Origin of the sequence: Janthinobacterium sp. YR213 (genome assembly GCF_900099875.1) — a bacterium.
GTDB classification, from domain to species: Bacteria; Pseudomonadota; Gammaproteobacteria; order Burkholderiales; family Burkholderiaceae_D; genus Janthinobacterium; species Janthinobacterium lividum.
On sequence record NZ_FNDA01000001.1, the window covers coordinates 1 to 56,857 of the forward strand.

The window sequence follows — 56,857 nt, forward strand, 5'->3', positions numbered from 1 at the left end:
GACTACTATATCCGCGGCTACGACGTGCGCAACGGCAAGACCGTGTGGAAAGCCCGCCTGCCGGCCGGCGGCCAGGCCACGCCGATGAGCTATGTCTCCGACAAGACGGGCAAGCAATATGTCGTGGTGATGGCCGGCGGCCACGGTTCGCTCGGCACGAAGATGGGCGATAGCCTGGTGGCGTTTGCCTTGCCGGACGAGGCGGTGAAGGAGGCGGGGAAAACGAAATAATTACGCTCGCTGCGGCGCCGCCACTGCTGGCGGCGCCGCAGCGTCATTCATTGTCGGACCGGCGAGTTTTCAAATTTGCATGTTGCTTGTGGGAATGCCGTTTGTTAGACTCAGGAGCGGACCCATATCGCATATCTGTGACTGACTTAATGAAAACGACGACCCTCTCAGTAATAACTGCCGCATTACTTTCCCTTGGTGCTTGTTCTCCTAAAACACCCAATGCCGAACTGGATGCGGCGAATAAAAAGATCGCCGCGCTGGAAGCCGAGCTGGCGCTTGAAAAGGCAAAAAATGCTTCAGGTTCCGTAGCCGGCGCCGCAGCCTCTGCGCCAGTGGCAAGCGCCGCTGCCGTGGCCGAAACAGTTGTGACGGGAAAACAGTGGAATTATGATGTGAGTGAAGACAAGATGGATGGCGGCACGACATATTTCGCTAACGTGTATAGCACCAATAGCGTTAATTTTGACTTCCCCTACAGCGGATTACAAAACGCCAAATTGACTTTGCGGGCAGGATACCGTCAAGGTAAAGATGTGATTTTTTCCATTAGAAAGGGGCAGATATTGTGCCCCTCCTATCAAGATTGCACGGTGCTGGTGAGATTTGATGACGAAAAGCCAGTGAATTATTCCGCAGTGGCTCCTGCGGACAATAGTTCAGATACGATTTTCTTGCGCAATTATGAGAAATTCCTGGGAAAACTGCAAAAAGCGAAAAGAGTGCGGATTGCCGTGGATATTTTTCAGGAAGGCGCACCCGTATTTGAATTTGATGTCAGCGGATTTGACCGCCAACAATATCAGCCCAAGAAATAAATTCGCTTCCTGATAAAAGGGCGTTGTCCGCAAGCTTATTGCAGACAACGCCCTTTTTTATTTCGCTGCCAATCCCAGCTTCAAGCCCACCAGCTTGCCCGGCGCGGCCTCCGTTTTTTCCGGCGCGCCCGCGCTGACCCTGGCCGCCGGCGTGCCATCCTGCTGCAGGGCCGCCAGAATCGCCGCGCTGCGCTGGGCGCCCAGCTTGCTCAAGGCGTCGGCAGGCAGGGGCTGTTTGGCTTCCAGCTGCTCGCGCAAGCCGTTGTAGAAAGCGCCCGTGTCCGCCACTTGCGGCTCTCCTTCGATCAGTTTGCCCAGGCGTTGCAAGACGGGGATCTTGGCCGCCGCCGGAGCGGAGGCGCTGGCGGATGCCGCCGCTACGGCCGCTGTGGCTGGTACGGCCGATTCCGCCGCCTTTTTCTGCTTGTCCAGCTCGGCCTTGCCGAAGCGTTCCGCGTACAGGTCGCGCAGGGCGCTGCGGATCTTGCGCTCGCCCAAGTTCAGCGGCCCCGGCTCTTCGCCCGCTTCCAGCTTGATGCCGGCCTTGGCTGCGACGGCGCGGCGCACGGCCTGGGCGCGCAGGGCGGCCGCGTCCGTATCGCTGTACTGGCCCGGCACGGCCAGCTTCAGCTGTTCGCGCTTGGCCAGGATTTGCGCCACCTGCTTGAGCTTTTCCCGTTCCGGCGGCAGCAGCACGGCGCTGCCCGCATCGAAGTCGATGGATTCGAGCTTGTCGGCGCTGATGCCCAGCAAATTGCCCAGCGCGCGGAATGGCGCCGTGACGATTTTCGTCAGCACATTGCCCACGGCTTTCCAGATCAGGGCGCCATAGCTGAATTGCGGGTCGTTCATGTCGCCCGACACGGGCAAACCGAGGTCGATGCGTCCGTCCGAGTCCTTGAGGATGGCCAGCGCCAGTTCCAACGGCAGTTTCAAGGCGTCCGGGCTGTCGATGCGCTCGCCCAGGGTCAGCTTGTCGAGCACGATCTGGTTGGTGCCGTCGAGCTGGCGGTTGCGCACCTTGTATTGCAAGTCCAGCGAAATCTTGCCTTCAGCCACCTTGTAACCGGCGAATTTCATCGTGTACGGCGAGGCGGACACCATATCGACATTCTTGAAGACCACGTTCAAGTCCGTATTGTCGGTGGGCGCAAACGGATTGAGTTGGCCACGCACGCGGGCCAGGCCGAATTCGTCGATGCGGCCATCGAGTTCGATCTGGCTGCGCGCATCGCGTTTCGTCGACAGGCCCGTGACGACGCCATTGAGTTCATAGATCTTCGCGGCGAACTGGGGCCGCAAGCTGAGGTCGGCAAAGTCCAGCTTGGCGCTTTGCAGGCGCACGCGGCGCACGCGCACGGGGAAGGCGGCGTCCGCTGCCGGCGTGGCGGTGGCAGGAGCCGGGGCGGGTGCAGTGGCTGGTTCCGGCGCCTTGACCAGCAGGCGCTGCGCGTTCAGGCTGCGGTCGTTTTCGATGATCAGCTGGGCGTTCGGTTCCACCACGCGCAGTTCGGGGATATCGACAAAATCAGGGCCCACGCTGGCCGTCAGCTTGTCGGCGCGCACGCTCTTCCACGAGGCAAAGCGCTTGCCATCCGTTTCATTGAGCACCAGGCCTGCGATATCCACGCCGCCTACATAGCGTACTTTCGGCACTTTCGGTGCGCCGCCGCCCGTCGTCAGGCGGCCGCTGCCGGAGAGTGAGCCGCCCGCCAGCTTCAGTTTTAGATGTTGCGCCAGCAAGGGTTGCACAGGGGCCAGGGTCAGCTGTTTCAAATTCAATTGCGCATCGACGGCGCCCGTGCCCGGCACGAACTTGCCATTGGCCGTGAGCAAGCCGCCTTCGCGCAGGCCCACGCCCAGCTCGAAAGGCAGCGCCTGCTTCATATCGTTGCTGACGTTTTGCAGGGACAATCTAGCATCCTGCAGGTTGCCCTTGATGCCAGTGCCCGCATCGTCGAAACGGGCGCCGAACTTGCTCAGTTCCACCTTGTCCACCTTGGTGGACCAGGGCGCGGACGGGGTTTCCTTGTCTGCGTCGGCTTTGCCGGAGGCAAACACGGGCAGCTTTTGCGCAATCGCAAATTCGCCCTGGCGGTTGCGCGCCAGGTCGATCTGCGCGCCGCTGGCCGTCACGGCGCCCAGGTGCACGGTATGCGCCGCCAGGTCGATCTTGCCCTCTGTAAAGCCCAATTGGACCAGCTTGAACGGTGTTTGCGCGCCCCTCTGCATGGCGAGGTCGGCCAGGCTGAAGCTCGCGCCGTCGATCACGGTGGCCATGCCCGCTGGATCTTGTTGCAAGCCCAGTTGCAGCTGCAGTTGCAATTGTTTCGCGCTCAGCTGCAAGGCTGGCGAGACGGTTTCATCGATGGCGGACACGTCCACATTGGCCAGCGCCAGCTGTTTTAAATCCACCTTCCATTTGCCAGGCTTGGCTGGTGCGGTGGCGGCGGGCGCGGGATTGCCCGGCAGCATCAGGTTCGCCACGTCGATCTCGCCCTTGCTGTCGCGCCGCACGGCCACCTTGCCGCCGTACAGATTAATTTTATCCACCGTGACGTTCTGGCGCGCCAGATCCACGTTCACGCCGGCGATGCCCAAGGTATCCAGCGATGTGAATGGCGCGCCCTTGCCATCTTGCACCAGCGCCAGGTCGCGCAAGGCCAGGCCCGCGCCTTTGACGGTGGCTTCCAGCTTGCCGTCCGCATAGGAAAAAGCGTAGGGCAGGCGCGCCGACAATTGGCCGCTCGTGACTGTGGCGCGCGTATAGGCTTTCAGATAGGCGGCCAGGCCGGGCAGGGAAGCGTCGTTCAGTATCAACTCGCCTTCGCCACGGATGGGGCTCAGCGACGCCGTGCCGCGCCAGTGCAGCTTGCCGCCGCGCGCCGCATCGGCGCTGAGGCTGTAGCTGCCGTTGGCGTCGGGCAGGGTCGAGATATTATCGAGCGTAAAGTTGATCGGCGTAAAGTTGTCCGCATAGCCTGCCTTCTGGTCTTGCCAGTCTACTTTGCCTTGTTCCAGGGCAAAGTGGGCGATGACGAGGCGCGGCATGCCGCCGTCGCTCTTTTCCGGATGGTTGCGTTGCCAGGTGGCCAGCACTTCGGCCAGGTTGAACTTGCCATCGGGCGTAATCGTCAGCTGCGCCTGCGGCGCCGTGATGCGGATTTCCGCCAGGCTCCAGGCGCGGCGCACGATGGATTTCCATTCCAGCTGCACGGCCAGGGCACCGATGGACAGCAGCGGCGCGCCGCTCTTGCCATCCGCGCCGGGCGCTTCCTTGAAAGCGATCTGGTCCGCTTCCAGGCGCAAGGTAAACGGGTTGAAGTGCACGTCGGCGATGCTGGCCTGGCGCGCGAGTTCTTTCTCGGCAAATTTGGGTAACTGGTTTTTGATGACGTAGGGCACCAGCCAGAAGCCGGCCGCGCTGTAGGCGGCCAGGGCGCAGCCTGTGCCGACGGCCCAGCGCTGCCAGCGTTTCCAGCGAAATGTTTTCGTCTGCACGCTTTTGTTGTCGATTGTGTTCACGAACTTACCTTTAATATTCTTGTTAGGCGGCGCAATCTGCGCGCCGTGACTGTCAGTATGCCTCTTTGCGGCCTCGTCTGCAAAATCCAAACGTGTTCAAGTGATAACAGGTGCCCCGGCGATCTTGTTTCTTCTGTAAAACTCACACAAACTCACCTTTTATTGATAATGATTCCCATTACCGGTATCATGGCCACTAACCGTAAGTTTCCATTTGTACATATTTTCTCATTGAAAGCCCGATGTCATGCCTGTCGCTTTTCCACGCACCCGTTTACTTCCAGTCGCCGCAGCCCTGTCGCTGGCCTTCGCTTCCCACGCCGTGTTGGCGGCCAATGGGGCCAGCGGCCAGGACGACCTGACGGCTGGCGATGAGAAAGTCATGCAAGCGGTGCAGGTGACGGGCACCCGCGCGCAGGGCCTAGTGCCGCTCACCACGGAGGCGGGCAGCTTTCGTGGCGCCAGCATCATGGACGTGCCGTCGACCGTCAACGTGATCACGCGCGAATTGCTGGAGCAGCAGGCCGTGTCCGGCCTGTACGACGCCGTGCGCAATACGGCGGGCGTGACGCGCCAGCAAAACGGCGGCGAGACCTGGGATCAATTGGTGATACGCGGCATCGCCGTGGAAAACCGCACGAATTACCGCCTGAACGGTTCCATGCCCATCATGAACTTCTCGCAAGTGCCCATGGAGAACAAGGAGAGGGTGGAAGTGCTGAAGGGCGCCTCGGCCCTGTATTACGGGTTTACCTCGCCGGCCGGCGTCGTCAACTTCGTCACCAAGCGGGCCGGCAGCCAGCCCGTCACGAGCATGGGCCTGAGCCTCGACGACCGCGGCAGTGCCGTGGCGCATGTCGACGTGGGCCGCCGCTTCGGCGCGCAGCAGGAGATCGGCGTGCGCATCAACGCGGCCGGCGGCACCCTGGGTTCCTGGCTGGACCATGTCGGCAACGGCAACCGCCGTTTCATTTCCACGGCGCTCGACTGGAGAGTAACGAACAAATTGCTGCTGAAGGCGGACCTGGAATACGAGCGCCGCAGGGTGACGGAGCAGGCGGGCGTGGCCTTGCCCACGGCCGTGAAAGGCGTGATCAGCTTGCCACGCGCCGTCGATCCGCGCAAGCTGATCGGCCCCGACTGGTCACATTTCGAGGCGCAGACGAAAAACGCGCAATTGCGCGCCGACTATGCCATCACGGATGGCTGGGCCTTGACGGTGGAAGCGGGCCACTCGGAAACGGCGCGCGACCGCCGCCTGGCCATCTTCCGCCTGAACAACGCGGCCGCGCTGGCCACGGGCGCGGGCCGCATCACGGGCAATATCCAGCACAGCGTGACGGCGTCGGACCTGCTGCGCGCGGAACTGGCTGGCAATTTCAATACAGGTTTTATCGCCCATGAACTGACTCTGGGCGCCTCGCGCACGGACAAGTCGCAAGATCCTATCTACCAGAGCAACTATACGATTGCCTCGCAAAACCTGTACAACCCCGTGCCCGTGACGAATGTCGTGTTCGGCCCCAAGCCGACGGCGCCCACGACGGCCGCGCTCGACACGCGCGACACGGGCTTGTACGCGCTTGACCGCATGGTCTTCAGCCCGCAATGGCAAAGCGTCATCGGCGTGCGCCGCAGCAGCTATCAAAGCGACCAGGGCGCCAGCCACTACGACGTCAGCAAGACGACGCCGATGGCGTCAGTGATCTACAAGGCCACGCCAGAGCTGTCGTTTTACGTGTCCACGGCGCGCGGGCTGGAGGAGGGGGAGACGGGGCCGACGGGCACCGCCAACCAGGGCGTCAAGATGGCGCCCGGAGTCAGCAAACAGAAAGAGCTGGGCGCGCGCTGGCTGACCCCAAGCGGCACCTTGCTCTCCGCCGCGTTGTTCGACATCACGCGCCCCGGCTACTACACCAACGCCAGCAATGTGTTCACGTCCGATGGCGAACAGCGCTACCGTGGCCTGGAGCTGTCGACTCAGGGCAAGCTGACGCGCCAACTGTCGTGGCAGACGTCAGCCCAGTTCCTCGACCCAAGCTTTGCGCGCATCAACGCCGACTACAACGGCAAGGCGCCGGAAAACGCATCGAAACGCACGGCCAGCGCCTTTTTTGCTTACGCGTTTGACGCCGTGCCGGGCCTGTCCGTCAACGGCGGCGCGTATTACTACAGCGCCCGTCCCGTCAACGACCTGAACCAGGCTTTCCTCGGCGGCGTGAGCCTGTTCAGCGCGGGCGCCCGCTATGCGAGCCGCGTGATGGACAAGGCCGTCGTGTGGCAGCTCAACGTGGAAAATGCGGCCGACAAGCGCTACTGGGCCGGCGCCGGCACGCGCCTGGCGTCCGGCGCGCCGCGCGCCGTCAAGCTGAGCATGAAGGTGGATTTGTAGGAAGGTTTGACCTGCGCCCTGTGCGCAGGGTGCTTGCGCTGATACAATGTTGCCATGTTCATCAGCAAAGGCAAGGCAAGCATCGTCCTGTGGATCGCGTGTATCGCCATCTTCCTGGCCGCGCTCGCCCCTACGGTGTCGCGCGCGCTGACGGTCGCCAGCGGCCTGGCCGTGCCCAGCCTGGAAATCTGCTCGGTGGCGGGCGGCATGAACATGCTGCCCGCGGCATTCTCCACGGACGCGCCCGATACCTCCAAGGGCGGCATGCGCATGGGCGATTGCCCGTGCTGCAGCATGCATGCGGCCACCCTCGATATTCCCCCCACGACCCTCGTGCTCGCTTCCGGAGAAATCCTCACGGGCTTGCTGCCCCTGCTGTTCTACCAATCCGCCACGCCCCTGTTCGCCTGGACGCCCGTCCAGCCCCGCGGGCCGCCCGCCGCTTTCTGATCTGTCCCTTTCCCTGAACTGCCTTGCGCCGCGCGTGTCGTGCGCTTGCGTCTGTTCGTTTTACCCATACAGAATCTGAAAGCAGCACCATGAAACATTTACCGTTATTGATTTCCCTCGCCATCGCCATGCCCGCCGTGGCGCAAACCCGCACTGAAGAGGTCTTGCCCGAGATGAAAGTCATCGTCGCGGGCGTCAAGGAAGGCTACCGTCCTGCCGCCGACACGGCGCTGATGCTCAGCAGTACACCCGGTTACAGCGTCGCGGCCGGCGGCGGCGTGTCCGGCTTGCCAGTCGTCAATGGCTTTGCCGATGACCGCATCAAGATTCGCATCGACGGCATGGAACTGACGTCGGCCTGCGCCAACCACATGAATGCGCCGCTGTCCTATATCGACCCGCAGCAGGTGCAGCGCATCAAGCTGATTGCCGGCGTGACGCCCGTCAGCGCGGGTGGCGACAGCATCGGCGGCACCATCGAGGTGCAGTCGAACGCCCCCGTGTTCGCCCAGCCCGGCGCAGGGCTGCTCACGCAAGGCAGCTTTGCCGTGTCCGGCCGCAGCGTCAACAACAGCGTGGCGACCAGCGTGAATGCCTCGGCAGCCAATGATATGCTCAGCATCGGCTACAGCGGCGCCTACACGCGCGGCCACAGCTATGAAGATGGGCATGGCAACACCGTGCTGGCCAGCATGGTTGAAAGCATCAACCAGTCCATCGTGCTGGCGGCGAAACGCGATGGCCAGCAGCTGACCCTGCGCGCCGGCGTGCAGCACATCCCGTACCAGGGTTTTCCCAACCAGTACATGGACATGACGGATAACCACGGCCAGTTCGCCAACCTGGCTTACCAGGGCACATTTGCCTGGGGCGTGCTGGACGCGCGCGCCTACTGGCAGCAGACGGACCACGAAATGGGCTTTTTTACGCCCGAGCGCGCGGGCACGATGCCGATGATCACGCACGGGCGCAACACGGGCTATGCGCTGATGGCCAGCTTGCCGACCGCTGCGGGCGAGTTGCGCCTGGGCCAGGAGTGGCACGGTTTTCGCCTCGACGACTATTGGCCAGCCGTGCCCGGTTCCATGATGATGGGGCCGCGCACCTATCTGAACATCAACGACGGCAAGCGCGACCGTACCGTGCTGTTTGGCGAGCTGGAGACGCGCCATGGCCAGGATGCGCGCTGGACGAGCGTGCTGGGCTTGCGCGGCGAATCCGTGCGCATGGACACGGGCGACGTGCAATCGTACGGCACCAACATGATGAACATGCCGGACGTGATGGCAGCCAGGGCTTTCAATGCGCGCAGCCGCAGCCAGCGCGACACGAATATCGATGCCTCCGCGCAAGCCACCTTCACGCCCGATGCGGCCAGCAGCTATGAATTCGCGCTGGCGCGCAAGGTGCGCTCGCCCAACCTGTACGAGCGCTACTCGTGGGGCCGCGGCTCGATGGCGATGACCATGACCAACTGGTTTGGCGATGGCAATGGCTATGTGGGCAGTATCGACCTCAAGCCCGAGACGGCTTACACGGCGGCTTTCACGGCCGACTGGCATGGAGGCGGCGAGGAGGGCTGGTTCGTGCGCGTCAACCCGTACTACAGCAAGGTCGACAATTACATCGACGTCGACGTGCTGGCATCTTTTCACCCGTATATGAAAATGGGCGCGAACGGTAATTTGCTGCGCTTTGCCAACCACGACGCCAAACTGTACGGCGCCAATGTGGCATGGCAGCTGCCGCTGGCCAGCAGCACGCGCTGGGGCAGTTTCATGGCCAGCGGCAACGCCGCATACACGCGGGGCAAGCGCAGCGACGGCGGCGACCTGTACCGGATGATGCCGTTCAACGCCTTGCTGGCCGTCGAGCACAAGCTGGGTGCCTGGAGCAACCGCATCGAGACGAAGATCGTGGCGCGCAAGGAGAAGGTCGACGCGCGCCGCTTCGAACCCGAGACGGGCGGTTATGCGCTCGTCAACCTGCGCAGCAGCGTGGCGCTGGGCAAGATGGCCAGCCTGAGCGCGGGCGTGAGCAACCTGTTCAACCGCGCGTATGCGGACCCGCTGGGCGGCGTGTACCTGTCGGGCTTGAAAACGAACGGCGGGGTGCTGCAAGCCTTGCCTGCAGAGGGCAGGTCGATTGATCTGGGGCTGCAGCTGAAGTTCTAAGGCTGGCAATCCGCGGGCGCCTCCCAGTTGCCGCTGCGGCAGGTGGAAGGCGCCTGCCGAATGCACCGCATCGGCGCTGGCCGGGTGTTTGTGAGAATGTGTGCATGTTTCTTTTCATTAATTTGTTATCCTTTACGGCGCCTGCATCAGGCGTTGCGCACATGGATGCGATGCTGGCCTTATCTGCTGCAATGATGCGGGCTCACAACAAGGGTGTACATGATCGCATTTAAAGATTTTCGTTCCTCCACTTCGGGCAGCCCACTTTCTGATTGCATGGACAGGTCGCTGGTATTGGCCAACGCATGGCTGGAGAAAACCGGCGTTCGCCCCGTCAATATGGAAACCATCATGGAAACCAGGGGCTGGATGGCGATAGCCAAGGTTGAATGCGGTATAAGGGTGTGGTATGAAGCCGGTTCTGCTGTGTTGAAAGCGTAGCAGATTTCCCTTGATTCAAGTTATCGGGTAGCGCAGCGGGATGCCCGATTTTATGTTTTGCGATCCCGCCACATTTGCCACTATTTCAGGAGATTTTTTTTGCTGTCAGAATATGAAAAACGCGCTCTTGTGCAAATTCATGCGTGGAAAAATCCACGTCAAACCTGGTTTGACACGGCTATGGGTTACGTCAACAAACCCTTTGCAATTGCGGGGGCTGCAGCCGATAAAATTCCTGGTTTCACAGAAACCTGTGCCAAGGCGATGAATGGTGTCGTGGGCTTGGTGAATGATGCTTCGCAATGGTCCGTCAGGCCACCTGCCATTCTCAAGGAGCTATCCGAAATCTCCAAGCAGGAAATTACACAGCTGGATCAAGTGCAGTTGCTTGATCTGCAAACAATTGATAGGGCAATTGGCTGGCTTGATACGAAATATGAGGGTATCGCCCTGGTGGAGGGCGCCGCTGCGGGAGGGACGGCAGTCATTAATCCACTGGTTGCCTTGGCCGCCATTCCGGCAGACATGGTAGCGCTGCTGGCAATGAATCTGCGTGCAATTGGAGAATACGGCACCTACTGCGGCTTTGACATGTCATCCCAGGAAGAGCGACTTTTCTCGTTGAATATCCTGGCGCTTGCATCGAGCACTACAGATGGCGGGAAGCAAGCCGCCTTGTCGCATTTGGTGAAAATTGCACAGGAAGTGGCGAAGAAGAAGACGTGGGAGCAGCTGGAAAAAAGCGTGTTTGTTCAGGCAGTCTTGTCCATCGCGAAAGCCCTCAGCATCAATCTGACAAAAGCCAAATTAGCGAATGTCATTCCCGTTGCCGGCGCCGCAATCAGTGGCGGATTCAATGCCTATTACACGGATAAAGTATGTAAGGCGGCATTCTATTTGTATCGGGAGCGCTTGCTGGCGATGAAGTCTGGCGCGCAAGCTATCGAAGTGACAGTGACGCCCGCCAAAAGCGATATCTGGAGTGCAGAGGAGGGTGGTGGCTAAGCTGATGCCGCCTCCGTTCGCCACGACGTCAGTTTGTGTCTGTACCACAGACCTTTTATAGTGTCTTGACGACGTTTAATGTGCAGCCTGAAATAATGAGCATTTCAGTCTTCAGGTCCATTTTATAGAAATAAAAGAAGATCTGAAAAGGGAAATATGCATACGCACGCTCACAAAACACAAGATCAGGCAGGCAAATCGCTTGCGCGCGAGCCGACTCACACGCAAGAGGCAGGCAGTAGCTACCATCAACCGATGCAATCGATGGATTTTCATAAGCTGGCGTACAGCAGCCATCAAGTCGCACAGCCAACTCAAAATGGTGGCAATGGAATGGATCCCAAAAATGTTTTCGCTCAGGATGGGGGGACGAATAACAGCAAGTACAAGGCATTCGAGAACCGTATGCGCAATGCACTGAATTTGTATGATGCCAAGGATAAGGTGACATTTGTCTGCTATCTGGCTGGTAGCAATATAAAACAAGGCGTGATCGCCGATGCCGGGATGGATACTGCCAGCGATATCTCGTCTGATGATGACAGCTGATTCAGCGGGCCGGAACCCGGGTTTTGCGCCGCGAGGCCGCAAGTGTGTACGGTGAACCGGCCGGATGGGTGTCCCTGGATATGCTATCGCCCCCACCAATCCCCTCACAGGTGATTCTTCGTCATCCATTGCCTGATCAACCATCCTTTGCCAGCGGCGCCCGGATGCGGTCTAATCATGGCTTGTTCTTACACGAGGTTGCCATGCTGCCCACTTCCGCCATCGCCGCGCTGCGCGAAAAATTTCCCCTGATTACAGAACTGATGGCCTTGCAGCCCTTGAGCTGGTTTAATCCCGCCATCGCGCCAGCGGCCGAGGCCTTGAACGACGTGGGCTTGACGGCGGACGATGTGGCGGCCGCCAGCGCGCGCCTGGCCCGTTTTGCGCCCTACCTGGCCAAGGCTTTCCCGGAAACGCAGGCCAGCGGCGGCATCATCGAGTCGCCCGTCGTGCCGCTGCCAGCCATGCAGGCAGCGCTTGGCATGCCTGGCGGCCGGCTGTGGCTCAAGCAGGATAGCCATTTACCCATTTCCGGCTCCATCAAGGCCCGTGGCGGCATCTATGAAGTGCTGAAACATGCGGAAATGCTGGCGCTGGACGCCGGCTTGCTGAAGGAGGGCGACGATTACAGCTTGCTGGCCAGCGACGCCGTGCGGGCCTTCTTTGGCCAGTATGCGATCGCCGTCGGTTCCACGGGCAATCTGGGCTTGTCGATTGGCATCATGAGCGCGCGCCTGGGCTTTCGCGCCACCGTGCACATGTCCGCCGATGCGCGCCAGTGGAAGAAGGACAAATTGCGCAGCCACGGCGTCACCGTCGTCGAGTACGCGACCGACTACAGCGTGGCCGTGGAAGCGGGCCGCAGGCAGGCGGAGAATGATCCGGCTTGCCACTTTGTCGACGATGAAAACTCGCACGATCTGTTTCTCGGCTACGCGGTGGCGGGCCAGCGCCTGAAAGAGCAATTCGCCGCAAGCGGCGTCACGATCGATGCCGCGCACCCGCTGTTCGTGTATTTGCCGTGCGGCGTGGGCGGCGGCCCCGGCGGCGTGGCATTCGGCTTGAAGCTGGCCTTTGGCGACCATGTCCACTGCGTGTTTGTCGAGCCGACCCATTCGCCGTGCATGCTGCTGGGCGTGCACACGGGCTTGCACGATCGGATCAGCGTGCAGGAAATCGGCATCGACAATGTCACGGCCGCCGATGGCCTGGCCGTGGGACGTCCGTCGGGCTTCGTCGGACGGGCCATGCAGCGGCTGATCGACGGCTACGCCACCGTCAGCGATGAAGAGCTGTACCGCTTGCTGGCGACGCTGGAGCAGACGGAGCAGCTGCGCCTGGAACCGTCGGCCGTGGCCGGTTTCGCGGGTATCCCTTTCGTGCTGGCCGCGCCGCAATATCAGCAGAATCTGGCGCAGGCCACGCATCTGGTGTGGGGCACGGGCGGCAGCATGGTTCCCGAGGCGGAAATGGCCGCCTACGTGGCGCGGGGCCGCGCGCTACTGGCGGCCGGAGCCGCTTGATGCCGGCCGGCGCGGCGCTCACGGCCAGCCAGTTCGCCAACCTGCACACCTTTCTCGTGGCGGCGCGCCATGCCAGCTTCGCGCTGGCGGCGCAGGAACTGGCGCTCACGCCCAGCGCCGTCAGCCACCGCATCGCGCGGCTGGAGGCGGGCCTGGGTATGCGCTTGTTCCAGCGCCTGACGCGGCAAGTCAAGCTGACGCAGGACGGCGAGCGCATCTTTGCCGCCCTGCAGGCGGGCTGGGATGGCCTGCAGGCGGCCATTGCCGGCAGCGACACGCTGGCGGGCAGCGTCACCGTGCATGCGCGCCCCTCGGTGGCGCAATGCTGGCTGGTGCCGCGCCTGGCAGGGTTCGCTGCGCAGTATCCGGACGTGTCGATCGATTTGCGCGTGGGTAATGATAGCGTGGACTTTCGCGTCGGCCAGGTCGACCTGGCCTTGCATTATGGCGACGGCAGCTTTCCCGGCCTGGCCTCGCGCAAGCTGATGGATGAATGGCTGGCGCCCGTCTGCAGTCCCGCTTATGCGCGCGAACACGGCCTGCTGGAGACGCCACATCACTTGTCCAGCGCGACGGTGCTGCACGACACCCTGGCCTGGCCCGCCTGCGCGCCTGATGCGGAGTGGCGCCTGTGGCTGGACAGGCAAGCGCCAGACGTGAGTCTGCCCGCGCGCAGCCTGCGCTTCGACCGCGCCGACCTGTGCGCGCAGGCGGCCATCCACCACGCGGGCGTGGCCATGGGCCGGCGCCAGCTGGTGCAGCCGTGGCTGGCCAGCGGCCAGCTGGTCTTGCCGTTTGGCGGGTTTGCCTTGGCCAGCCCGCAGGCGTATTACCTCGTGCACAGCGGGCGCGCCGCGCTGCCGGCACGGGTGCAGGCCTTGCTCGACTGGTTGCTGGGGCAGGCAATTTGATACACTGCGCGCCTTATCAAGCAACGCGTCAGAAAGCAGCCCCATGCAACCATCTCCCTTGACCTCCACCGCGCCAGCGGAATTGCGCGCATCTGCGCTGGCCTGCCTGCTCGAACCGGACCCGGCGACCAAGGTGGCGATGGTGGCGGCCATGGCCGAAGCGCAGCTGGCGCTCGATGCGCAGGCGCCGCTGGTGCCGACCGGCCCCGTTCCGGGCCGCCCCGAGCGTCCGGAGCTGGTACCGCCGCGCCTGGTGGGGCGGCGTTCGATGATCACGCCGGAAGGGCGCGCCATGCTCGTGCACGCGCTCGCGCACATCGAGTTCAACGCCATGAACCTGGCCCTCGACGCCCTGTGGCGTTTCCCGGACTTGCCGGCCGAGTACTACACGGACTGGCTGCGCGTGGCGAAAGAGGAAGCCACGCACTTTGCCATGCTGCAGGCGCACCTGCAGGTGCTGGGCCACACGTATGGCGATTTCCCCGGCCATGACAGCCTGTGGGAAATGGTCGACAAGACGCGCGGCGACGTGCTGGCGCGCATGGCGCTGGTGCCGCGCACCCTGGAAGCGCGGGGGCTGGACGCGATTCCGCCGCTGCGCGCCAAGCTGGCGCAGGCGGGAGACATGGCCGCCGCCGCCATCCTCGACATCATCCTGCGCGATGAGGTGGGCCACGTGGAAATCGGCAACCGCTGGTATGGCTACCTGTGCCAGCAGCGGGGCCTGGAGCTGCGCGCCACCTATGCCGAGCTGGCGCTGCGCTACGAAGCCCCGACCCTGCGCGGCCCGTTCAACCTGGAAGCGCGGCGCCGGGCGGGGTTTTCGGAGCTGGAACTGTCCGATTTGCCCGCCTGACGCCATCGCGGCGTGACTGACGGTCACGGGTGGGCCGTCAGGCTGATGTGCCAGTGGCTCAGGTGTCCCTTCTCGATATGGACTTTCATCGGCTTGAGCCACGCGCCCGCGCCGGGGATCTTGTCGGCCGGATCGGCGGAAAAGCGCCCGTTGACGAGCGCCAGCTTGACGAAGCTGGGGCCGATGTAGACGACGCGCGTCCTGGCCGGTAACGCCTCCTGGGCCAGCATGGCGCGGTTGGCCGCGATCCATGCCAGCAAGGCCGCCAGCTTCGGCTTTTGCGCCGGGTTGTTGACCACTTCCGCCTTTGCCGCGATGATCAGTTTCTCGATGTCGGCGCCATTGTTCTGGCCGCCCAGTGTATCCGTGTAGCCGCCCGCGCCGTCCGCATAGCGCAAGTCGATCTGCTGGCCGTCGCTGTGGCCGCTGTGGCCGAGGATGGAGCGGCCCGTGGCCGTCTGCGTCACGTGCTGGCCGCTGATGTCGTCGAAGCGGTAGGCATTGCCCGCCAGCCAGGCGATGGCCAGGCGCGTGGCCCACGAGTCGCCGCCCGCATCGCGCGCGCCATAGCGGCGCGCCGCCAGCGCCGCTTCATTATTGGCCAGATACAGGGGAATGTAGGCCGTGTCGCCCTTGAATTGCACTTGCCCCCCTTCGGCCGGGTCGGAGCTGGCGTCGGTATTGTCGATGCGGCCCTTCAGGCGCACCGTGACGACGGCTTTCTTGTCGAGCTTGGCGCCGGCAAAGACGGGCAGCACCAGGCTGGGAAATTTCACCTTGCCGGCGCTCTTGGTATTGACCTGAGACAATAAATTCACCGTGCTGAAGGCGGGATTGCCGCCACCGGCCGAAATGCCGATATTGACCTCCGTAATCGTCGCCGCCGCCGGCGTGTAGTGCAGTTCCAGCGGCAAGTTGTGGGTGGCCGTCGCCGCTCCTTGCGAGACGGATACATACGGTCCCGGCAGATTGCCCGTCAGCTTGATCGGCTGCAGCACGGGGTGGGCGGCCTTGTTGGGCGAGTTGAATTTCGCCTGCGTCACCTTCAAACCCTTGCACACGAGGCTCAGTTCCACCGTCGTCACGGTGGCCAGGGAGCTGTCGCCGATATTCGTGGCACTGACATTGCCGCCCAGGCTCAACGCTCCGGCCTGGGTTTGCTTGCCGACATCGACGCATTCCGTCCTGACGATGCTGCCCTGCGTGTAGTGCGTCTGGTTGACGGCGCCCGTGGCGGCCAGGTTGACGCCGGGCAGTCCCGTCACGGCGTACGACCAGGTATCGTTGTACTGGCTTTGCGCCGTCGTATAGACGGGGTACTCGGCCGTGCTGACGGTGATTTTCACTCCCACGTTTTTCGTGCCTTTGGGTACCGTGTAGCTGACGGGCACGCTGATGGTCTGGTTTTGCGCGGCGGCCGTGGCCGTGAACGTTTTGCTGCCCTCGTCATCCTGCGGCGTCACGTCCGGCACGGCACGGGACGCGGCTGCCTCGGCGCGCGCGGGCGGACCGGCGCCATCCTGCGTGACAGTGGCGGCCGCGTAGCTTTGCGGCGCGGCGCGCTGGGCCAGGCCGGGGCCGTACGGATAGACGATGTCCACGCTGATGGTGGTGCTGTTGTCGAAGACGGCGGTGCTGACGCTGACCACGCCCGGGTGGACGAGATCGTTCAAGGTCAGCTGGTAGGTATCGGGCAGCACGCCATCGAAATGGAAGGCGCCCGTGGCGTCGACCACGGCCACCTGGCGCTGGTGGCTGTTGTAGCCGGCCAATAACATCTTCTTGCCGGCCAGCCCCGTGGCATTGCCGCCCGCGGGAGTGCGCAGCTGGCCTTGCAGCACGGTACCGGACTTGATGGCAATCAGGGCATAGCTGGCCGTGAATTCACCATCCTGCGAAACGAAATTGAGGTTTATCTCGTAGGTGCCGTTGGGCAGGAGTATCAGCATCTGTTGCATGGCCGCGGCGCTGATGCGGAAACTGTTGCTGGCCGCATCGAAGACCCAATACTGCTTGAGGCTGACGGAAGCGCCGCCCGGCGTCGACAGCAGGCCATCGCTGTCCTCCTGCAGGCTCGTGGGGGCGGCGCCCATCAGGCGAAATTCCAGCGCGGTCGGCTGCAGCCGGTTGTTCGGCCCCAGTCCGGTGATGGCCAGCACGGGCGCCGTGGCGGGCACGTTGCCGTCGTCGTCCGGCTCCACATAGGTTTCCACGGCCGTGGGCAATTCCGTCTGGATCAGCAGGTCGAGGGTGGTGACGCTGTTGCCCTTGCTGAGGAAAAACTGCGCGTGCTGGTCCACGCCCGTGTCGCCAGGCGTGGAAAAGCGCAGGCTGCCGTCCTGCAGCAGCACGTCCGTGACGGCGCCGCTGGCCTTGACGCTGTCGGCGCCGTCCGTAAAACCCAGCTCGGCCAGCGACAGCACGACCACTTGCGCGGGCCGCACGGGATCGAGTGCGATGCCGGCGTTGGCGCTGAAAGTCCACGCCAGGCCGCTGCTCTGGAAGGCGATGTTGCGCTCGATGCGCACGATGATGGTGTCGTCGGGCGTGACGGTGGCGCCCGCATCGATGCTGCCGGCCAGCACGTCGCCATCGATGATGGTGCTGCCTTCGGGCACGCTGTCCAGCACGGCTTGCACATTGCTGGCCGCGGCGCCGCTGTTGTTGCGGATATGCACGCGGTAGGTATAGTCCCAGGCCGTGCGGCTGACGCGCTGTTCGGCCACCTTTTCCAGCTGTGTCACTTCGAAGTCCCCGGCGGCCTGGACGGCGGTTGCGGTGCCGGCCAGCATGACCTTCGGCGCGGGCGGCTGCGTGGGATCGCTCGGCCCGCCGCAGGCGCACAGGCCCAGCGCCAGGCTAGTGGCCAGCGCGGCGGCGGCCAGTTGCCGGCGCCGCAGGCCGGCCATGGCCAGCACGCCGGCCAGCAGCAGCCATGGCGTGGCCGGCAGGGCGACGGCGGCCGGCTGCGTGGTGCCCGCTTCAAGCTCGATGAAGGAGACGGGGTCGAGGATGGAAAACGGCTGGGCGCCGGGGCTGCCCGCGCCCAGGTAATCGAAGGTGACGGAAAATCCCGTGGCCGTGGCGCCGGGCGCGATGCCGCCCGCCAGCGCCAGCGCGTCGAGGTAGCCGCGGGCGGGGATGGCGGGGTCGGGCTGCACCAGCAGCACGTCCCACCCTGGCAGCGTGGAGACGCTGTGCAGGTTGGCATACTGGCCCACGCTGAAGAACAAGGTGAATTCCTCGATGGGTACGGACAGGGTGGTATTGCTGACCGTATAGTCGTAGCGCCACTGCGTGCCGCCCAGCGAAGTCGCCGTGTAGCCGATGCTCGTGGCGTGCGCGGCAGACATTGCGCAGAGTAGCAGCGCCAGCAGCGCCTGTTTGATAAAGCTCATGATCGTTCCCCCGTTGACTGGCGCCAAGCGTGCCCAGGCAAGAGGTCAAGCAGGAAGCATTCCCGAACAATTTTTTCTGTAAAAACAAGGGCTTGGTCGAGGCGGACCGGAGCGGGTGTCAAATCTGCCGACACGGGACGTTATGGCTGAGCCTGTCAGCGCTGTCCTACCCGTCTTGTCGAAACTGTCTGATTGTATGCCTTGCGGAAACACGCGATGATCGTGTTCATGCTGCAACAGCCAACCATTCCGACGGAGTATGCGATGCAAAAGCCAGACCAGTCCATTCACGTGAACAAGCCGTTCCTGCTGATCTGCCTGTTTACTTTCGCGACCCTGGCGGCAACCTTGACCAATACGGGCGAGACGCCGGCCAGTGATGCCGCGCCGGCGCCCGTGGCGCGCGAGGCTGGCCATGGCGCCTTGCCCGTCTGCAGCACAGATGCCCTCAAGCTGTCGGCCCATTGCCAGCCCCAGCCCGGGCGCCAGGCTTGACGGGAACGGACCCTTGCAGCCGCTGCTGCAGCAAGGCCAGCACGGCTGCTTCTTCCGGTGCCAGCGCCTGTAAGTCGTCCTGCATTTGCTGCCGCGCCCGCGCGCGCATGCCTTCCAATAAGCTGCCATCCAGATACGACTCCAGCACGGCCGGGTGCACATAGCACTTGCGGCAGATCGTCGGCGTGTTGCCCAGCTTTTTAGCCACGGACTCGATCGCCTGCACGATGTTTTTCTTGGCTTGCGCATCGGAGTCGACCTGTTCGAACGCTTGCAGGGCCAGCGCGGCCAGCAAGGTGCCGGACCAGGTGCGGAAGTCCTTGGCCGTGTAATCTTCGCCCGTCACCTCGCGCAGGTAATCGTTGACGTCGCCCGAGCCGATGCCGTGGCGCTCGCCCTCCGCATCGACATATTGAAACAGTTCCTGCCCCGGCAGTTCGCGCATGCGCTGCAGCACCCTGGCCAGGCGCCGGTCGCTCAGGCGGATATCGTGGCGCACGCCGCTCTTGCCCTTGAAATGGAAAGCCACGGCGCTGCCGTCGACCTGCACGTGGCGCGTGCGCAGCGTGGTCAGGCCGAACGATTTGTTTGTGCGCGCATATTCTTCGTTGCCGATGCGCATCATCGTCAATTCCAGCAGGTGCACGATGGTGGCCAGCACTTTTTCACGGGGCAAGCCCGGCAACTGCATGCCGCGCGCGACGGCGGCGCGGATGGCGGGCAGGGCGCGGCCAAAGCTGAGCATGCGCTCATATTTCACTTCATCGCGCACCTGGCGCCAGCGCGCATGGTAGCGGTACTGTTTTCGTCCGCGCGCGTCGCGCCCCGTCGCCTGCAGGTGGCCGTTGGCGTGCGGGCAGATCCACACGCCCGTCCAGGCCGGTGGAATGGCCAGTGCCTTGATGCGCGTCAAGATGGTGGCATCGCGCAGGATCGACCCGTCCGCGTCCCGGTAGCGGAACTTGCCGGGCTTGCCCAGGCGGGCGATGCCGCCCTGGTGGTTGCCCGTGTAGCGTAGGCCGGCGGCGCGGGCCGTGGTGGTGGCAGATATTTCCATGACGATAGCTTACCTTGCAGGCCGCGCACCCGCCGCGCCGTTATGCTAAGGTGCGCATTCGTAACGCCGTGCGCGGCAGACAGGAGCAGCAGATGTTTGGCAGAAAAAAGAATCTGGAAGAAGACCACGCCCCCCAGGCCGACAAGCAGTATGAAAAGAAATACACGGATGACAGCTTCTGGGACAAGGTCGTCAAATTCGCCAAGACGGCGGGACGCGAAGTCATCGAGAAAGCCCTGTGGCTGTATTACGCGGCGCAGCAGCCGAATACCCCGCTGTGGGCCAAGACGGCGATCTATGGCGCGCTCGGCTATTTCATTTCGCCCATCGATGCGATTCCCGACATCACGCCCGTGGTCGGCTATGCGGATGACCTGGCCGTGCTGGCGGCGGCTGTCGCCACGGTCGCCACCTACATCACGGCCGAGGTCAAGGAACGGGCCGCCGAGAAACTGCGCGGCTGGTTCGGCGTCTAGGCACCGGGAGCGGGCTGGCCCGGTTGGCCCTTGACGGCATTGCGGTAGCGAGCCCTGGCCTCGGCCCTCTTGACCGCTTCACTGGCGATGTTCTGCGCCCTGATGCGGGCTTTTTCACTCTTGCTGCGCTGCTGCGCCACGTCCTTGTTGCCGATACGGTTAGTCATGCTGGTCTCCTCGTTGAGTGTCAAGTCTGACCAGCACAGCATACTTTCTTGCCCGCGCGCCACCGTGCGTCCGCTCACACAAGCGGCATGCCTACCTCGCTGGCGCCATGCGCCAGCAGGCGCAGCACGACTTCTTTCTGGAATGAGCGAAACTCCTTGTCGGCGCTGACGTTGGCGAAGGCCAGCACGGCAGTCTTGCTGGCCCGGTCGACGCAGACGACGGACGCGGCGCCCGGGTCGCCGCCGCTGTGCGTGGCCAGCGGCTTGCCGTCGACGTCGCGCAGCAGCCACACCAAAGCCTGGCGCACGGACGCATCGGCAGGCACGACGGGGGCCGCTTGCGGGGCGAAAAACAATTGTAGAGTGGAATCTTGCAGGTAACGGTGGCCATCGACCCGGCCGCCATTGCTGAAGATGGCCAGGAAACGGGCAAAGTCATGCGCGGAGCTGCGCAGCAAGCCGGCCGGCCAGTCCGGATAGCCGACGGGCGGCAACACTTGCAGGCCCGGCTCCTTGTGCGCATATGGCTGGGCGACGACGGCGCGCCGCGGCAAGCCGGCCAGGTTCCAGGCCGTGCTGTCCATGCCCAGCGGTTCGAACAGGTGCTCGTGCGCAAAGGCATCCAGGCCATCGGGGTTCAAGCGGCCCACCAGATAGCCGAGCAGGGCGATGCCGACATTGCTGTAGCGCCATTCCGTGCCGGGCCGGGCGGCAAACGACACATCCGCGTCATACCAGGCGCCGCCGCGCGACAGATAGCCCTTGACGAAGTCGCGCAGGGGCAGTCGCGGGTCGCCCTGCACGGCAAACGCCGTCGTCTTTTCGTACACGGCGTCGGAAATGCCCGAAGTGTGGCTGAGCAAATGCCGGAAGGTGATGGGCACATCGGGAAACTTCGGATGCATGAGCGGGAAGTCCAGGTAGGCCGCTACCTTGTCGTCCAGCTGGAAGGCGCCTTGTTCCAGCAGCATCATGATGGCCGTGGCCGTGACGAGCTTGCTGACGGAGGCGACATGGAACACCGTGTTGGCATCGGCTTTCTTGCCGGCCTGGATGTCGGCCCAGCCATAGCCGCGCGCGAATATGGTGCGCTCGCCGCGCACCACGGCCACGCTCATGCCCGGCGTTTCCGTGCGGGCCAGGCCATCGCGCATGAAGCCGTCAAATGCAGTTTCCCACGCCAGCCTGGCCGGATCGGTGGCGCAGCCCGTTTGCAGCAGGGCCAGTGAGACGCCCAGTCCCAGCACGCTTCTTCGTTTCATTGCTTCTCTCTTTTGCCATTTTGAATGATCTTAACAATATTTCTGCCAGTCATAGGGGCAATTGACAAAACATTGCTACACAGCAATGGTGATGAGGGGCTGGCGCCTATTTGCGCCAGTAGCGCTCTAGCAGGGGTTTGACCGTCAGGCCGTGCGCGACGATGGACAGGATGACGACGACCAGGGTGATGTCGGCCAGTTCGCGCGCCAGGCCACGCGGCAAGCCATGCGCGATGGCATAGCTGAGGTAGTACATCGAACCGATGCCGCGCACGCCGAACCACGCGGCCAGCCCGCGCAGGCGCATGCCGGTGCCCGAAGCCAGCAAGCCAAGCATCACGCTGGCCGGGCGCGCCACCAGCAGCAGGAACAGCGCGACGCTCCACGCTTGCCAGTTCCAGGCGGCGGCCGTGACGGCGCCGCCCAGCAACAGCACCAGGGTCAGTTCGGACAGGCGTTCCAGATGTTCCTTGAAGACAAGGGATTCGCCGCTGACGGTCAGCGGCACGTCGCTGCCGTGCGGCTTGGTGGCGGACACGGCATGGGTTTCTTCCGCCTGCAGCAAGCCTTGCCGGTCTTTCGGCGCGCCGGCCAGCCGCAGTTCCGTCTGGCGCAAGGCCACGCCGGCAAAGAAGACGGCCAAGAAGCCCCACGCGTGCAGCCAGGTCGTCAGACCGTAGACGAGGGCGATCAAGCCCAGGGCCGCCAGATCGTCCAGCATCGCGTGTTTCGGTTCCTTGGCGCGCACCTGCCAGCCCAGCCAGGCCAGCAGCGCGCCGCCGGCCGCGCCCAGGGCCATGGCGCCCGCGCTGGCCCAGACCAAATCGCGCCACAGCCAGGTAGCGCCGTGCGGCCCCAGTTCATGCAGGCCCAGCAAGCCCAGGCCCAGCATGACGAAAGGAAAGCCGCTGCCATCGTTCATGCCCGCCTCGCTGGTCAGGATGAAGCGCAATTGCTCGCTGTCGCCCGCATGGCGCAGCTGCACGTCGGTGGCCAGCACGGGGTCGGTGGGCGCGAGGATGGCGCCCAGCAGCACGCCCGCGCCCCATGGCAGGCCCAGCACCCAGTAGGCGAACGCGGCCACCAGGGCGACGGAAATAGCCATCGACAGCCACGCCAGGCGCAGCGACGGCAGCCAGCGCGCCAGGCTGAATGGCACGGGCATCTTGACGCCGGCGGAAAACAGGGAGATGAGGACGGCGATTTCCGTCAGGGTTTCCAGCAGGGGCGCCTGCTGCACCAGGTCGAACGCAAACAGGCCGAGGAACATGGGGCCCAGCAGCAGGCCCACGCCCAGGTAAGCCATGGCCGAGGTCAAGGGCAGGCGCGCGATGCCGTCGGCGCCCAGGCCACGCGCCAGCATCAGGCAGCCGATCAGGATGAACCAGGCGGTGGTGCTCATGCGAACCATTGTAGCGGCGCGCGGACAAGGGCAGCGCGCCGCAGGTTTTTCAAGCCTTGTGCAACTGCACGCTGTCGTTCTGCGCCTGCATGGCGTGCAGCTCGATGGGGTCGTGCGTGGAGCGCAAACGGGGCAGGCCGTGCGGGTAGTGGGCCGTAATAAATGCCAGCATCTGCTCGCGCACGATGCAGCGCAGCTCGAAGGCCAGGCCTGAATCCGCCGCGCTGATCAGAAAGCGCACGCGCACGGCCCGCTCGTTCGAATCCGTCGCCTGCACGGTGCAGACCCGGCCATCCCATTGCGTGGCGGATGCGCAGATGCGCGTCAGTTCCGCGCGCAGCGGTTCGAGCGGGATACTGAAATCGAGCCACAGGAACACCGTGCCCAGAAGGGTGGACGAGCTGTGCGTCCAGTTCTCGAACGGGTTTTCAATGAACCATTGCAGCGGCACGATCAGGCGGCGCTCGTCCCACACGCGCACGACGACATACGTGCCCTTGATTTCCTCGACCTTGCCCCATTCGCCATTGACGATCAGCACGTCATCGATGCGGATGGGTTGTGAAAATGCAATTTGCAACCCAGCAATGAAATTGCCGAGCACGGGACGGGCGGCGATACCGGCCACCAGGCCCGCCACGCCGGCCGATGCCAGCAGGCTGGCGCCGATCTGCCGCGCGCCGGGCAAGGTCAGCAGCACGAAGGCCAGGCCCAGGATCACGACGATGGCGTGCGCGCTGCGCGTGAGCACGCGGGCCTGGGTGATCAGGCGGCGCGCGCGCAGGTTGTCAGCCACGTCGACGGGATTGACTTCGGAAATCGTGATGGAAAGTGCCTGGATGCACTGCATGGCCAGCCAGGTCAGCGCGATGATCAGCGCCACGCTGGTGATATGCGACATGGCGACCAGCCCCGGCGTGTCGTCGGGCGCGCCGGCCAGCACCATGCGCAGGCCGAAGACGATCACGCACAGCTGGCTGGCGCGGAAGGCCACGCGCGTGGCATTGGTGGTGAACGGGCGGCCATTGGCCAGTCTTTTCAGCAAGCTGATGCCGGCCCGGTGCACGCCGATGGCGACCAAGGTGACGAGCAGGGCGGAAACGAACACGGTCAGTGCCGAGCGCAGCGGGCCTCCCATCAGCGAGTGGAACGTGCTGAGATCCATAGGCGAAAACTCCTTGAAATTGGTGGGGGGATGTCGGAAGCGGGTATTTTACGGGCAGATGGCGTAACGGGGGCGTGCGTTGCCGTACGGATAAGACCTGCGTCAACGTGGATACTGGAAGAAATTGCTGCGCTGCGCCATGCTATGTTGACGTTTCAATACGGAAAGCAAACGGGCGTCGCCGCAGTGGAAACATAGTCATACTTGCCATGCTTTTTGTTTTTGCAAAGGAAAACGATGATAGTACGATCACTCCGAATGTCCTTGCGCTTCATCCTGCCACTGGCTCTGGTGCTGGGATTGTTTGCTTATATTGTGGTACCGCTGCTCGACAATATCACCCTGCGCTGGTATGTGCGCGACCTCGACAGCCGGGCAGAATTGCTCGCCGGAACCCTCCGGCCCTCGCTCACCGAATACTTGCCCGCGCAAGATGCCACCCGCATCGGCGAACTGTTCCAGGGCGCCACGCGCGACGAACGCCTGATCGCCATCGGCTTTTGCGACAACGCGGGCCACCTGGTTTACCAGTCCGCGCAATACCCCGCTTCCATCGGCTGCTGGAGCACGCCTTCCACGGGCGGGCTGTACAAATCCCTGGCGCAATTGCCGCAAGGGCAAGTCCACATCAGCGAAACGCCCGTGATGCAGGATGCATCCCAGCTGGGCCGTTTGGTGCTGGTGCAGGACATGAGCTTTGTCGAGCGCCGCAATACGGATACCAAGCGCTTCATCTTTGCCTTCCTGGCCGTGCTGGCCGTATTGATTTCCCTGATGACCGTGTTCGTGGCCCATTTGAGCTGGCGCGGCTGGCTGTCGGCCGTGAAGGATATTTTACGGGGCGAATTGCTGCCGAAAAGTAATGGGGCAGTGGCCGCCGCCACGGCGCCCGCCGCCGCGCCCGCGCCGCCGCCGGAAATGCAGCCGCTGATCGGCGACTTGCGCGAATTGCTGCAGGAATACCACCTGGAACGCCAGGGCGACAACGGCTGGTCGTCCGACTGGACACCGGACAAGCTGCGCGCCTTGCTGGAAGCTGACTTGCAGGGCGACCAGGTGCTCGTCGTGTCGAACCGCGAACCGTATATCCACACGAAAACAGATGCCGGCATCACCGTGCAGCGTCCCGCCAGCGGCCTGGTGACGGCCGTGGAAGCCGTGATGCGGGCCTGTTCCGGCACGTGGATCGCGCATGGCGCCGGTTCCGCCGACCGCGAGACGGTCGATAAGCTCGACCATGTGCCCGTGCCGCCGGACAATCCCAGCTATACCTTGCGCCGCGTGTGGCTGACGGACGAGGAAGAGCAGGGCTATTATTATGGTTTCGCCAATGAAGGCATGTGGCCGCTGTGCCATATCGCCCACGTGCGTCCTGTGTTCCGCTCGTCCGACTGGGAGCAGTACGTGAAGGTCAACCGCCGCTTCGCCGACGCCGTGATCGCCGAGGCGAAGACGGACAACCCCGTCGTGCTGGTGCAGGATTACCACTTTGCCTTGTTGCCGCGCATGGTGCGCGAAGCCTTGCCGAAAGCGACGATCATCACTTTCTGGCATATCCCCTGGCCGAACTCGGAATCGTTCGGCATTTGCCCTTGGCGCGAAGAAATCCTCGACGGCTTGCTGGGCAGCACCATCCTCGGTTTCCATACGCCATTCCACCGCAAGAATTTCCTGGAAACGGTGGACCGCTACCTGGAAACGCGCATCGAGCCGGAAGCGTCGACGATTTCCTATGGCGGCGAGATGACGCAGGTCGAGGATTACCCGATTTCCATCGCCTGGCCGGAAGACAATCCGGGGCAACCGGACGTAGCCACCTGTCGCGCGCAAATCCGCAGCGAACTGGGCGTGGCGTCCGACCACTTGCTGGGCATCGGCGTGGACCGCCTCGATTACACGAAGGGCATCGTCGAGCGCTTCCAGGCCGTCGAGCGCATGCTGGAACAGCAGCCTGGCATGGTGGGCAATTTTACCTTCGTGCAAATCGCCGCCCCCAGCCGCGCTTCGCTCGATGAATATCAAAGCTTCGACGCGCGCGTGCGCAAGATGGTCGAGCGCATCAACCGCCGCTTCGGCAGCGGAGACTATGTGCCCATCCTGCTGAAAGCGGAGCACCACGGCCAGGACGATTTGCAACGCTATTTCCGCGCCTCGGAAGTGTGCATGGTGACGAGCTTGCATGACGGCATGAATTTGGTGGCCAAGGAATTCATCGCCGCGCGCGACGACGAGCTGGGCGTGCTGGTGCTGTCGCAATTTACGGGCGCCGCGCGCGAGCTGCATGAAGCGCTGATCATCAACCCGTATCACATCGAGCAGGGTGCCGACGCCCTGTACCGCGCCCTCGTGATGCCGCCCGTGGAGCAGCGCGAGCGCATGAAGAGCATGCGGGCCCGTGTGAAACATTTCAATGTCTACCGCTGGGCCGGGCGCATGCTGCTGGACGCGGCCCGCTTGCGCCAGCGCGACAAGGTCATGACCAAGATCGACGCCCACAGCCGCATCAAGCGGCGCAAGGGGATCTGATGGACGATACCCCTGACGATAGCGCGGCCTTGCTGCAACTGCTGGGTACGCCTGGCACAGCCGTTTTCCTCGACTTCGACGGCACCCTGGTCGACCTGGCGTCCACGCCCGATGGCGTGCGCCTGGAAGCGGGCGTGGTCGAAGCGCTGGCGCTGCTGGCCGAGCGCCACGGCGGCGCGCTGGCCCTCATTTCCGGGCGCCCCATAGTCCAGCTCGATGCCATGCTGGCGCCCTTGACCCTGCCGGTTGCCGGCGTGCATGGCGTGGAGCGGCGCGGCGCCGATGGCGTGCTGCATGTGGCGGCCACGCCCGATGTCTCGCCCGTGCTGGCGCGTGCGCAGGAGTTGGCGGCGAGGTACCCCGGTTTGCTGGTGGAGCAGAAGCGCGGTGCCGTGGCCCTGCATTACCGGCTGGCGCCAGATCTCGAGCAATTATGCCTGCAGGAAATGACCGCAGCCGTGCAAGCGTGCCCGGGGGTATTGCTATTGCATGGCAAAATGGTCCTGGAAGCCAAGCCGGCTGCCACCGACAAGGGCGGCGCGATTGCCGCCTTCATGCAGGAAATGCCATTCGCCGGCCGCCGGCCCGTGTTCGCGGGCGACGACACCACCGACGAGGCAGGCTTTGCCTATGTTCAACTAGCAGGCGGGCAGGGCGTGAAAGTGGGCAAGGGCCCCAGCGCCGCCACCCTGCGCCTGGCCAGCCCGGGCGCCTTGCGCGCCGCGCTGCTGGCCGCGTCTGTATCCCCTTTCAAGGAGTAGCCGATGACCATATCCACTGAACAAGCTGATGACACCCCCGGCGGCGCGTCCGCGCCAGCATCCCTCAACTGCGGTGTGGTGGGCAATTGCGCCTTCAGCGCGCTGATCGACCAGGCGGGGCAGGTCGTCTGGTCCTGCCTGCCCCGTTTCGACGGCGATCCCGTCTTCAACGGCTTGCTGGACGCCACGGAAAACGGCAGCGTGTGGGCCATCGACATTGAAAACTTTGCCCGCAGCGAACAGTTTTATGAGCCGAACACGGCCGTGCTGCGCACGCGGCTGTACGACACGGACGGACGGGGCGTGGAAATCACGGATTTCGCGCCCCGATTCCTCAGCCGCGACCGCATGTTCCGCCCGCTGATGCTGATCCGCCGGGTGCGGCCGCTCGATCATGCCGTGCGTATCCGGGTGCGCCTGCGCCCCCGCTACGACTGGGGCAAGCTGGCGCCGCAAATCACGCAGGGCAGCCACCATATCCGCTACGTGGGGCCGGAACAGACCTTGCGCCTGAACACGGATGTGTCGCTCAACTATGTGCTGAGCGAAACGTATTTCGTGCTGGGCGGCACGGCCAACTTCCTGCTGGGCCCGGATGAAACCCTGGCCGGCGGCATCGACGAAACGGCGCGCATCTTCGAAAAGGAAACCATCAACTATTGGCGCACCTACACGCGGCGCCTGGCCGTGCCGCTGGAATGGCAGGACGTGGTCATCCGCGCCGCCATCACATTAAAACTGTCTTTATATGAAGACACGGGCGCCATCATCGCCGCCATGACCACCAGCATCCCGGAAGCGCCCGGCAGCAGCCGCAACTGGGATTACCGCTACTGCTGGCTGCGCGATGCCTTCTTTGTCGTGCGTGCATTGAACAGCCTGTCGGAAGTGGGTACGATGGAAGAGTATTTGCGCTGGCTGACGAATATCGTCGCCCGCTCGAAAGGCGGCCACATCCAGCCCCTGTACGGTATCGGGCTGGAAGAGCAGTTGCCCGAATCCATGCTCGACCACTTGCCCGGCTACCGGGGCAACGGCCCCGTGCGCGTCGGCAACCAGGCGCAGGAACACTTCCAGCACGACGTGTACGGCAACATCGTGCTCGGTGCTGCCCAGGCTTTCCTCGACCACCGATTATTCCACCGGGCGGGAAAAGCCGAGTTCGCCGCGCTGGAAGCCGTGGGCGACCAGGCGTTCCGCCTGCATGCGGAACCGGACGCGGGGATGTGGGAACTGCGCACGCGGGCGCGCGTCCATACCTCGTCCATGCTGATGAGCTGGGCGGCCTGCGACCGCCTGGCCAAAGTCGCGCACAAGCTGGGCTTGCCGGACCGCGCCGACCACTGGAACAGCCGCGCCGTGCTGATCCGTGAACGCCTGCTGCGCGAGGCGTGGAGCGAGGAGCGCCAGGCGTTCGCGGAAAGCCTGGGCGGGCGCGACCTGGACGCGTCCGTCCTGTTGATGGCGGAAGTCAACTTCATCGACCCCATGGACCCGCGTTTCATCGCCACCGTCGACGCCCTCGAAGCATCGCTGTGCGACGGCCCCTACATGCGCCGTTACGAAGCGCCCGACGACTTCGGCAAACCGGAAACGGCCTTCAACATCTGCACCTTCTGGCGCATCGACGCCCTGGCCCGCATCGGCAGGAAAGACGAAGCCCGCAAAATCTTCGAAACAATGTTGCTGGCGCGCAATCACCTGGGCTTGCTGTCGGAAGATACGCATCCCGTGACGGGGGAGATGTGGGGGAACTTCCCGCAGACGTATTCGATGGTGGGCTTGATTAACTGCGCGGTGAGGTTGTCGGCGCCTTGGGATAGTGCTATTTAACTGTGCTATTCCAGCTTAATTATTCTAATTGAGTTTGATTTAATTTTTTCCTTGAAGCCCGCTGAAAGCGGGCTTTTCTCATGCAGCGTTTGATCGATATGTTTAATGCCTTTATCGCGCGGATTTTGTACTAAAAGGTGTCATCTAAAATAAAATTCCACTTTGAATTTCTCAGTTATATGAGAAGATGTCTGTGGCGGTAAGTCACCTTCGAGTAGGCTTAGAGTAAGACTCGACGACTATCCGGAGCAGCCATTGCGGTGCTGGGAGATACAGTGGATAGGGTAAGCCCAAAAGTTAAATTATCAATATCTTCCTGCATGATGCACAGATCTTTCGCCAGCATGCTGCGTGTGATCTTTTCTGCCCGAAGTGCATCGAAAATTTTTCGTAAAACTTGAGAGGATTCATGGCGCATCGGTCTCGGCTCTGAGGTGCGATAGCCATTTTTTGCCATTTGAATGCAAAGATTGCGATATGACCACTCAGTAAATAGGCCTAAATGATTCATTCGATATGCAAGAGCCGCTAACGAGACCCCCCATATATGTTTTATCTGCATCAGTTTGTCTAGCGTCAAAACTCCAGAACCTCTTGCGAGTACATTCGCTCTCGGCATTAGGAATGCCGAGGCAAATGCATTAGCCTCACGTTCCATCTCCGGGTTATGATCTTCTCCGTGCAACATGCTATGTCGGTCGCGGACTAAGTGACCTAGCTCATGAGCAGCGTCAAATCGGCTATGTTCGGCAGACTTGAACGTGTTGAGAAAGACAAAAGGATGTTCCCTGTGCCACACGCTAAATGCATCTACCTCTTTAGCTTCAATCGCTAATGAATAGACCCGAATTCCTTTTGCTTCTAGTAGATGAATAAGGTTGCCGATCGGAGTCTCTCCCAAGCCCCAAACACGACGTAAGGTTGCTGCTGCGTCTTCAGGGGATAGGTCACTTAGGTCAGGTAAGTTGGTCTGCGGAAGGCGAAACCGTTCTTCTATCCAATCGTTGAGTAAGAATGCCATTACACCAGCACCTAGAGCGGTGTTTCTTAGTGCTGCGGACATTTTTGACATTGACCGGAAACTGACTGTGTCCGGTTCAATAACGGGCAGGTCGTCTCCTGAAAAAAACTCTACTGGGAAATGGAGGAGCGCACTAATCGCTGCAAGTTTCTCCGGTTCTGGCGTGTATTCGCTCAATTCATACCCTTGTATCGAGCGCACTTGCAGACCTAATTCCTTGGCAAGGCGAGCCTTCGTAAATCCGCGTCGTGTACGAGCGAACGTTAGCCTTGATGGGTTAAAAAACATTATACCTCTAAATTATTTATGTTCCAGTGCGTCGTTCAATGGGTACATCAATAGGTCCAGTGGGACTGTCATTCTGAATAAAAGCTTCACCATCAGGTAGAATGGAAGAGAGAATAATTCGCTCTTTCCAATTTATAATTTTTTTTCTTTCAAATTCCGAAGGCAATGAGAGCTCAGCTCTAATTTCAGATTTCCCATTTGAGCCAGTACTGACGTGATAAAGTAAAACCCACAGTTGTGTAGCTTCTTTCGAATTGGCAAGCCTTGTAGATGCCAAATCTGCGTTAAAAAGAGTCAATTGTTTGTAGTTGTTGGCTACAGCTTGTTTAAGAACAGCCCCTTTTTCTGCTTGATTTGTGGGATATCCGCCGATGGAGCCAGTATCTGAATCACCTGTCATTACTACAATTGCAATTTTTCGATTGGGGTCGACAATAAACGGACAATTACGCGTGTTCTCAGGTTTCCATCCGCGCTCAACTAATAAAGAGCGAATAGCGTACACAGCAGCGTGCCAATGATATGAACCAGCGGCTGTGGTCGAGTGTAACTCTGTCGCTTCAATTCGCGCTCGGTAGCCATGTTCGCTGACCTCTCGTAACAACGCTTCATTCAGGCTTGCGCTCAGTTCAGAGAGGCGACTAGAGACCAATGCGGGCTCCCAGACTACCTTGCACACAAATTGATTGGGCATCGGGGGAATACCAGGCAGTTCTTGTAACAAGGAAGCCTCCACAGGTAAATTTACTTCCGATAATCTTACCACGGAATGAGGTTGATAAACCGGAAGTTGGCGCTCAATTTGACTATAAGCATTTTTCGTCTGCACGGTGGCGTGGTGGCGAGAACTTTCCTTCGTAGGCTCGAACACGGATCGTAAGAGCTACTGGCAACTTTTATGGCTACTGATATTCTGAAAGCGTTCATAAAGCAGAAATCTATTAAGCACCCGAGAGCCTGCTGAACAGAATCATTCGCTGCGTTCACCACGTCCATACAACCTGCACTCCGCCGCCAGCGCCAGCAAGTTCGGGTCGCGCTCGCGGCTGCTCAGCATCAGCAGGGTGATTTGCTGGTGCGAGCCGTAGCGGGCGTCCAGCGGAATCAGTTCGATGCGGGAGCTGAAGGCGCGCACTCTGCCGGGCAGCAGGCTGTAGCCGATGCCGCCGCTGACCAGGTTGATCAGCGAAAAGATGTCGCCCACGCGCATGGCCGTGTCGGGCACGAAGCCGGCCAGCTCGAATGCATGGTTGAAGCTTTGCGAGGTGACGAAGCCTTCGTTGAGCGTGACGAATTTGTCGTCGCGCAGCGCCTGCAAGTCCACGGAAGCGGCCCCCGCATAGGGCGAAGCCAGCGGCGCGGCCAGGAAGATGTCGTCCTGGAACAGGGGCACGGCCACCAGCCCGGCATGCTGTTCGTCTTCCTGCACGCCGACGATGATGGCGTCCAGCCTGCCGTCGGCCAGGCTTTGCAGCAGTTCGCGGTTCGAACCCAGCGTCAGGTCGATGTCCAGGCCCGGCCGGCGCAGCTTCAGGGCGATCACCAGTTGCGGGATGCAGTGCAGGGTCAATGAATACAGCGAGCCGATCTTCAGGCGCACGGGGTTGATGCCCGACATTTCGCGCACCTTGCGCACGCCTTCCTCGCATTCGGCCAGCGCGCGCCGCGCCGATTCGGCAAAGGTGTAGGCCGCATGCAGGGGGATCAGGCTGCGCCCCTCGCGCTTGAACAGGGGACAGCGCAAGCCGTCTTCCAGCGAGTGCAGGGCGCGGTGCACGCTGACCGTGCTCTGGCCCAGCGCATCGGCCACGCGGGCCAGGTTGTTCAATTCCATGAAACTGAGAAAAACTTCCAGCTTTTTCAGGGTAATTTCTTCGTTGATGGCCATGATCACCGTGATTATCGTGAGTTCATTAACTTCAGGGTAATGAACATGGTAGCAGGTTGATTGTCGCGGTTCCGTTTTCGCTCTATCGTCGGGGTTCGATAGCTCATTCCGGAGGCAAGATGTCAACCGCCACAGCAGCGCCAGGGCAGCGGCAAAAACAATGGGACACGCGGCGCACCGAGAAGCGCCGCCGCCTGGAAGCCGTACGCCAGTACGCGAGCGGCCCCGTGCTGCAACAGGGCGACATGGTCGCCGTGCTCGAAGCGCTGCTCGCGCCGGGCGACCGCGTCGTCCTTGAAGGCAATAACCAGAAGCAGGCCGATTTCCTCGCCCGCATGCTGACCCAGGTCAATCCCGACAAGATCCACCATCTGCACCTGATCATGCCCAGCGTCAGCCTGCCCGAGCACCTGGACCTGTTCGAACGGGGCATCGCCCGCAAGCTCGATTTCTCGTTTGCCGGCACGCAAAGCCTGCGCATCGCCCAGTTCCTGCAGGATGGCTTGCTGGAAGTGGGCGCCATCCACACCTACATCGAGCTGTATGCGCGCCTGTTCGTCGACCTCACGCCCAACGTCGTCATGGTGGCCGGCTACATGGCCGACCGCCAGGGCAATCTGTACACGGGCCCCAGCACCGAGGACACGCCCACCCTGGTGGAATCGGCCGCCTTCCGCGACGGCATCGTCATCGCCCAGGTGAACCAGATCGTCGACGATGTCAGCGACTTGCCGCGGGTCGACGTGCCCGGCTCGTGGATCGATTTCGTCGTGCAGTCCGACAAGCCGTTCTTCATCGAGCCCCTGTTTACCCGCGATCCGCGCGTGATCAAACCCGTGCACGTGCTGATGGCCATGATGGCGATCCGCGGCGTATATGAAAAACACCAGGTGCAGTCGCTCAATCACGGCATCGGCTTCAATACGGCCGCCATCGAACTGATCTTGCCCACGTATGGCGAGCAGCTGGGCTTGAAGGGCAAGATTTGCCGCAACTGGGTACTCAACCCCCATCCGACCCTGATCCCCGCCATCGAGACGGGCTGGGTCGAGAGCGTGCACTGCTTCGGCGCGGAGCTGGGCATGGAAGGCTATGCGGCCGCGCGGCCCGACGTGTTTTTCACGGGCCGCGACGGTTCCATGCGCTCGAACCGGGCCCTGTGCCAGCTGGCCGGCCAGTACGCGGTCGACCTGTTCATCGGCGCCACCCTGCAGATGGATGGCCTGGGCAATTCGTCCACCGTCACGAATGGCCGCCTGGCCGGTTTCGGCGGCGCGCCCAATATGGGCCACGATCCGCATGGCCGGCGCCACCCGACGCCGGCCTGGCTGGACTTGATCGAGACGGACGACCCTCTGGCGCGCGGCAAGAAGCTGGTGGTGCAGATGGTCGAAACGTTCCAGGATGGCGGCCAGCCGACCATCGTCGAATCGCTCGACGCCGTGGCCGTGGGCCAGGCCAGCGGCATGCCGCTGGCGCCCGTGATGATCTATGGCGACGACGTCACCCACGTACTGACGGAAGAGGGCATCGCCTACCTGTACAAGGCCCGTTCGCTGGACGAACGCAAGGCCATGCTGGCGGCCGTGGCCGGCGTCACGCCCATCGGCCTGCGCCACGACCCGAAGACGACGGCGAAACTGCGCGCCGACGGCCTGATCGCGCTGCCCGAGGATATCGGCGTGCAGCGCGGCGCAGCCAGCCGCTCGCTGCTGGCCGCAAAAAGCATCGCCGACCTGGTCGAATGGTCGGACGGCCTGTATCAACCACCCGCCAAATTCAGGAGCTGGTAATGATGACAATGATGACCACAATGACGACGACAGTGCCGGTGCAGGTACGCCCTGCGGCGCTGGCGCGGCAGGTGCTGCAGGCGCTGCTCGATGAAGTGACCCTGACGCCGAAACCGGGCCTCGTCGATCTGCGCAGCCGTGGCGCCCATGCGGATTTGAACTGGGTCCTGATGTGCCATTCGGCCTGCGTGCTGGAGCCCGTGTTTCAAGCCATGGCCGACGCTGGCGCGCAGATTGAAGACGACGACCTGCTGCGCCAGCGCATCGGCGCCATCGGCCGCGATGGCGAGGCGCTGATGCTGGCAGCCACGGGCGGCGTGAACACGCACCGGGGCGCCATCTGGGCGCTGGGCCTGCTGGTGACGGCGGCGGCGCAGCAGGGGGCTAGGGGCGCATCGCTGGCGCCGCACGTCGTGGCGGCGCGGGCCGGCGCGCTGGCCCGCTTGCATGACCGCGGCGCGCCTGGTGCCACCGGCAACAAGGGCGAGCTGGCGTGCCGCCAGTATCGGGTCGATGGCGCTCGGGGCCAGGCCCGCGCCGGCTTCCCACTGGTGACGGGTGCGGGACTACCCGCGTTGCACGCCTCGCGGGCACGCGGCGACAATGAAACGACGGCGCGGCTGAACGCCTTGCTGGCCATTCTCAGCCAGCTGGACGACACCTGCGTGCTGTCGCGCGGCGGCGAGCCGGCCTTGCTGGAATTGCAGACGGGGGCGGCGCGGGTACTGGCCGCCGGCGGCGCGGCTACGGCCGCCGGCACCGAGGCGCTGCTGGCGCTGGAAGCGGTGGCGCTGGCGCGCGGCGTGTCGCCGGGCGGCACGGCGGACTTGCTGGCGGCCACCCTGTTCCTCGACCGATTGACAGAAGGAGAAGCGCATGGAAACGCGTGACTATACATTCCCGGCAGGACGGCCGGCGGCAGGGCGGGCCCTGGCCGGCGTCGTCGGTTCGGGCGACCTGGAAGTGCTGCTGCAGCCTGGCGACGATGGCGTGATCCGCATCGTCGTGAACACCTCCGTCGATGGCAAGGGCGCCGTGTGGGATGCGCTCCTGCAGCGCGTATTCGGCGGCGAGCCGCTGCCGGCGGCGAGCATCGTCATCAACGATTGCGGCGCCACGCCGGGCGTGGTGCGCATGCGCATCGAGCAAGCGTATGAAGAATTGCAAGCGGGGAGGGCGGCATGAGTACATTGAAGCAATTGCTGGAGCGCGACAGCTTCATCGAACGGGGCGCGCGCAGCCGGGCCAAAGCCTTGCTGGACTCTGGCAGCATGCGCGAACTGCTCGACCCGTTCTGCGGCATGGCTTCGCCCTGGCTGCCGAAACAGGGCGTGACGGCGCAGGCGGATGACGGCGTGGTGGTGGCCAAGGGCCTGTTCGACGGCCAGCCGGCCGTGGTGCTGGCCATCGAGGGCGCCTACCAGGGCGGCAGCATGGGCGAAGTGGGCGGCGCGAAAATCGCCGGCGCGCTGGAACTGGCGGCGCACGACAACCGCAATGGCGTGCCGACACGCGCCGTGATCCTGTTCGAGACGGGCGGCGTGCGCCTGCAGGAAGCGAACCTGGGCTTGGCGGCGATTGCCGACATCCATGCCGCCATCGTCGACCTGCGCCGCTACCAGCCGGTCATTGGGATTACCGCCGGCACCGTGGGCTGCTACGGCGGCATGTCGATCGCGGCGGGCCTCTGCAGCTATCTGGTCGTCACGCGCGAGGCGCGCCTGGGTCTCAACGGGCCGGCCGTGATCGAGCAGGAGGCGGGCGTGGACGAATTCGACTCGCGCAACAAGCCGTTCATCTGGAGCCTGACGGGCGGCGAGCAGCGCTTCCACAGCGGCTTGGCCGACGCCTATGTGGAAGACGACACGGCGCAGATGCGCGCCACCGTGGCCGCATTGTTCGCACGCGGCGTGCCGGCGCAGCACCGCAGCGACCAGGCCGACGTCTTCCTGGCCCGCCTGGCGCAAGTGGACGCGGGCCCGCAAGCCACGCCGGAAGCCGTGCGTAGCATCTACAGCAAAGGAGCAACAGCATGAACGCCATCACCGACACGAGCCGCGGCGCCGTCTGGCTGGCGGCACTCACGAATCACGCTGCGCCGCTGGACGGCTACCCGCCTTCCGTGCGCGTGGTCGACGCGCCGCTGGCGGGCGCGCCGGCGCGCTACCTCGCCGTGCTGCCCGACCCGGACAACCGTTTTGCGCGTGCCCGCACGGGAGAAATCGGCCTGGCCGAGGCGTGGCAGCTGGCGCGCGCCGTGCAGCAGGTGGTTGCCGAGGACCGCGCGCTGGCCGTGAAACGGCCCATCGTCGCCGTCATCGACGTGGCCAGCCAGGCCTATGGCAGGCGCGAGGAAGCGTACGGCATCCACCAGGCGCTGGCCGGCGCGGCGGGGGCTTACGCCGAGGCGCGCCTGGCCGGCCATCCCGTGATCGGGCTGATCGTCGGCAAGGCCATGTCGGGCGCCTTCCTCGCCCACGGCTACCAGGCCAACCGCCTGATCGCGCTCGACGATCCGCAAGTGATGGTGCACGCGATGGGCAAGGCGTCGGCGGCGCGCATCACCCTGCGCACCGTGGCAGCGCTCGAAGCACTGGCCGCGACCATCGCGCCGATGGCCTACGACGTCAGGAACTACGCCAGCCTGGGACTGCTGTGGCAAACCTTGCAGGTAGCGCAGCCCGATGATCCGTCGGCGCAGGATACGGCCGCCGTCGACGCCTGCCTGCAGGCGGCTCTCGGCGATATCCGCGCCGACCCGCAGCGGGATCTTTCCAGCCGCCTGGGCGCGCCGCACCGCCAGGCATCGGCAAGAGTCAGGGAGGTATTGCAGCAGCAGTGGTAGGTGAAACAACAGAGAAGACACCAAGTCATTCCTATTCCTATAACGGAGACAATCATGATCATTTACGGAACCGCATTGCTGGCACTGTGCCATTTGCTCGGCATCTTCCTGGGCGACCTGCTCGGGCAGCTGATGGGCGTCAAGACCAACGTGGGCGGCGTGGGCATCGCCATGCTGCTGCTGATCTGCGCCCGGCTCTACATGCAGCGCCGCGCATGGCTGCCGCAGATGACGGAGCGGGGCGTCGAATACTGGGGCGCCATGTATATTCCCGTGGTGGTGGCCATGGCGGCCCAGCAGGATGTGGTGGCGGCCCTGCGCGGCGGGCCGGTGGCCGTGCTGGCCGCCATCGGTTCCGTGATCGTTTGCGGCGCCGTGATTTCGTTGATTAACCGTTCGGAAAGCCCTGCTGCCATCGCTGCCGCTGAAGCCGACCGCGTGCAAGCCGACTCGATGTTGATGAAGGAGCACCGTCATGCTTGAAATCTTTGAAAAAGCCGCCATCCACAATGGCCTGGTGACGGCCTTCGCCTTTGTCGGCCTGATCATGCTGCTGTCGATCGCCCTGTCGAAGTACCTGACCTTCGGCCGCGTGCACGGCTCGGCCATCGCCATCGTCATCGGTCTGGGCCTCGCTTACTGGGGCGGCGTGCATAGCGGCGGCCACAAGGGACTGGCCGATTTGTCGCTGTTCGGCGGCATCGGCCTGATGGGCGGCGCCATGCTGCGCGATTTTGCCATCGTCGCCACGGCCTTCGAAGTGCAGGCGACGGAAGCGCGCAAGGCTGGCCTGATCGGCTTGGTGGCGCTGGTGCTGGGCGTGGTGCTGCCCTTCCTCGTTGGCGCCGGTGTCGCCTATGCGTTTGGCTATTCGGACGCCGTCAGCATGACCACCATCGGCGCCGGCGCCGTCACGTACATCGTCGGCCCCGTCACGGGCGCGGCCATCGGCGCCAGTTCGGATGTCATGGCCCTGAGCATTGCGGCGGGCCTGATCAAGGCCATCCTGGTGATGGTGGGCACGCCCGCCGCGGCGCGCTTTTTGCGCCTGAAAACGCCCCGTTCTGCGATGGTCTTCGGCGGCCTGGCCGGCACCGTCAGCGGCGTGTCGGCCGGCTTGGCCGCCACGGACCGCAAGCTGGTGCCGTATGGCGCGCTGGTGGCCACGTTTCATACGGGCCTGGGCTGCTTGCTGGGACCATCGTTGCTGTTCTTTGCCGTCAAGGCGGTGGTGGCCTGATGGAAGCCTGGCGCGCGCATGACTTGCTATGGGTATCCGGCTTGCCGGACGGCGCATCCTTGCCCGCCTGGTGCGATGCAGTGTGGCTGCAGGCGGCTCCGCTGGTGGTGCGGCGCGCCAGTAGCGCGCCCGGGCGCATCCCCGTGGGCTTGCGCGGCCAGCTGCGCAGCGAGCGGCACGGGTTTGAAATAGACGCTGCCGCCGTCGTGCGCCGTGTGGCGCCGGAAATGCTGGCGCACGTGCCGCTGCCTGGTGTTTCCTGCGCCGCGCTCGATGCGCTGCGGCAGGTGGCGCCACTGCTCGACGCTACGGGCTGGGCCTGGGGGCCAACGGGCGGCGTGGGATTCGCCCTGGCCAGCGGCTCGCCCGTGCTGCGCGCCGACAGCGACCTCGATCTCGTGCTGCGCATCGCCGCGCCGCCGGACGCCGCGCAGGCCGGTGCCCTGCGTACCATCGCGGCGACTGTCACGGCGTGCCGGCTGGATCTGCAGATCGACACGGGCAGTGGCGGCTTTGCGTATGCCGAGTGGGCGGCGGGCCGGGGCAAGGTCTTGCTGAAAACGGATCACGGTCCCGTGCTGACGGCCACGCCATGGGAGATGGCATGAGCGTGTTGTTTACCTTTCCCGGCCAGGGCGCCCAGTATCCGGGCATGCTGCATGCGCTGCCCGACGACCTGGCCGTGGCGGAGGCTTTGGCCGAAGCGGCGGGCGTGCTGGGCCACGATTCCCTGGCGCTGGACACGGCTGCCGCGCTGGCGTCGACGCGGGCCGTGCAACTGTGCTTGCTGATTGCGGGCGTGGCCATGGCGCGCTCCCTGGCGGCGCGCGGCGCGCTGCCCGACATGGTGGCCGGCTTTTCCATCGGCGAATATGCGGCGGCCGTCGTCGCCGGCGCGCTCGATTATGCGGATGCACTGCGCCTGGTGGCGCGGCGCGGAGAGCTGATGGAGCAGGCATATCCCAACGGCTACGGCATGGCGGCCATCATCGGGCTTGATCTGGCGCAACTCGAACCCGTGCTGGCCGAGGTGCACGGCGCAGCTACGCCCGTGTATGTCGCCAACCTGAATGCGCCGCGCCAGATCGCCATTGCCGGCAGCGAAGCCGCCTTGCAAGCCGTGATGGCGCTGGCCCTGGCGCACGGCGCCAGCAAGGCCAAGCGCCTGGCCGTCGGCGTACCGTCGCATTGCCCGCTGCTGGAAGGCGCGGCGCTCGACATGGCCACCGCCTTCGAGGGCGTGGCCCTGCGCCGGCCATCGCTCGTCTATCTGAGCAGCAGCGCGGCGCGCGCGCTGTTCGACCCGGCCCGCATCCGCGACAGCCTGGCGGCCAACATGGCCCAGCGCGTACAGTGGAGCAGTACCGTGCGCCTGGCGTGGGAGCGGGGCGCCCGCCTGGCGCTGGAAATGCCGCCCGGCAGCGTCCTCACGCGGCTGACGGCGCCCGACTTCACGGACGGCGTGGCCATCTGCTGCGACGGCAACCGGGGCGACAGTCTGCTGGCGCTGGTACAGCGGGAGCGCAACGGCGCCGTGCCTTAAAGCCTGGCGCTCAAGCCAATCTGGAATCCACGGCCCGGCAAGGGCGCGATATATTTCAGTGGAGAATTGTGCGGCCGGGCATCGTCATCGAGCAGGTTGGTGCCGCTGATGAACACGTCGATGCCTGCAAACGGCGAGTTCGGCACCTGCAGTGCGCGGCTCACCTGGAAGTTCACCATGGTGTAGCCGTCGAGCGGCACTTCCTCGCTGACGCTCTTGCCCAGGTACTTTTGCTTGTCATACCGGGTGCCGGACAGCCTGGCCTTCCACCCCATGTTTTCCCACAGCAGATTCGCGCCATAGCGGTTGGTGGGCATGTTGGGCAGATACGCGCCATCGTTGTGCGCGCGCAGCTTGTCGGGGTTGTCCGCCTTGTTCTTGACCAGGTCGGCAAATGCGGACAGGTTCAGTTTTCCGTAGCTGCCAAGCTGTATGACCTGGGAAGCGTCGATCTCGAATCCCTTGACCGTCGTATCTGTCTGCTTCCAATATTTCAAGGGCAGGCGATTGGCCATCTGGGCGCCCGAGTGGCCAAGGTAGAGATAATTCTCGTACTTCATGACATAGCCCGTCGCCGACATGGCAAAGCCGCGATTGCCGAACAGGGCGGTGACTTCGGTATTTCGAGCGCGCTCGGCCTTCAAGTCCTGGTTGCCTTCTTCCTGGGTCATGATCGAATAGTGACGGTTGCTTGCATACAACTCATTGACGTCGGGTGCTCTTTCCGAAGAGGCATAGCGCAGCTTCGCGCCGAACAGCTGGCCAAGCTTGGCCGAGGCGCCCAGGCTGTAGCTGTTCAGGCTGAACGACCTGTCCTCGAGTTTGGTATTTTTTGCATTCCTCGACGTCTTGAATCCGCTCTTGAGGATCTCGTGCTCCACTTTTTCATGGCGCAAGCCCGCGTCGAAGGTGGCCCAGTCGACGTCGAGGCTTTCCTTGACGAACAGCGCGCGGCTGGTCGTGCTCGCATCGGGCAGGTAAAGCTGCGGGCCGCTGCCGGCGATATCCCTGGCTTTATGGCTGAGGCCAAGCAAGCCGCTCAAGGGCCCTGCGCGCCGGTGCGCCAGCAGGAGCTCGGCCTGATTGGTGTCGAACTGGTAGTCATTCGCCTTGGCCGCACCGAGGCGTTCTCCCGAGGCATTGCTCACGCGGGACACGCGTAGTTGCGCGCTTTCAATGTACGCGACGGGGTCGAGCAGATTGGCTTCCAGCGCATATTTATCTTGCTGTATCACCACGCCGACGGGCAGCCCTTCGTCATAGTTCGCGCCGAAAGACTTGTTTTCCATGGAAAAACCCGGCACGCCATACTCGCTATTCTTGGTATCGATGCTGACGGCCACGTAGCCACGATTGAAAAAGTAGGTGCTGCCGACGGCAAAGTGGGAATTGCTGGCATAGCTGTTGCCCAGGGTGCCATGGTAGTCGGGGGTCACGTCCTTGTTGATCTTGTTCTGGGTCGTCGACGGCGTACCCGGCACGTAAGCGGGGTTGGCCGGATTGACGTAGGTCTTGCGCTGCCAGACGGACGTCGGCTGATTGGTATAGAAGGAAAAGTCTCCATCCGCCCAGTCCGGATTTTCCGTCATGAATTGGTCGATAAACGGTTGTGAAGCCTTGTTGTAGACTTGCTGGATCCTCGCTTCTTTCTGGCAACTGTCGGCCAGGAAGGTATTCACGCCGCCCTTCAAGGGGAACAGCTGGTTGTTGCACACGCCGGCCTTGCTGTTGCCGGGAATATCGTAATGCCCGATCTTCTGGAAGGACAGCTGCAGATTCGTCGAGAAGTGCTTGCCATCGTTGAGGTTCATGCGCAAGCCCTGGGCATTGGCATCGTTGAAACCCTTGCGCAGGACAAATTCCAGGTCCTTCTCCTTGCTTTCCATCTTCCTGGAAATGAGGCCGGAATCCACGTCGACGCTGCCGCCAATCGCATTGCCGCCGAAACGCACGGCGTCCGACGATTTGTTGACGGTCGCGCTGCGCGCAAACAGCGGATCGAACGGGATGTTGATGTCGCCGCTGAGCGCATTCATGCCGAGGATGGACTGGCCATCCTCGAGGATCTGCACGCGGCTGCCGCTCAGGCTGCGTATCACCGGCGCGCCCGCATTCGGCCCGAAGGCACTGCTTTGCACGCCCGAGACATGTTCGAGCATGCCGCCCAGGGTCCGGTTCTGGGCTTGCGTATTCTCGACGAGGACGACGCTGTCGATGCTGGAAGGCCGGTCAGCCCGGACCTTGATGGTTTGCAGGGTGACGTCGTCCGCCGCGTAAGCGAGCGGGGCAGTGGACAGCATGGCAGCTGCGAATACGTGATGGCGCATAGGACTTTCTAAAAAGGCGGAAGGTGGTGCTGGACGCAGGCCCGGCGTGAAGGTGTAAATGCAATAGAGTTGCAATAATAACTTGCGCGTAATGCTATTGCAAGTAAACTGCATTTAATGGCATTGGCGGACTGGCGCACGGAAGCTGCGCAGCGCAGGCAGCCGGCATGTGCCGGCTACTGGGTTGTAAAGTGGGGAGGTGTGCTGGCCTTGCGCGTTGCGCGTGATCAGGCCGCTGGCAAGGTGTGCGGCGCAGACTGCATTGGTCCGCCTGCGCCGTGATGGAGTCGCTGCCTCAGGTGAAGTTTGCTGGCTTTTTCGCCTGCAGCCGGCGCGCGCGCCGTTTCCTCTCCCAGATGACGATGCCCGTCACGGAAAGCATGGCCACCATCACGCCCATGAAGGACATCATGATGCGCCCGGGCAAGCCGAGGATGCGGCCCGAATGCAGGGGGAACTGCAGTTGCACGAAGACGTCGGCGGCCGTGCCTTCCCACGGCTTGTGCTGGCCGATGATGCTGCCATCCATGCCGTCGACGTACAGGTTCGACAGGCTCATGCCGGCCGCGCCGAATTCGTCGGCGGGGTCGAAGAAGGAGACGTTGTAGAACGAATAGTTGCCGCCATAATAAATGCCGCCGATGGGCGAGGCGATGCCGCGCTGCACGGCCTGCTTTTTGGCGATCTCCACCGCCTGCTCGAAACCGATCACGGGCGTGATATACGTGCCGTAGGGCGCCGGCGTCTGGGTTTCGTACGGCCCCGGCGTGGTGGTGGAGACCAGCGACATGACGGGATAAAACACTTCGCGGTACAGGTTCAGCGAGAACGACGTAAACGCGACGACAATAATGATTATCCACACCCACAGGCCGCCCGCGCGGTGCAGATCGAAATTGAGCTTGTAGCCGCCAGCCGCCCAGCGCAGCACCCACGACGGTTTCCACCGTTGCCACCAGCTGGCGGCATCGCGGTGGCGCGGCGTTTCGTCTTGCGCGCGCGGGCGCAAGCGGCGCGGCGTGGTCAGGTAGAACGCCACCATGCTGTCGAGCAGCCAGATCAGGGCGACGCTCCCCATCAGCCAGTAGCCCCAGCGGTCCGTGCCCCAGAAGGCGGGGACGTGCAGGCTGTAGTGCAGATGGCGCAAGAACGGCATCAGGCTGCGGCGCGACAGGGAAATGGCCGTCGAATCGCGCGTGCCCGTGATCTGCGCCGTGACGGGGTCGATGTAGACGGTGTTGTAGTCGAGCACGAACGGTTTGTTCGTGGCCGGGTCGGTTAGCGGGCGCACCATGAAGGCGGCCGCATGGCCTTCTTCCAGGCCCAGGGTCATGTAATTGACTTCCACGCGCGGGTCGGCGGCAGCGACTTTTTGCGCCAGCGCAAATGGTTGCTGCAGGGGGCCGCGGCCCGGCGTGTCCATGATGTCGGCGTTGAGCCATTCATCCAGTTCATGGTCCCACGACGTGACGGCGCCCGTGAGGCCGGCAACGATGAGGAAGAGGGCGATGGTAAGACCGGCCCAGCGGTGTATGACAGTCCAGAAAGCGCGCATGCGGTACAAACCTTCAACATAAAACCGGCTTGTTGCCGCCAGCGGGCGCCACCGGGGCGCACAGGGAAAAGCCAGGCACGGGCCTGGTATTTTGATAATGGGAATCGTTCTCATTATCCGCCGTGGCGCAGCGTTTGTCCAGCGCCAATGGTGTTGCCCAATGTTAAATAGCGCATGCTAAGATGCTAGCAAGAAGTTAATTTACATTCCATGTGGAAATATTCAAGGCTGAAGCGGCATGCGCATAGAAGATAGGAACAATGTCCGCATTAGCGAACGCAGCGGTGTGCCGCAGGCGGGCGCGGCAGCTACCATGGTGTTCATGCACGGCTTTGGCTGTGATCAAACCATGTGGCGCTACCTGGAGCCGCTGTTTCGTGCGCGCTACCGCACCGTGCTGTTCGACCTGGTCGGCAGCGGCGCTTCGGACCTGGCCGCCTATGATTTCGATACCTATGCGCGGCTCGACGCGCATGGGGCCGATTTGCGCCAAGTCATCCATGCGGTCGGCGGCGGCCCCGTCATTTGCATCGGCCATTCCGTCAGCGCCATGAGCGCCTTGCTGGCGACGATCGCCGAGCCGGATCTGTTCGCCGCACAAATCATGCTGGCGCCGTCGCCGTGCTATGTCGACGATGCGGCGGCCGGCTACCGGGGCGGCTTCAGCCGTGCCGATATCGACGACTTGCTCGATGCCATGGAGAGCAATTACCTGGGCTGGTCCGCCGGCATGGCGCCCGCCATCATGGGCGCGCCCGGCCAGCCGGCGCTGGGGCAAGACCTGGTGAACAGCTTTTGCCGCACGGATCCGACCATCGCCCGGCATTTCGCGCAAACCACTTTTTTGTCCGACCACCGCGCCGTCTTGCCGCACAACAGCACGCCTGCCCTGATCGTGCAATGCAGCGACGACTTCATCGCACCGCCGTTTGTGGGCGAGTACCTGCGCCAGATGCTGCCGCACAGCAGCCTGCACGTGATCGAGAATGTGGGCCATTGTCCGCACATGAGCGTGCCCGACGCCAGCTACCGCACCATCCGTCATTTTCTCGATGGCCTGCACCTGTAATGCGCGACACGATGCCTTCCCTGCCTGATACCGGTACCCTGTTCCAGCACGCGGCTTGCGGCTTGCTGCTGTGCACGGCCGATGGCACCATCGTGCAGGCGAACGCCACCTTCTGTGGCTGGCTAGGCTATGGCGCCGGGGAATTGCTCGGGAAAAAGAAATTACAGGATTTGCTGACCATCGGCGGGCGCGTATTCCACCAGACCCACTGGCTGCCCCTGATGCAGATGCAGGGCAGCGTGTCGGAAATCTTGCTCGACATGCGCCAGCGCCAGGGGCAATCCATCCCCATGCTGTTCAACGCCGTGCGCCGCGAGCACGAGGGCGTGCGTTATGACGAGATCGCCGTCTTTGTCGCCAGCGACCGGCGCAAATATGAACAGCAGCTGCAGCTGGCGCGCAAGGAGGCCGGCGAGCTCAACGAGCAGCTGGCGGCCGCCGACCGGCGCAAGGACGAGTTCCTGGCCACCCTGGCGCACGAGCTGCGCAACCCGCTGGCGCCCATGCGCAATGTGCTGGAAGTGCTGCGCCTGGCGCAGCTCGACGACCCGCAACTGTGCTGGGCGCGGGACGTGCTGGGCCGGCAAGTGGGGCACATGACGCACCTGGTCGACGATTTGATGGAAGTGTCGCGCATCACGCAGGGCCGTCTGGAACTGCGCCGCGCCAGCGTGGAACTGGCGCCCGTGGTGGAAGCGGCCCTGCACAGCGTGGCGGAGCTGGCCGCGCAATCCGGCCACAAAGTGCTCGTGGAGCAATGGCCGCAGCCCATCTGGCTCGACGCCGATGCCACGCGCCTGGGGCAGATGATCGCCAACCTGCTGACCAACGCCGCCAAGTACACGCCCGCCAATGGCGTCATCGGGCTGGAGGTGGCCTGCACGGCAAACGAAGTACACATTACCGTGCGCGATTCGGGCATTGGCATCGCGCCCGGGCACCTGGACAAGGTGTTCGAGCTGTTTTCGCAGCTGGAGCCGGCCCTGTCGCGGGCCCAGGGCGGCCTGGGCATCGGCCTGTCTCTCGTGCGGGGCCTGGCCGAATTGCATGGTGGTAGCATCAGCGCGCACAGCGATGGCGTGGGGCAGGGCAGCACCTTTGTATTGCGCCTGCCGTTGCCGGCCGTGCCTTTGCTGGCGCCGCCCGAGCCCAACCGCCGCTTGCTGGCCGGCACGCGCGAGGGCAAGGTGCTGGTGATCGATGACAGCGCCGACGCGGCCGAAAGCCTGGCGCTGGCGCTCGACATCCTCGGCTATGACGTGCGCACGGCCTACGACGGCACGGCCGGCATGGCGGCGGCGCACAGCTTCATGCCGCAAGTGATATTGCTCGACATCGGCTTGCCGCACATGAATGGCTACGACGTGGCGCGGCTGCTGCGTAGTGAACCCTGCGGCAAGGATGCCATCCTCGTGGCCGTCACGGGCTGGGGCCAGGACAAGGACCGCCAGATGGCGTCCGATGCGGGCTTTGATTTGCACCTGACCAAGCCCGTGGATTTTTATGAGCTCGATGCGGTGCTGCAAAAGATGCTGCAGGCGGAGTGAGCCGGAACCGGTCATGGAAAAAGCGCATGACGGAATGGAATACCGCGCCGGGCGATGCCGGCCGATGCCAGGCGGCCTGTCTGGATCGCTGTGATGGCGTGCTGGCTGCTCCAGCTTGGGCTCAAGGCGCTCCCCCCCTTGGTCCTCCAGGCCGCCAGCGCCACGCACTGGTATGTCTTGCAGGCCGCTATTTTCATAGGCTCTGCCATTGCCGCTGGACTGGCTGCCAGGCTGGCGCCGGGCAAGCCGCTGGCGGTGGCCTCTGCGCTCGTCGTCCTAAGCCTGTTGTCGGCCTGCTTCGAGCAATTTCCCCAGGCCATGTCTGCCATTATGGCGCTCGTCTGGTTGGGCGGGTCATGCCTGGGGTTGATAGTGGGCGTGTCGCTGGCGCGACAATGGGCGCGGAACGCAAACTGAAACAAGGCCGAGGACGGCGTAGCCGTTTCGCCCCGCATAATGGAAAGCATGGAACAACTGATAGAACTTGAAATCGCCGTATTCCAGCTGCGCATGGGATTTAGCCGTGCCGACAGCTGCGTGGACTGGGCCGTGGAACGCCTACGCCTGGACGAGGAGGGTGACGACCTGGAGGTCGTGCTGCTGGCCAGCGCCCGTGGCCGCGACGAGGTGCTGCCGCTGGCCGACGTGATCATCGAGCGTTACCGGGGCGTGCAGCGGCTGCCTGAGCAATTTCTGGCAGGCAAATATATCGTCGAGTTGCGCGCCGCCTACTTGGCGGGCCGGGAAAGCGTGTCGTCGCTCGATGCCATCTTTACTCGCCTGTATCCGGCGCTTGACTACCCGGACTGGCTGGTGATGCTGAGCCGCAATTGCGAATACGCGACGGACGTTGCCAATTTCGAGCAGCCGTTCGAGGATGAGTTTCGCTATATCGCCGGCCTGTGGACGCAAGCGGAGAGCCTGGCCGCGTTCGAGGGAGTATACCGCCGGGAAACGTCCAATGGGCACGATATAAGGTAATCGCGGTAGTGGCGCTGCTGGCGGCATCGTCGTCAGGCAGCCAGCAGCGCCGGTGGCCCGCGCCTGTATTTATTCCATGCGATAGAGGTTGGGGCCGAAAGGCGTGGATGCCATGTTCTGCAGCAACTGCATGCGTTCTGGCAAGCGACTGGCGATGAGCAGTGCCAGCACGCACAGCGCCGGGCTCAGCCATTGCCAGCCCGACAGCACGGTTTGCACGTAGGTCAGCAGCACGGTGCCTGCAATGATGCACCAGAGCCCGAATCTTTTCAGCACCAGCACCATGGCAAAAACGAGGATGGCCGAGTCCATGGAAAAATACCAAGGCGCAAACGCTGCTTGCGTCGCCACCAGCAAGGCGCCGCCGACGCCGCCAATCAGGCCGGCGGCCACGTGGTTGCCGGCACGCGCGGCGGGAGCCATTCTATGGAGCAGGTACAGTAGGCCGGACGCGGCTGCCACCACCAGCATGCCCGCCACGAAGATGCTGCTGCTCTCTGTGCCGGATGGCGTGGCCTCCACCAATGGGCGGATCAGCGGTTCCGCCCGCGCAGCGCCACCAGGATAGGCGGGATTGCCCAGTTGCGCGATGAATGGCATGGCGGTAGCGTACACGGCCAGCGACACGATGGCGCAGGCTTCCACCGGCAGCGTGCGTGCCCAGAAATACATCAGGGCGGCAAGCGTGGCGGTGGCGGCTCCTGCGGCCACGAGCAGTAGCCATGGCGGCAACGGCTGGGCGATGGCATCGGCTCCGCCGAGCATGGCGTACACGCAGGCGCCCGTCGCCGGATAGATCAGGTAGCCCAGCGCAGGCAACTGCGCGCGGCCCACGGCGCAATACAGGCCGATGGCGATCACGATCACTGGCGTGCTCTGCCTCAGACGGGGTGTCAGGCTGAAGGGCAACAGAAAATCCAGGATCGTCCCGGCCAGCACGAGGGTGGCGATGATGGCAAAGGCACGGACATGGGAATCGGGCGTGTCGCTCCGCGCCGCCACCGGCAGCGCTGCGCCATGCATGGGCGTAACCGGTCGCCACAGCCGGCGATGGCGCATGCCCCAGGCGAGCGCCAGCAGCACCAGCATCATGACATCGCTCGTCTCGCTGTTCAGGGCACCGCCGCTTAGCTCCGCCATATACGTGGCGTAGCCGGCGCCGAGGAGGCCCAGTGCCAAGCCCGCGACGGCGCCGCCCTTGACGTTTCCGAGTCCGCCGGCCAACGCCGCCACCAAGGGCGCCACCAATGGCGCTAAGCCGATGGAGATGACCACAGTCCTGGCAGCACCGAAGGTCAGGGTCTCCCCCACGCCGCTTGCCGCACCGAGCAGCCCCGCCCACAGCAGGGCTGCGCGCTGGCGCTCGGTGGCCGGCGTGCCGGACGCCGTAGTGGCGGGGAAATAGAGCGGGCACAGGCAGATCAGCAGCATGCCCGTCGCCACAATCACGAGTGGTGTCAGCGGCAGCACGGCACCGCCAGGCTTGATGACATCCGGGCCCGGTAAAAAGGCGGGCAGCATCTGCTGGTTCCAGGCCACGGACGCGATCATCAGGACAGCGATGGCGCTGACCAGGCCTGCCAGCAATTGTTCCACCGGCGTGGCCCGGCGCATGTGCCGCCAGAAATGGCGCTCGTACAGGAACAGCATGAGGGCGGCTGCGGCCCAGCTTGCTGCCAGCACCAACAGCAGCATGGCGTAGGCGGGCAGACCATCCAGCGAGCCTTGCAGCCAGATGACCGCCGTGCTGCCGAGCATGGCCGCCACGCTTGGCACGGCGGCAAAGCCCAGACAGAGTGCGCCGTATTCACGGTACAGCAAGCTGTGGCCGCTGGCCGCCAGCGAGGTCAGCATGCCCAAGGCGAGGCCATTGCAAAGCAAAAGGAGCAAATCCCCGTTCATCATGCCGCAGCCGGAGCGTGTGCTACGTCCTGTTTGCTGGCTTTTGCGCCGGTGCCCACGGCCAGGGCCTCTGCCTGAACATTGCCGCCATGAACGATGATCCCATTGTTGAGGATGGTGGTGCGCCGTTCGCGGATATCGGCATTGTCGTAGCCGTGCGCTTCGAGGAAGTCGGCCAGCTCGTCAAGCAGCTTGCGTTCGATTAATTTTCGGTTGAAATCTTCGTCCGAGCGCTGGAAGTAATGGCGCCACGCGGGCGCCGACAATGCTTCGCGCAAGCTGGTGCTGGCGCCGAAATTGTAGCTGGCGCTGTATTCGATATGCTCCGCGCGCTCGCGCACATATTTGTCCATGCTGAAGGATTCGGCAAAGCTGGACAATTCGTCGGCGAGCAGTAGCAGCGTGGCGCCAAACGCCATGAAGGGGCCAAGCACGCAGGCGGCCAGCCAGCGCTGCAAGCGTTCCTGCCAGCGGATCTTGGCCACTTTGTCGACCTTGCGGTAGGAGTCTTCCACCGGACCGAGGAAGTAGCGGTTGAATTCGACATACAAGCCGTTGCCGCGCAACACAAAGCGGACATAGTAAGTGGTGATGATTTCGCCACCCCAGTCGACAATCTGCACGCACAGATAGTGGCGCATATGCCGCTCGCTGGTGCCCAGACATTGCGCCAGGCGCGCGGCAGCGATCACCTGGGCAGGACGTTGCCATTCTCCGAAGCACAGGTCTTCCGGCCCGCGCGCCTGCGTTCCATGGACAAAAACGGGATCCATGCAGCGCAAGCCGGGCAGCTGCATGGCTTGCAGTGCTGCCTTGATATGCGCGTACAGCTGCGTTGCCGTGAATGGCGTGACGGCCTGTTTTGCGCTCTCGCCGCGGGGCGCATTCAGCGCGCAGTTGAATGACCAACCGCTTTCCTGGATGCCGGCGCCGATGAACGGGATGAAGCCGCGGTACAGGATCAGGTTCTGCCCGGGGACGGGCAGGGCGTCTTCGATGCGCTTGGGAATGGGGTGCTGTCCATATTGCTGCACGCAGGCCGCATAGTTGAAGTTGCCGCGCCGAAAACCCTGCGCGTGGCGGTCGGCGGCGTTTGCGCGTCTGACGTTGGCGCCTGCCGCCACGAGTACGCCGAGCGCGATGAGCGCCGGTATGTCGAGCAGGTAGGCCAGCAGCATCAGCAGCACGGCGGCGGCGAAGGCGAGCCTGTAGCGCCGTTGCAGCTGTTCGCCGACCAGGCAAATCTGTATCAGCAGGCGCACGTCCAGGCCGAATTCCGGCGCCACGGCGTCATAGTTTTTATGGAAGAAATGCAGTATGCGGCGGCGAAAACCCAGGCCGCCAAGGAAGGCCTGACCACCGAGGAGGCGGATGACTTCCGCATCATCGTGCAGGTGCGCTGCCTGCTCAGCTTGCCTGGTGGCGGCTTGCTGCAGTTCTTCGGGTATGGGATCCGTCATGTTCGCCTCCGCCGCTTGTGTGCAATGCCATTACAGGCCGAAATACTGCAATGGCAAGCGCAGCGCGCTGGCGATCGCCTTGACGGGTGTCGCCAGTGCTACCACGTCGGCAATCACCACGCCGGCCATCTGCAGTTTGTCTTTCAGACTGTGCAGCATATGCTGTATCCCTTCGGGCTGCGTCTTGTCAGAGCGCACCATGTCAGCCATGGCTTGCGTTTCCTGTTTGACAATGGCTGCCGCACCGGCATTGAGGGGCAACTGAGCGATCGCTTGTTCTAGCTGGGCAATGGCATCCTGCAAGGTCTTCTGCGTGGCGCTATCGACTCTGGTGACCGTCTTGCTGGCAGACGCGTTTTGGCCAAAGGCAAATACGTCCGCAGTGAGGGTATTGGTGTGCAATGTATAGCTTTCCGTGGCAGGGGGCGCAGCGGGTTTCTTCATGATCTTTCTCCCGGAGAAGGAAAAATACATTGAAAGCATATTTAACAATAGGGTAAAACATGGAGCACGATTTGCGCTAGAACAAACGCGATGTGGGAAGGGCGGGATCGAGAAGGGGGGGGCGCTGCGGAGGAGAAAGAGGGGAGTGCCGGGCGATGCGGCCGCCTGACCCGGCAGCCGCTCGCTTGGATTACTTAGATTATCAAGCCGGCTGCGCGCCGCTCACATTGCGGCTGCGATTTTCCACCAGCACGGAAATACCGAGCACGACGATGCCGCCGCAGGCCAGCATGGCGCCCACCCAGCCCGTCGAGCGCAAGCCCATGCCCATGGCGATGGCGATGCCGCCGGCCCACGCGCCCAGCGCGTTGGCGATGTTGAAGGCGGAGTGGTTGAGGGCGGCGGCCACCGTTTGCGCGTCGCCGGCCACATCCATCAAGCGGGTCTGCACGGCCGGGGCGACGGCGATGCCGGCGCCGATGGCGAACAGGTTGATCGCCGTCAACCAGACATTGCTGCTGGTATAGGTAAAGGCGGCCAGGGCGGCCACGTTCCACAGCAGCACGCCGAAGATGGTCCACAGGCGCGAGCGGTCGGCCAGCCAGCCGCCGATCAGATTACCCACGGTCATGCCGATACCGATAATGGCCAGCAAGATGGAAATGACCAGGGGCGACACTTTTGTCACTTCCAGCAGGGTTGGCGTGATAAACGTGTAGACGGCGAACATGCCGCCGAAGCCGATCGCCACCATCAGCAGGGTCAGCCACACTTGCAGGCGGCGGAAGACGCCCAGTTCGCGGCGCGGGCTCGAATCGCCGGCAGCGACCATGGGCACGAAGATGCGCACCATCAGCATGGTCAGCAAGCCCAGCGCGGCGACCAGCAAAAAGGCCGAGCGCCAGCCCAGAGTCTGGCCGATATACGTGGCCAGCGGCACGCCAAAGATATTCGCCACGGTCAAGCCCATCAGGACGCGGGCCACGGCCTGGCCACGCCGGTCCGGTTCGGCCAGGGCGGCCGCCACCAGCGCCGCCACGCCAAAGTAGGCGCCGTGCGGGATGCCCGCCACGAAGCGGGCGACGACCAGCAAGCCGTAGTTGGGCGCGATGGCGCTGAGCAAGTTGCCGCCAGCGAACATCAGCATCAGACAGATCAGCATCAAACGGCGCGGCATGCGCGCCAGGAAGATCGTGATCAGGGGCGCGCCGATGACCACGCCCAGCGCGTAGGCGCTGATCATGTGGCTCATCTGCGGCAAGGTCGTGCCCAGGTCGTCGGCCACCACGGGCAGGATGCTCATGGAGGCGAATTCGCCCGTGCCGATGGCGAGGCCGCCGATGGCCAGGGCCAGGTCGGCATAGCCAGCGCCAAAAGGCGCGGTGACGCGCGGAATCAGGGGATCTACGGAGGCGTGCATGTTCTTGTTAGTTGGGTAAAGAATGACAGGGCGGAGGGGCGCGCAGTGGCCCAGCCGGAGGTGGCAATGCGCCACCAGAATCGACGGATGGCCGGTATTTTCGGGCTAGAAGAGCTGCCCAAAGACAACATTGTAAAAGATTCGGGCAAGCTCTGCAGGACGCCGGCTAAAATTTGCTGCACCGCACACAACAGCGTTTGCTCTTGTTGTTAACGATAACACGGAATCTGCGCGATTCCGCCACAGGGAGAGCGAAGAAAAGCTGGCTGTGGCGGAAATGGTCTTCCTTGCGTATTACTTCGCTAACGATTGCTGCAGCGCTTCCAGTCCCGCCACATAAATGCCGTGGAACAGGTCCGTCACTTCCTGCTCGCTCACGCCCACCGGCGTGAAGCGGCCCGACCAGGTGACCCGCGCGCCATCGCTGCCGGCAAGTGGTTCCACTTTCAGGGTGGACAGGTAATCGGCGGCGGGAAACGGCGCCTGCAGGATGGAATAGCTGTAGCTGCGCGCTGCATTGTCGTACGCTTCCAGCTGCTCGACGATGACGTCGCCGGCCGGGTTGGCCAGGTGGCGGATGCGGCCCCCTGCGCTTAACGTGCTGCTGGGAATATAGGGCAGCCAGTCGGGCAGCGAATTGAAGCCCCCGATCAGTTGCCACACTTGTGCCGGCGTGGCGGCGATGTCGATCGAAGTAGTGGTATGTGCCATGATGAATTCCTTGTCTATATCAGAGAGTGTCGCCGGGCAGGGGCGCGAAGGCCGATACCAGTTGCTCGGCACGCATGTCTTGCCAGAATGCAGCGGGGATGACGCTGTTCAAGGCTGCCAGGTCTTCGGCCAGGCGTTCCGGACGGCTGGCGCCGGGGATCACGGCGGCCACGGCCGGATTGGCCAGGGAAAATTGCAGGGCGGCCGCCTTGACGCTGACGCCATGGCGTGCGGCAATGGACTTGATGCGTTCGACTTTGGCAATGATCTCGGGCGAGGCTTTCTGGTATTCGAAATGCGCGCCGCCGGCCAGGATGCCTGAACTGTAGGGGCCGCCCACGACGATGTCGACGTTCTGTTTTGCCGCGGCAGGCATCAGGCGCTGCAGCGCGCGTTCATGGTCGAGCAGGGTGTAGCGGCCGGCCAGCAGGAAGGCGTCCGGCTGGGCTTCGGCCAGGTCCAGGGTCAGTTCCAGCGGTTCCACCTTGTTCACGCCCACGCCCCAGGCCTTGATGACGCCTTCTTCGCGCAAGCGGGTCAGCACGCGAAAGGCACCCGTGCGGGCAATCTCGAATTGCGCCAGCCAGTTGTCGCCATGAAAATCCTGGGCGATGTCGTGGACCCAGACGATATCGAGGTGGTCCGTATCCAGGCGTTTCAAACTGTCTTCGATCGAACGCATGGTGGCGTCGGCCGAGTAGTCATCGACAATCTTGTTCTTGCGGCCAAATTCGAACAAGCCGCCTTTTTCGCCCAGTTCGCGGGCAGTGGGGTCTTCCAGTTCATCGAGGATCAGCCGGCCGACCTTGGTGCTGAGCACGTAATCGTCGCGGCGGCGCTGCTTCAGGGCGGCGCCCAGGCGCAGCTCGGCCAGGCCGGCGCCGTAGAACGGGGCCGTGTCGAAGTAGCGGATGCCCGATTCCCACGCCGCGTCGACGGTTGCCAGCGCTTCCTGTTCTGGAATGTTGCGGAACATATTGCCCAGCGGCGCCGTGCCGAAACCCAGTTTGCCTGTCAGTAAGTGTTTGATTGTCATGATGTTTTCCTTCAATGTGTGGATCAGTGAAGACAGAATAGCTGGACAAGTTAAGCCTGTCCAAGACATAATTGGAGCAACTTGAGTCCTGAAAGGTCTTATATGTTGGACATACGCCAATTGCAATACTTCATCGCCGTCGCCGAGGAAGAACACGTGGGGCGGGCCGCCGAGCGCCTGCATATTTCCCAGTCGCCGCTGAGCCGGCAAATCGCCCAGCTCGAAGACAGGCTGGGCCTGACCCTGTTCGAGCGCAGCGCCCAGCGCATCCGCCTGACGCGCGATGGCCATACCTTCCTGGCCGAAGCGCGCGCGTTTATCACCCACGGGAATCGCCTGGAAGCGCTGGCGAAACGGCTGGGGCGCGGCGACGAGGGTGGCCTGTGCATAGGCTACATCGAAAACGCCATGCATGCGGGCGTGTTGCCGGACGGCTTGCGCGCCTTGCGGGCCACGCGGCCGCAAGTGCACGTGGCCCTGTACAACCTGCATTCGGCCGAGCAGATCGAAGGCTTGCGCCAGCGCAGCCTCGATATCGCGCTGCTGTGCGAGCCGCCGCTGCCGAACGACCCGGACCTCGATTGCGCGCAAGTGCTGAGCGACCCCATGCTGCTGGCCTTGCCGGAAACGCACCCGCTGGCGCACAAGGCCGAGCTGAGCCCGGAAGATCTGGCGGGCGAGGAATGGATTGCCGTGCTGCACAAGGAAGGCGTGCTGAAACACGATAATTTCATCGCCGCCTGCGCGCGCGCCGGTTTTACGCCCGATATCCGCATGGAAGCGACGGAGCCGCTGACGGCGCTGGGCCTGGTGGCGGCCGGGCTGGGCATGGCCATGATCCAGCACAGCCTGCGCCAGCACGCGCCGGCCGGCGTCGTCGTAAGGGAATTGCCGTGGTTCAGTTATCGCACGCCCCTGTGGCTGGCCTGGCACAAGGTGAACTTGCGTCCGCTGGTGGGGATTTTCCGCGCAACCTTGCTGCAGCAGGCGGGCGCAGTCGCTTAGCAACACCTAACAAAACCGTAGCGAGCGGGATGAGTTGTGGCTGAGAAGCGGAGCTGTGCTTGAGCACAGTGAGCATCGGAGGCCGCAAATCGCGACGCGCAGTAGGTTTGGTTAGTGTTCTAGATTTTCCTGGCGTGCTTCAAGTGCAAGGGCAGCCACCACCACATGCAAATGATGAGCGCGCCCATCAGCACGCAGGCGATGATGCCGACGACGTGGCCGAACACTTCCGACATCACCAGGTTGGTGCCTAAGATAAACGCCAGCGCCAGGGAAAAGGCGCCGCACATCATGATGCGGTCGGCCACGCGCTTGAAGCGTTCGCGGTCTTGCAGGGGGCGCATCACGCGGTGCTGGATGGCTGGCGCGCTGAGCAGCACCAGGCTGGTCATGGACAGGAAAAACGTCAGCAGGAAGACGATTTTTTCCGCCTGCACGATCTTCGCGAAGCCGCCATTGAAGGGCAGGATGATGAGGAAAGCCGTCAGCATCTGCGCGCCCGGCAAGAGGATGCGCAATTCGCTGAGCAGGTCGGACAAGTCGCCTGCGTCGCCTGGCTGGTCATTTTCATCCTGGTGTTGCGCTGGTGGCATGGGACCGTCCTCGTGATGGTAATGGAGCCAGTCTACCCGGCAGTGCCTTGCCTGACTGTGGGCGGGCGCACCTTCAGAAGCATTGCATGCCGCGCCCAGGCAGGCGGGCGGCGTATTCGCGCAGCCGCCACAGCGGCGTCGAGACGATGGCCGTGGCGCTGTGCGAGGCGTCGTGGCCACAATGGCCGCAACTGTGGCGACGGTGCGGTGCCAACGCGAAGCTGCCCAGATCCAGGTGCGGGTGGCTGCAGCGGGCGCAGTCGCTGCAGCCCAGCGGTGCGCCAGCCTGCAGCGCGGCGGCGAACGCTTGCGCGGCGGGCGGCGTGATATTCAGTTGCACTATGTCGGGAGGAAACAGGCCGAGCAGGGCGCGGCAGTCGATGGCCAGCGCGGCCGCGTCGCGCGCCAGCAGGGCGCCGCCGTCATTGGCCCGGGCGCGCAGTTGCAGCAAGCCATCCGGGCCCAGGCGCAGGGTGCTGGCGTGGAATTGCATGGGGTCGAACAATTCCGGATACAGCACATAGCCCATGGGGCTGGCGTGCTGGCGGCAACGCATGGGCTGTGTTGCTTGCCAGCCGGCCAGATCGGCTTGCGTGCCCCAGTAGCACTGGTGCGTGCGGCACCAGTGGCGCGCCGCGCCGTTGCGAAATTTTCCAGCGGGCAGCAGATCGCACAGGACGATGGCGTCCAGCCCCGCACCGGCGCGAAAGTGGCCCGTGATGTGGGATGTGGTGACGGCAAGATGGCCCGTGCTCGCTTGCAGGGGCCAGCA

Annotated in this window: 50 protein-coding genes (1 of these 50 cut by a window edge); 30 read left to right on the plus strand and 20 right to left on the minus strand. The window is 63.3% G+C overall.

All coding sequences use genetic code 11. The annotated features are described in order from the left end of the window. Positions 1 to 231, plus strand: a 231-nt coding sequence (locus BLT98_RS00005; protein WP_170846241.1) for a PQQ-binding-like beta-propeller repeat protein, incomplete at its 5' end; no start/stop codon positions are given. A 149-nt stretch (positions 232 to 380) separates the two neighbouring features. Continuing rightward, the gene (locus tag BLT98_RS28520; protein ID WP_139178891.1) at positions 381 to 1,049 is read left to right on the plus strand and encodes a hypothetical protein; all 669 of its coding nucleotides are present in this window, start codon (positions 381 to 383) and stop codon (positions 1,047 to 1,049) included. Between the two features lie 57 nt (positions 1,050 to 1,106). Here the strand turns inward: BLT98_RS28520 and BLT98_RS00015 are convergent, their stop codons facing one another. Beyond that, the gene (locus tag BLT98_RS00015; protein WP_244517329.1) at positions 1,107 to 4,574 is read right to left on the minus strand and encodes a DUF748 domain-containing protein; all 3,468 of its coding nucleotides are present in this window, start codon (positions 4,572 to 4,574) and stop codon (positions 1,107 to 1,109) included. A gap of 247 nt (positions 4,575 to 4,821) precedes the next feature. Here BLT98_RS00015 and BLT98_RS00020 point away from each other — a divergent pair, with 247 nt between their 5' ends. The 9 genes from BLT98_RS00020 to BLT98_RS00055 all read left to right on the plus strand — a co-directional run bounded on the left by BLT98_RS00020 (position 4,822) and on the right by BLT98_RS00055 (position 14,875). Next, positions 4,822 to 6,966 (plus strand): TonB-dependent siderophore receptor, encoded by a 2,145-nt coding sequence (locus tag BLT98_RS00020; protein WP_092604735.1) that lies wholly within the window; start codon positions 4,822 to 4,824, stop codon positions 6,964 to 6,966. A gap of 54 nt (positions 6,967 to 7,020) precedes the next feature. After that, positions 7,021 to 7,416 carry a DUF2946 domain-containing protein gene (locus tag BLT98_RS00025; protein ID WP_092604736.1) on the plus strand — a complete coding sequence of 132 codons (396 nt, stop codon included), beginning with the start codon at positions 7,021 to 7,023 and terminating at the stop codon, positions 7,414 to 7,416. Between the two features lie 89 nt (positions 7,417 to 7,505). Next, a complete protein-coding gene (locus BLT98_RS00030) occupies positions 7,506 to 9,590 on the plus strand; it encodes a TonB-dependent receptor (protein WP_092604737.1) in 2,085 nt (694 codons plus the stop codon). Between the two features lie 219 nt (positions 9,591 to 9,809). Further along, positions 9,810 to 10,031 (plus strand): hypothetical protein, encoded by a 222-nt coding sequence (locus tag BLT98_RS28525; protein WP_139178895.1) that lies wholly within the window; start codon positions 9,810 to 9,812, stop codon positions 10,029 to 10,031. A 99-nt stretch (positions 10,032 to 10,130) separates the two neighbouring features. Beyond that, positions 10,131 to 11,036 carry an EcsC family protein gene (locus BLT98_RS00035; RefSeq protein WP_034781566.1) on the plus strand — a complete coding sequence of 302 codons (906 nt, stop codon included), beginning with the start codon at positions 10,131 to 10,133 and terminating at the stop codon, positions 11,034 to 11,036. A 156-nt stretch (positions 11,037 to 11,192) separates the two neighbouring features. Then, complete coding sequence (locus BLT98_RS28530; RefSeq protein WP_139178898.1) at positions 11,193 to 11,585, plus strand: hypothetical protein; 393 nt, start codon at positions 11,193 to 11,195, stop codon at positions 11,583 to 11,585. Positions 11,586 to 11,788: 203 nt separating this feature from the next. Next, positions 11,789 to 13,108, plus strand: a complete 1,320-nt coding sequence (locus BLT98_RS00045; protein ID WP_092604739.1) for a D-serine ammonia-lyase — start codon at positions 11,789 to 11,791, stop codon at positions 13,106 to 13,108. Beyond that, positions 13,108 to 14,019: a DNA-binding transcriptional regulator DsdC gene (gene dsdC / locus BLT98_RS00050; RefSeq protein ID WP_092604740.1), complete on the plus strand. Its 912-nt coding sequence runs from the start codon at positions 13,108 to 13,110 to the stop codon at positions 14,017 to 14,019. The genes BLT98_RS00045 and dsdC overlap by 1 nt, the downstream gene beginning before the upstream one ends. Before the next feature lie 43 nt (positions 14,020 to 14,062). Next, positions 14,063 to 14,875, plus strand: a complete 813-nt coding sequence (locus BLT98_RS00055) for a ferritin-like domain-containing protein (protein WP_092604741.1) — start codon at positions 14,063 to 14,065, stop codon at positions 14,873 to 14,875. 23 nt (positions 14,876 to 14,898) lie between these two features. On the opposite strand, the gene BLT98_RS00060 is transcribed toward BLT98_RS00055, so the two are convergent. Beyond that, complete coding sequence (locus BLT98_RS00060) at positions 14,899 to 18,273, minus strand: hypothetical protein (RefSeq protein WP_092604742.1); 3,375 nt, start codon at positions 18,271 to 18,273, stop codon at positions 14,899 to 14,901. A gap of 264 nt (positions 18,274 to 18,537) precedes the next feature. Here BLT98_RS00060 and BLT98_RS00065 point away from each other — a divergent pair, with 264 nt between their 5' ends. Continuing rightward, positions 18,538 to 18,768: a hypothetical protein gene (locus BLT98_RS00065; protein ID WP_139178901.1), complete on the plus strand. Its 231-nt coding sequence runs from the start codon at positions 18,538 to 18,540 to the stop codon at positions 18,766 to 18,768. Here the strand turns inward: BLT98_RS00065 and BLT98_RS00070 are convergent. Beyond that, positions 18,722 to 19,825, minus strand: a complete 1,104-nt coding sequence (locus BLT98_RS00070) for a DNA topoisomerase IB (protein WP_092604744.1) — start codon at positions 19,823 to 19,825, stop codon at positions 18,722 to 18,724. The two genes, BLT98_RS00065 and BLT98_RS00070, sit on opposite strands and share 47 nt — an antisense overlap. A gap of 92 nt (positions 19,826 to 19,917) precedes the next feature. On the opposite strand from BLT98_RS00070, the gene BLT98_RS00075 reads away from it, so the two are divergent. Beyond that, a complete protein-coding gene (locus tag BLT98_RS00075; RefSeq protein ID WP_052140069.1) occupies positions 19,918 to 20,301 on the plus strand; it encodes a YkvA family protein in 384 nt (127 codons plus the stop codon). Here the strand turns inward: BLT98_RS00075 and BLT98_RS29030 are convergent. The 4 genes from BLT98_RS29030 to BLT98_RS00095 form a co-directional block, all read right to left on the minus strand. Next, positions 20,298 to 20,468 carry a hypothetical protein gene (locus BLT98_RS29030; protein ID WP_167468658.1) on the minus strand — a complete coding sequence of 57 codons (171 nt, stop codon included), beginning with the start codon at positions 20,466 to 20,468 and terminating at the stop codon, positions 20,298 to 20,300. The two genes, BLT98_RS00075 and BLT98_RS29030, sit on opposite strands and share 4 nt — an antisense overlap. A gap of 74 nt (positions 20,469 to 20,542) precedes the next feature. Continuing rightward, positions 20,543 to 21,730, minus strand: a complete 1,188-nt coding sequence (locus tag BLT98_RS00085; RefSeq protein WP_092604746.1) for a serine hydrolase domain-containing protein — start codon at positions 21,728 to 21,730, stop codon at positions 20,543 to 20,545. A gap of 106 nt (positions 21,731 to 21,836) precedes the next feature. Next, positions 21,837 to 23,132, minus strand: coding sequence for a cation:proton antiporter (locus tag BLT98_RS00090; RefSeq protein ID WP_092604747.1), 1,296 nt, complete (start codon positions 23,130 to 23,132; stop codon positions 21,837 to 21,839). A 49-nt stretch (positions 23,133 to 23,181) separates the two neighbouring features. After that, a complete protein-coding gene (locus tag BLT98_RS00095) occupies positions 23,182 to 24,297 on the minus strand; it encodes a mechanosensitive ion channel family protein (RefSeq protein WP_092604748.1) in 1,116 nt (371 codons plus the stop codon). Positions 24,298 to 24,534: 237 nt separating this feature from the next. On the opposite strand from BLT98_RS00095, the gene BLT98_RS00100 reads away from it, so the two are divergent. Genes BLT98_RS00100 through BLT98_RS00110 form a run of 3 tightly spaced genes read left to right on the plus strand, consistent with a single transcriptional unit; the run spans position 24,535 to position 29,417 of the window. Next, positions 24,535 to 26,823, plus strand: a complete 2,289-nt coding sequence (locus tag BLT98_RS00100; RefSeq protein WP_170846242.1) for an alpha,alpha-trehalose-phosphate synthase (UDP-forming) — start codon at positions 24,535 to 24,537, stop codon at positions 26,821 to 26,823. Then, positions 26,823 to 27,584, plus strand: coding sequence for a trehalose-phosphatase (gene otsB, locus BLT98_RS00105; RefSeq protein ID WP_092604750.1), 762 nt, complete (start codon positions 26,823 to 26,825; stop codon positions 27,582 to 27,584). The genes BLT98_RS00100 and otsB overlap by 1 nt, the downstream gene beginning before the upstream one ends. A gap of 3 nt (positions 27,585 to 27,587) precedes the next feature. Beyond that, positions 27,588 to 29,417 carry a glycoside hydrolase family 15 protein gene (locus tag BLT98_RS00110; protein WP_092604751.1) on the plus strand — a complete coding sequence of 610 codons (1,830 nt, stop codon included), beginning with the start codon at positions 27,588 to 27,590 and terminating at the stop codon, positions 29,415 to 29,417. A gap of 220 nt (positions 29,418 to 29,637) precedes the next feature. Here the strand turns inward: BLT98_RS00110 and BLT98_RS00115 are convergent, their stop codons facing one another. From BLT98_RS00115 to BLT98_RS00120, 3 genes are all read right to left on the minus strand, one after another. Continuing rightward, the gene (locus BLT98_RS00115) at positions 29,638 to 30,726 is read right to left on the minus strand and encodes an XRE family transcriptional regulator (protein WP_170846243.1); all 1,089 of its coding nucleotides are present in this window, start codon (positions 30,724 to 30,726) and stop codon (positions 29,638 to 29,640) included. A 16-nt stretch (positions 30,727 to 30,742) separates the two neighbouring features. Next, positions 30,743 to 31,555 (minus strand): hypothetical protein, encoded by an 813-nt coding sequence (locus BLT98_RS28535; protein ID WP_139178904.1) that lies wholly within the window; start codon positions 31,553 to 31,555, stop codon positions 30,743 to 30,745. 141 nt (positions 31,556 to 31,696) lie between these two features. After that, complete coding sequence (locus tag BLT98_RS00120) at positions 31,697 to 32,614, minus strand: LysR family transcriptional regulator (protein WP_092604753.1); 918 nt, start codon at positions 32,612 to 32,614, stop codon at positions 31,697 to 31,699. Positions 32,615 to 32,733: 119 nt separating this feature from the next. On the opposite strand from BLT98_RS00120, the gene mdcA reads away from it, so the two are divergent. Genes mdcA through mdcH form a run of 9 tightly spaced genes read left to right on the plus strand, consistent with a single transcriptional unit; the run spans position 32,734 to position 40,035 of the window. Beyond that, a complete protein-coding gene (mdcA, locus tag BLT98_RS00125) occupies positions 32,734 to 34,407 on the plus strand; it encodes a malonate decarboxylase subunit alpha (RefSeq protein WP_092604754.1) in 1,674 nt (557 codons plus the stop codon). A gap of 20 nt (positions 34,408 to 34,427) precedes the next feature. After that, the gene (locus BLT98_RS00130) at positions 34,428 to 35,297 is read left to right on the plus strand and encodes a triphosphoribosyl-dephospho-CoA synthase (protein WP_244517431.1); all 870 of its coding nucleotides are present in this window, start codon (positions 34,428 to 34,430) and stop codon (positions 35,295 to 35,297) included. Beyond that, positions 35,284 to 35,592: a malonate decarboxylase subunit delta gene (locus tag BLT98_RS00135; protein WP_092604755.1), complete on the plus strand. Its 309-nt coding sequence runs from the start codon at positions 35,284 to 35,286 to the stop codon at positions 35,590 to 35,592. Before BLT98_RS00130 ends, BLT98_RS00135 begins: the two co-directional genes overlap by 14 nt. Continuing rightward, positions 35,589 to 36,443 (plus strand): biotin-independent malonate decarboxylase subunit beta, encoded by an 855-nt coding sequence (locus BLT98_RS00140; protein ID WP_092604756.1) that lies wholly within the window; start codon positions 35,589 to 35,591, stop codon positions 36,441 to 36,443. The genes BLT98_RS00135 and BLT98_RS00140 overlap by 4 nt, the downstream gene beginning before the upstream one ends. Continuing rightward, positions 36,440 to 37,252, plus strand: coding sequence for a biotin-independent malonate decarboxylase subunit gamma (gene mdcE / locus BLT98_RS00145; RefSeq protein WP_092604757.1), 813 nt, complete (start codon positions 36,440 to 36,442; stop codon positions 37,250 to 37,252). Before BLT98_RS00140 ends, mdcE begins: the two co-directional genes overlap by 4 nt. A 54-nt stretch (positions 37,253 to 37,306) precedes the next feature. Beyond that, entirely contained in the window at positions 37,307 to 37,735 is a 429-nt protein-coding gene (gene madL, locus BLT98_RS00150) for a malonate transporter subunit MadL (protein ID WP_092604758.1), read from the plus strand. After that, positions 37,728 to 38,492, plus strand: a complete 765-nt coding sequence (gene madM, locus BLT98_RS00155; protein ID WP_034781494.1) for a malonate transporter subunit MadM — start codon at positions 37,728 to 37,730, stop codon at positions 38,490 to 38,492. Before madL ends, madM begins: the two co-directional genes overlap by 8 nt. Continuing rightward, positions 38,492 to 39,100, plus strand: coding sequence for a malonate decarboxylase holo-ACP synthase (locus tag BLT98_RS00160; RefSeq protein WP_092604759.1), 609 nt, complete (start codon positions 38,492 to 38,494; stop codon positions 39,098 to 39,100). The genes madM and BLT98_RS00160 overlap by 1 nt, the downstream gene beginning before the upstream one ends. Continuing rightward, entirely contained in the window at positions 39,097 to 40,035 is a 939-nt protein-coding gene (mdcH, locus tag BLT98_RS00165; protein WP_092606671.1) for a malonate decarboxylase subunit epsilon, read from the plus strand. Before BLT98_RS00160 ends, mdcH begins: the two co-directional genes overlap by 4 nt. Here mdcH and BLT98_RS00170 read toward each other — a convergent pair. Then, a complete protein-coding gene (locus tag BLT98_RS00170) occupies positions 40,032 to 42,335 on the minus strand; it encodes a TonB-dependent receptor (RefSeq protein ID WP_244517330.1) in 2,304 nt (767 codons plus the stop codon). The genes mdcH and BLT98_RS00170 overlap by 4 nt on opposite strands. A 322-nt stretch (positions 42,336 to 42,657) precedes the next feature. Beyond that, complete coding sequence (locus BLT98_RS00175; protein WP_092606674.1) at positions 42,658 to 43,917, minus strand: PepSY-associated TM helix domain-containing protein; 1,260 nt, start codon at positions 43,915 to 43,917, stop codon at positions 42,658 to 42,660. A gap of 238 nt (positions 43,918 to 44,155) precedes the next feature. On the opposite strand from BLT98_RS00175, the gene BLT98_RS00180 reads away from it, so the two are divergent. The 4 genes from BLT98_RS00180 (at position 44,156) to BLT98_RS00195 (ending at position 47,514) form a co-directional block, all read left to right on the plus strand. Next, positions 44,156 to 44,986 (plus strand): alpha/beta fold hydrolase, encoded by an 831-nt coding sequence (locus BLT98_RS00180; RefSeq protein WP_092604761.1) that lies wholly within the window; start codon positions 44,156 to 44,158, stop codon positions 44,984 to 44,986. Between the two features lie 11 nt (positions 44,987 to 44,997). Then, positions 44,998 to 46,533, plus strand: coding sequence for a hybrid sensor histidine kinase/response regulator (locus BLT98_RS00185; protein WP_092606677.1), 1,536 nt, complete (start codon positions 44,998 to 45,000; stop codon positions 46,531 to 46,533). Between the two features lie 93 nt (positions 46,534 to 46,626). Next, positions 46,627 to 46,950: a hypothetical protein gene (locus BLT98_RS00190; RefSeq protein ID WP_139178907.1), complete on the plus strand. Its 324-nt coding sequence runs from the start codon at positions 46,627 to 46,629 to the stop codon at positions 46,948 to 46,950. A 48-nt stretch (positions 46,951 to 46,998) separates the two neighbouring features. Continuing rightward, on the plus strand, positions 46,999 to 47,514 hold the full coding sequence (locus BLT98_RS00195) for a hypothetical protein (protein ID WP_092604763.1): 516 nt from the start codon (positions 46,999 to 47,001) through the stop codon (positions 47,512 to 47,514). A gap of 69 nt (positions 47,515 to 47,583) precedes the next feature. Here BLT98_RS00195 and BLT98_RS00200 read toward each other — a convergent pair whose 3' ends face one another. From BLT98_RS00200 to BLT98_RS00225, 6 genes are all read right to left on the minus strand, one after another. Beyond that, entirely contained in the window at positions 47,584 to 49,374 is a 1,791-nt protein-coding gene (locus BLT98_RS00200) for a hypothetical protein (protein ID WP_211614763.1), read from the minus strand. Between the two features lie 41 nt (positions 49,375 to 49,415). Continuing rightward, positions 49,416 to 50,876, minus strand: a complete 1,461-nt coding sequence (locus BLT98_RS00205; protein ID WP_092604765.1) for a hypothetical protein — start codon at positions 50,874 to 50,876, stop codon at positions 49,416 to 49,418. 30 nt (positions 50,877 to 50,906) lie between these two features. Beyond that, positions 50,907 to 51,320, minus strand: coding sequence for a hypothetical protein (locus BLT98_RS00210; protein ID WP_092604766.1), 414 nt, complete (start codon positions 51,318 to 51,320; stop codon positions 50,907 to 50,909). Between the two features lie 202 nt (positions 51,321 to 51,522). Continuing rightward, on the minus strand, positions 51,523 to 52,740 hold the full coding sequence (locus BLT98_RS00215; protein ID WP_083299622.1) for an MFS transporter: 1,218 nt from the start codon (positions 52,738 to 52,740) through the stop codon (positions 51,523 to 51,525). A 294-nt stretch (positions 52,741 to 53,034) separates the two neighbouring features. Then, the gene (locus tag BLT98_RS00220) at positions 53,035 to 53,451 is read right to left on the minus strand and encodes an SRPBCC family protein (protein ID WP_092604767.1); all 417 of its coding nucleotides are present in this window, start codon (positions 53,449 to 53,451) and stop codon (positions 53,035 to 53,037) included. A gap of 19 nt (positions 53,452 to 53,470) precedes the next feature. Continuing rightward, positions 53,471 to 54,487 (minus strand): aldo/keto reductase, encoded by a 1,017-nt coding sequence (locus tag BLT98_RS00225; protein ID WP_092604768.1) that lies wholly within the window; start codon positions 54,485 to 54,487, stop codon positions 53,471 to 53,473. 102 nt (positions 54,488 to 54,589) lie between these two features. On the opposite strand from BLT98_RS00225, the gene BLT98_RS00230 reads away from it, so the two are divergent. Beyond that, positions 54,590 to 55,492: a LysR family transcriptional regulator gene (locus BLT98_RS00230; protein ID WP_092604769.1), complete on the plus strand. Its 903-nt coding sequence runs from the start codon at positions 54,590 to 54,592 to the stop codon at positions 55,490 to 55,492. A gap of 119 nt (positions 55,493 to 55,611) precedes the next feature. On the opposite strand, the gene BLT98_RS00235 is transcribed toward BLT98_RS00230, so the two are convergent. After that, positions 55,612 to 56,085, minus strand: coding sequence for a DUF6328 family protein (locus tag BLT98_RS00235; RefSeq protein WP_092604770.1), 474 nt, complete (start codon positions 56,083 to 56,085; stop codon positions 55,612 to 55,614). A gap of 73 nt (positions 56,086 to 56,158) precedes the next feature. Continuing rightward, a protein-coding gene (locus BLT98_RS00240) for a hypothetical protein (RefSeq protein ID WP_092604771.1) crosses the window boundary here: on the minus strand, positions 56,159 to 56,857 show its 3' portion. Its footprint extends 30 nt past the window's final position; the window shows 699 of its 729 coding nt (coding positions 31–729); its start codon lies beyond the right edge, outside the window — the gene reads right to left on this strand; it ends in the stop codon at positions 56,159 to 56,161.

Excerpts from the sequence above, each read along its gene's own strand:
- BLT98_RS00140 (WP_092604756.1), top strand. The coding sequence starts at position 35,589 with ATGAGTACATTGAAGCAATTGCTGGAGCGCGACAGCTTCATCGAACGG.
- BLT98_RS00045 (WP_092604739.1), top strand. The coding sequence starts at position 11,789 with ATGCTGCCCACTTCCGCCATCGCCGCGCTGCGCGAAAAATTTCCCCTG.
- madM (WP_034781494.1), top strand. The coding sequence starts at position 37,728 with ATGCTTGAAATCTTTGAAAAAGCCGCCATCCACAATGGCCTGGTGACG.
- BLT98_RS00115 (WP_170846243.1), bottom strand. The coding sequence starts at position 30,726 with ATGTTTTTTAACCCATCAAGGCTAACGTTCGCTCGTACACGACGCGGA.
- mdcE (WP_092604757.1), top strand. The coding sequence starts at position 36,440 with ATGAACGCCATCACCGACACGAGCCGCGGCGCCGTCTGGCTGGCGGCA.
- BLT98_RS00215 (WP_083299622.1), bottom strand. The coding sequence starts at position 52,740 with ATGCACGCCTCCGTAGATCCCCTGATTCCGCGCGTCACCGCGCCTTTT.
- BLT98_RS00090 (WP_092604747.1), bottom strand. The coding sequence starts at position 23,132 with ATGAGCACCACCGCCTGGTTCATCCTGATCGGCTGCCTGATGCTGGCG.
- BLT98_RS00055 (WP_092604741.1), top strand. The coding sequence starts at position 14,063 with ATGCAACCATCTCCCTTGACCTCCACCGCGCCAGCGGAATTGCGCGCA.
- mdcA (WP_092604754.1), top strand. The coding sequence starts at position 32,734 with ATGTCAACCGCCACAGCAGCGCCAGGGCAGCGGCAAAAACAATGGGAC.
- BLT98_RS00235 (WP_092604770.1), bottom strand. The coding sequence starts at position 56,085 with ATGCCACCAGCGCAACACCAGGATGAAAATGACCAGCCAGGCGACGCA.
- BLT98_RS28525 (WP_139178895.1), top strand. The coding sequence starts at position 9,810 with ATGATCGCATTTAAAGATTTTCGTTCCTCCACTTCGGGCAGCCCACTT.
- BLT98_RS00180 (WP_092604761.1), top strand. The coding sequence starts at position 44,156 with ATGCGCATAGAAGATAGGAACAATGTCCGCATTAGCGAACGCAGCGGT.
- BLT98_RS00160 (WP_092604759.1), top strand. The coding sequence starts at position 38,492 with ATGGAAGCCTGGCGCGCGCATGACTTGCTATGGGTATCCGGCTTGCCG.
- BLT98_RS00085 (WP_092604746.1), bottom strand. The coding sequence starts at position 21,730 with ATGAAACGAAGAAGCGTGCTGGGACTGGGCGTCTCACTGGCCCTGCTG.
- BLT98_RS00230 (WP_092604769.1), top strand. The coding sequence starts at position 54,590 with ATGTTGGACATACGCCAATTGCAATACTTCATCGCCGTCGCCGAGGAA.
- madL (WP_092604758.1), top strand. The coding sequence starts at position 37,307 with ATGATCATTTACGGAACCGCATTGCTGGCACTGTGCCATTTGCTCGGC.
- BLT98_RS00075 (WP_052140069.1), top strand. The coding sequence starts at position 19,918 with ATGTTTGGCAGAAAAAAGAATCTGGAAGAAGACCACGCCCCCCAGGCC.
- otsB (WP_092604750.1), top strand. The coding sequence starts at position 26,823 with ATGGACGATACCCCTGACGATAGCGCGGCCTTGCTGCAACTGCTGGGT.
- BLT98_RS00190 (WP_139178907.1), top strand. The coding sequence starts at position 46,627 with ATGGCGTGCTGGCTGCTCCAGCTTGGGCTCAAGGCGCTCCCCCCCTTG.
- dsdC (WP_092604740.1), top strand. The coding sequence starts at position 13,108 with ATGCCGGCCGGCGCGGCGCTCACGGCCAGCCAGTTCGCCAACCTGCAC.
- BLT98_RS00100 (WP_170846242.1), top strand. The coding sequence starts at position 24,535 with ATGATAGTACGATCACTCCGAATGTCCTTGCGCTTCATCCTGCCACTG.
- BLT98_RS00170 (WP_244517330.1), bottom strand. The coding sequence starts at position 42,335 with ATGCTGTCCACTGCCCCGCTCGCTTACGCGGCGGACGACGTCACCCTG.
- BLT98_RS00060 (WP_092604742.1), bottom strand. The coding sequence starts at position 18,273 with ATGAGCTTTATCAAACAGGCGCTGCTGGCGCTGCTACTCTGCGCAATG.
- BLT98_RS00030 (WP_092604737.1), top strand. The coding sequence starts at position 7,506 with ATGAAACATTTACCGTTATTGATTTCCCTCGCCATCGCCATGCCCGCC.
- BLT98_RS00095 (WP_092604748.1), bottom strand. The coding sequence starts at position 24,297 with ATGGATCTCAGCACGTTCCACTCGCTGATGGGAGGCCCGCTGCGCTCG.
- BLT98_RS00225 (WP_092604768.1), bottom strand. The coding sequence starts at position 54,487 with ATGACAATCAAACACTTACTGACAGGCAAACTGGGTTTCGGCACGGCG.
- BLT98_RS00205 (WP_092604765.1), bottom strand. The coding sequence starts at position 50,876 with ATGACGGATCCCATACCCGAAGAACTGCAGCAAGCCGCCACCAGGCAA.
- BLT98_RS00185 (WP_092606677.1), top strand. The coding sequence starts at position 44,998 with ATGCCTTCCCTGCCTGATACCGGTACCCTGTTCCAGCACGCGGCTTGC.
- mdcH (WP_092606671.1), top strand. The coding sequence starts at position 39,097 with ATGAGCGTGTTGTTTACCTTTCCCGGCCAGGGCGCCCAGTATCCGGGC.
- BLT98_RS28530 (WP_139178898.1), top strand. The coding sequence starts at position 11,193 with ATGCATACGCACGCTCACAAAACACAAGATCAGGCAGGCAAATCGCTT.
- BLT98_RS00220 (WP_092604767.1), bottom strand. The coding sequence starts at position 53,451 with ATGGCACATACCACTACTTCGATCGACATCGCCGCCACGCCGGCACAA.
- BLT98_RS00175 (WP_092606674.1), bottom strand. The coding sequence starts at position 43,917 with ATGCGCGCTTTCTGGACTGTCATACACCGCTGGGCCGGTCTTACCATC.
- BLT98_RS00130 (WP_244517431.1), top strand. The coding sequence starts at position 34,428 with ATGACGACGACAGTGCCGGTGCAGGTACGCCCTGCGGCGCTGGCGCGG.
- BLT98_RS00110 (WP_092604751.1), top strand. The coding sequence starts at position 27,588 with ATGACCATATCCACTGAACAAGCTGATGACACCCCCGGCGGCGCGTCC.
- BLT98_RS00020 (WP_092604735.1), top strand. The coding sequence starts at position 4,822 with ATGCCTGTCGCTTTTCCACGCACCCGTTTACTTCCAGTCGCCGCAGCC.
- BLT98_RS00135 (WP_092604755.1), top strand. The coding sequence starts at position 35,284 with ATGGAAACGCGTGACTATACATTCCCGGCAGGACGGCCGGCGGCAGGG.
- BLT98_RS00070 (WP_092604744.1), bottom strand. The coding sequence starts at position 19,825 with ATGGAAATATCTGCCACCACCACGGCCCGCGCCGCCGGCCTACGCTAC.
- BLT98_RS00195 (WP_092604763.1), top strand. The coding sequence starts at position 46,999 with ATGGAACAACTGATAGAACTTGAAATCGCCGTATTCCAGCTGCGCATG.
- BLT98_RS00065 (WP_139178901.1), top strand. The coding sequence starts at position 18,538 with ATGCAAAAGCCAGACCAGTCCATTCACGTGAACAAGCCGTTCCTGCTG.
- BLT98_RS29030 (WP_167468658.1), bottom strand. The coding sequence starts at position 20,468 with ATGACTAACCGTATCGGCAACAAGGACGTGGCGCAGCAGCGCAGCAAG.
- BLT98_RS28520 (WP_139178891.1), top strand. The coding sequence starts at position 381 with ATGAAAACGACGACCCTCTCAGTAATAACTGCCGCATTACTTTCCCTT.
- BLT98_RS00210 (WP_092604766.1), bottom strand. The coding sequence starts at position 51,320 with ATGAAGAAACCCGCTGCGCCCCCTGCCACGGAAAGCTATACATTGCAC.
- BLT98_RS00025 (WP_092604736.1), top strand. The coding sequence starts at position 7,021 with ATGTTCATCAGCAAAGGCAAGGCAAGCATCGTCCTGTGGATCGCGTGT.
- BLT98_RS00120 (WP_092604753.1), bottom strand. The coding sequence starts at position 32,614 with ATGGCCATCAACGAAGAAATTACCCTGAAAAAGCTGGAAGTTTTTCTC.